The organism is Intestinirhabdus alba, from assembly GCF_009711095.1.
Lineage (GTDB): Bacteria > Pseudomonadota > Gammaproteobacteria > Enterobacterales > Enterobacteriaceae > Intestinirhabdus > Intestinirhabdus alba.
On sequence record NZ_WMJZ01000006.1, the window covers coordinates 1 to 56,704 of the forward strand.

General features: G+C 59.4%; 53 protein-coding genes and 1 pseudogene (1 of these 54 cut by a window edge). 34 read left to right on the forward strand and 20 right to left on the reverse strand.

The genetic code is table 11. The features are described 5' to 3' along the window. Nucleotides 1–466 precede the first annotated feature (466 nt). The gene (locus GJV78_RS05885) at nt 467–1,765 is read left to right on the forward strand and encodes an MFS transporter (protein ID WP_155107453.1); all 1,299 of its coding nucleotides are present in this window, start codon (nt 467–469) and stop codon (nt 1,763–1,765) included. Here GJV78_RS05885 and GJV78_RS05890 read toward each other — a convergent pair. The 5 genes from GJV78_RS05890 to trxC form a co-directional block, all read right to left on the reverse strand. Next, the gene (locus GJV78_RS05890) at nt 1,762–2,085 is read right to left on the reverse strand and encodes a YfiM family lipoprotein (protein ID WP_167519396.1); all 324 of its coding nucleotides are present in this window, start codon (nt 2,083–2,085) and stop codon (nt 1,762–1,764) included. The genes GJV78_RS05885 and GJV78_RS05890 overlap by 4 nt on opposite strands. A gap of 42 nt (nt 2,086–2,127) precedes the next feature. Then, nucleotides 2,128–3,483, reverse strand: coding sequence for a CDP-diacylglycerol--serine O-phosphatidyltransferase (gene pssA, locus GJV78_RS05895; protein ID WP_155107599.1), 1,356 nt, complete (start codon nt 3,481–3,483; stop codon nt 2,128–2,130). Between the two features lie 114 nt (nt 3,484–3,597). Continuing rightward, on the reverse strand, nt 3,598–6,258 hold the full coding sequence (locus tag GJV78_RS05900; protein ID WP_155107454.1) for a bifunctional acetate--CoA ligase family protein/GNAT family N-acetyltransferase: 2,661 nt from the start codon (nt 6,256–6,258) through the stop codon (nt 3,598–3,600). Between the two features lie 31 nt (nt 6,259–6,289). Continuing rightward, nucleotides 6,290–6,991: a tRNA-uridine aminocarboxypropyltransferase gene (gene tapT, locus GJV78_RS05905; RefSeq protein WP_155107455.1), complete on the reverse strand. Its 702-nt coding sequence runs from the start codon at nt 6,989–6,991 to the stop codon at nt 6,290–6,292. Nucleotides 6,992–7,059: 68 nt separating this feature from the next. Beyond that, the gene (trxC, locus tag GJV78_RS05910; RefSeq protein WP_155107456.1) at nt 7,060–7,479 is read right to left on the reverse strand and encodes a thioredoxin TrxC; all 420 of its coding nucleotides are present in this window, start codon (nt 7,477–7,479) and stop codon (nt 7,060–7,062) included. Nucleotides 7,480–7,683: 204 nt separating this feature from the next. Here trxC and GJV78_RS05915 point away from each other — a divergent pair, with 204 nt between their 5' ends. Then, the gene (locus GJV78_RS05915; RefSeq protein ID WP_155107457.1) at nt 7,684–8,721 is read left to right on the forward strand and encodes a tRNA/rRNA methyltransferase; all 1,038 of its coding nucleotides are present in this window, start codon (nt 7,684–7,686) and stop codon (nt 8,719–8,721) included. A 71-nt stretch (nt 8,722–8,792) separates the two neighbouring features. Here GJV78_RS05915 and ung read toward each other — a convergent pair whose 3' ends face one another. Further along, the gene (gene ung / locus GJV78_RS05920; RefSeq protein ID WP_155107458.1) at nt 8,793–9,482 is read right to left on the reverse strand and encodes a uracil-DNA glycosylase; all 690 of its coding nucleotides are present in this window, start codon (nt 9,480–9,482) and stop codon (nt 8,793–8,795) included. Nucleotides 9,483–9,800: 318 nt separating this feature from the next. Between ung and grcA the strand changes: the two genes are divergently transcribed. Next, nucleotides 9,801–10,184 carry an autonomous glycyl radical cofactor GrcA gene (gene grcA / locus GJV78_RS05925; RefSeq protein WP_155107459.1) on the forward strand — a complete coding sequence of 128 codons (384 nt, stop codon included), beginning with the start codon at nt 9,801–9,803 and terminating at the stop codon, nt 10,182–10,184. Between the two features lie 250 nt (nt 10,185–10,434). Here the strand turns inward: grcA and srmB are convergent, their stop codons facing one another. Further along, nucleotides 10,435–11,769, reverse strand: a complete 1,335-nt coding sequence (gene srmB, locus GJV78_RS05930; RefSeq protein ID WP_155107460.1) for an ATP-dependent RNA helicase SrmB — start codon at nt 11,767–11,769, stop codon at nt 10,435–10,437. A gap of 130 nt (nt 11,770–11,899) precedes the next feature. On the opposite strand from srmB, the gene trmN reads away from it, so the two are divergent. From trmN to acpS, 13 genes and pseudogenes are all read left to right on the forward strand, one after another. After that, nucleotides 11,900–12,637 carry a tRNA(1)(Val) (adenine(37)-N(6))-methyltransferase TrmN gene (trmN, locus tag GJV78_RS05935; RefSeq protein WP_155107461.1) on the forward strand — a complete coding sequence of 246 codons (738 nt, stop codon included), beginning with the start codon at nt 11,900–11,902 and terminating at the stop codon, nt 12,635–12,637. Nucleotides 12,638–12,984: 347 nt separating this feature from the next. Next, nucleotides 12,985–13,148 (forward strand): annotated as a pseudogene (gene rseD / locus GJV78_RS05940) (rpoE leader peptide RseD). Next, a complete protein-coding gene (rpoE, locus tag GJV78_RS05945; protein WP_155107462.1) occupies nt 13,145–13,720 on the forward strand; it encodes an RNA polymerase sigma factor RpoE in 576 nt (191 codons plus the stop codon). Before rseD ends, rpoE begins: the two are co-directional and overlap by 4 nt. A gap of 32 nt (nt 13,721–13,752) precedes the next feature. After that, nucleotides 13,753–14,403 (forward strand): anti-sigma-E factor RseA, encoded by a 651-nt coding sequence (gene rseA / locus GJV78_RS05950; RefSeq protein WP_155107463.1) that lies wholly within the window; start codon nt 13,753–13,755, stop codon nt 14,401–14,403. After that, nucleotides 14,403–15,356: a sigma-E factor regulatory protein RseB gene (gene rseB / locus GJV78_RS05955; protein WP_155107464.1), complete on the forward strand. Its 954-nt coding sequence runs from the start codon at nt 14,403–14,405 to the stop codon at nt 15,354–15,356. Before rseA ends, rseB begins: the two co-directional genes overlap by 1 nt. Beyond that, nucleotides 15,353–15,832, forward strand: coding sequence for a SoxR-reducing system protein RseC (rseC, locus tag GJV78_RS05960; RefSeq protein ID WP_155107465.1), 480 nt, complete (start codon nt 15,353–15,355; stop codon nt 15,830–15,832). Before rseB ends, rseC begins: the two co-directional genes overlap by 4 nt. A gap of 183 nt (nt 15,833–16,015) precedes the next feature. Continuing rightward, complete coding sequence (gene lepA / locus GJV78_RS05965) at nt 16,016–17,815, forward strand: translation elongation factor 4 (RefSeq protein ID WP_155107466.1); 1,800 nt, start codon at nt 16,016–16,018, stop codon at nt 17,813–17,815. Nucleotides 17,816–17,830: 15 nt separating this feature from the next. Continuing rightward, nucleotides 17,831–18,805 (forward strand): signal peptidase I, encoded by a 975-nt coding sequence (gene lepB / locus GJV78_RS05970; protein ID WP_155107467.1) that lies wholly within the window; start codon nt 17,831–17,833, stop codon nt 18,803–18,805. 255 nt (nt 18,806–19,060) lie between these two features. Then, nucleotides 19,061–19,741 (forward strand): ribonuclease III, encoded by a 681-nt coding sequence (gene rnc, locus GJV78_RS05975; protein WP_155107468.1) that lies wholly within the window; start codon nt 19,061–19,063, stop codon nt 19,739–19,741. Further along, nucleotides 19,738–20,643: a GTPase Era gene (era, locus tag GJV78_RS05980; protein WP_155107469.1), complete on the forward strand. Its 906-nt coding sequence runs from the start codon at nt 19,738–19,740 to the stop codon at nt 20,641–20,643. The genes rnc and era overlap by 4 nt, the downstream gene beginning before the upstream one ends. A 188-nt stretch (nt 20,644–20,831) precedes the next feature. Beyond that, complete coding sequence (recO, locus tag GJV78_RS05985) at nt 20,832–21,560, forward strand: DNA repair protein RecO (RefSeq protein WP_155107470.1); 729 nt, start codon at nt 20,832–20,834, stop codon at nt 21,558–21,560. Between the two features lie 12 nt (nt 21,561–21,572). Beyond that, nucleotides 21,573–22,304, forward strand: coding sequence for a pyridoxine 5'-phosphate synthase (gene pdxJ, locus GJV78_RS05990; protein ID WP_155107471.1), 732 nt, complete (start codon nt 21,573–21,575; stop codon nt 22,302–22,304). Further along, nucleotides 22,304–22,684, forward strand: coding sequence for a holo-ACP synthase (acpS, locus tag GJV78_RS05995; RefSeq protein ID WP_155107472.1), 381 nt, complete (start codon nt 22,304–22,306; stop codon nt 22,682–22,684). Before pdxJ ends, acpS begins: the two co-directional genes overlap by 1 nt. 32 nt (nt 22,685–22,716) lie before the next feature. Here the strand turns inward: acpS and GJV78_RS06000 are convergent, their stop codons facing one another. Beyond that, a complete protein-coding gene (locus GJV78_RS06000) occupies nt 22,717–22,977 on the reverse strand; it encodes a YfhL family 4Fe-4S dicluster ferredoxin (protein WP_155107473.1) in 261 nt (86 codons plus the stop codon). Between the two features lie 54 nt (nt 22,978–23,031). Further along, the gene (locus GJV78_RS06005; protein WP_155107474.1) at nt 23,032–23,880 is read right to left on the reverse strand and encodes a MurR/RpiR family transcriptional regulator; all 849 of its coding nucleotides are present in this window, start codon (nt 23,878–23,880) and stop codon (nt 23,032–23,034) included. Between the two features lie 118 nt (nt 23,881–23,998). Between GJV78_RS06005 and murQ the strand changes: the two genes are divergently transcribed. The 3 genes from murQ to tadA all read left to right on the forward strand — a co-directional run bounded on the left by murQ (nt 23,999) and on the right by tadA (nt 26,418). Then, nucleotides 23,999–24,892 (forward strand): N-acetylmuramic acid 6-phosphate etherase, encoded by an 894-nt coding sequence (murQ, locus tag GJV78_RS06010; protein ID WP_155107475.1) that lies wholly within the window; start codon nt 23,999–24,001, stop codon nt 24,890–24,892. Between the two features lie 164 nt (nt 24,893–25,056). Continuing rightward, nucleotides 25,057–25,692, forward strand: coding sequence for a phosphatidylglycerophosphatase C (yfhb, locus tag GJV78_RS06015; protein WP_155107476.1), 636 nt, complete (start codon nt 25,057–25,059; stop codon nt 25,690–25,692). A 120-nt stretch (nt 25,693–25,812) separates the two neighbouring features. Beyond that, the gene (gene tadA / locus GJV78_RS06020) at nt 25,813–26,418 is read left to right on the forward strand and encodes a tRNA adenosine(34) deaminase TadA (RefSeq protein WP_155107477.1); all 606 of its coding nucleotides are present in this window, start codon (nt 25,813–25,815) and stop codon (nt 26,416–26,418) included. Here the strand turns inward: tadA and mltF are convergent. Beyond that, nucleotides 26,385–27,908, reverse strand: coding sequence for a membrane-bound lytic murein transglycosylase MltF (gene mltF, locus GJV78_RS06025; RefSeq protein ID WP_155107478.1), 1,524 nt, complete (start codon nt 27,906–27,908; stop codon nt 26,385–26,387). The genes tadA and mltF overlap by 34 nt on opposite strands. Before the next feature lie 417 nt (nt 27,909–28,325). On the opposite strand from mltF, the gene purL reads away from it, so the two are divergent. The 5 genes from purL (at nt 28,326) to glnB (ending at nt 37,013) form a co-directional block, all read left to right on the forward strand. Then, a complete protein-coding gene (gene purL / locus GJV78_RS06030) occupies nt 28,326–32,213 on the forward strand; it encodes a phosphoribosylformylglycinamidine synthase (protein WP_155107479.1) in 3,888 nt (1,295 codons plus the stop codon). A gap of 547 nt (nt 32,214–32,760) precedes the next feature. Further along, on the forward strand, nt 32,761–34,200 hold the full coding sequence (gene qseE, locus GJV78_RS06035; protein WP_155107480.1) for a two component system sensor histidine kinase QseE/GlrK: 1,440 nt from the start codon (nt 32,761–32,763) through the stop codon (nt 34,198–34,200). 11 nt (nt 34,201–34,211) lie between these two features. Next, nucleotides 34,212–34,925 carry a two-component system QseEF-associated lipoprotein QseG gene (qseG, locus tag GJV78_RS06040; protein ID WP_155107481.1) on the forward strand — a complete coding sequence of 238 codons (714 nt, stop codon included), beginning with the start codon at nt 34,212–34,214 and terminating at the stop codon, nt 34,923–34,925. Further along, nucleotides 34,925–36,259, forward strand: a complete 1,335-nt coding sequence (glrR, locus tag GJV78_RS06045) for a two-component system response regulator GlrR (RefSeq protein ID WP_167519397.1) — start codon at nt 34,925–34,927, stop codon at nt 36,257–36,259. Before qseG ends, glrR begins: the two co-directional genes overlap by 1 nt. Nucleotides 36,260–36,674: 415 nt before the next feature. Continuing rightward, entirely contained in the window at nt 36,675–37,013 is a 339-nt protein-coding gene (gene glnB / locus GJV78_RS06050; protein ID WP_000717694.1) for a nitrogen regulatory protein P-II, read from the forward strand. Between the two features lie 41 nt (nt 37,014–37,054). On the opposite strand, the gene hmpA is transcribed toward glnB, so the two are convergent. Then, entirely contained in the window at nt 37,055–38,245 is a 1,191-nt protein-coding gene (gene hmpA / locus GJV78_RS06055; protein ID WP_155107483.1) for an NO-inducible flavohemoprotein, read from the reverse strand. A 326-nt stretch (nt 38,246–38,571) separates the two neighbouring features. Between hmpA and glyA the strand changes: the two genes are divergently transcribed. Then, complete coding sequence (gene glyA, locus GJV78_RS06060; protein WP_155107484.1) at nt 38,572–39,825, forward strand: serine hydroxymethyltransferase; 1,254 nt, start codon at nt 38,572–38,574, stop codon at nt 39,823–39,825. Nucleotides 39,826–40,068: 243 nt separating this feature from the next. After that, complete coding sequence (locus GJV78_RS06065; protein WP_155107485.1) at nt 40,069–41,208, forward strand: 3-phenylpropionate MFS transporter; 1,140 nt, start codon at nt 40,069–40,071, stop codon at nt 41,206–41,208. Here the strand turns inward: GJV78_RS06065 and csiE are convergent. The 8 genes from csiE to GJV78_RS06105 form a co-directional block, all read right to left on the reverse strand. Continuing rightward, complete coding sequence (gene csiE / locus GJV78_RS06070) at nt 41,200–42,480, reverse strand: stationary phase inducible protein CsiE (protein WP_155107486.1); 1,281 nt, start codon at nt 42,478–42,480, stop codon at nt 41,200–41,202. The genes GJV78_RS06065 and csiE overlap by 9 nt on opposite strands. Before the next feature lie 283 nt (nt 42,481–42,763). Continuing rightward, nucleotides 42,764–43,372 carry a KpsF/GutQ family sugar-phosphate isomerase gene (locus tag GJV78_RS06075; RefSeq protein WP_155107487.1) on the reverse strand — a complete coding sequence of 203 codons (609 nt, stop codon included), beginning with the start codon at nt 43,370–43,372 and terminating at the stop codon, nt 42,764–42,766. Continuing rightward, nucleotides 43,369–45,006, reverse strand: a complete 1,638-nt coding sequence (locus GJV78_RS06080; protein WP_155107488.1) for an FGGY-family carbohydrate kinase — start codon at nt 45,004–45,006, stop codon at nt 43,369–43,371. Before GJV78_RS06080 ends, GJV78_RS06075 begins: the two co-directional genes overlap by 4 nt. A gap of 19 nt (nt 45,007–45,025) precedes the next feature. Next, nucleotides 45,026–45,979 carry an ABC transporter permease gene (locus GJV78_RS06085; RefSeq protein WP_155107489.1) on the reverse strand — a complete coding sequence of 318 codons (954 nt, stop codon included), beginning with the start codon at nt 45,977–45,979 and terminating at the stop codon, nt 45,026–45,028. A gap of 1 nt (nt 45,980) precedes the next feature. Beyond that, nucleotides 45,981–46,970, reverse strand: a complete 990-nt coding sequence (locus GJV78_RS06090) for an ABC transporter permease (protein ID WP_155107490.1) — start codon at nt 46,968–46,970, stop codon at nt 45,981–45,983. Further along, nucleotides 46,963–48,471: a sugar ABC transporter ATP-binding protein gene (locus tag GJV78_RS06095; RefSeq protein WP_155107491.1), complete on the reverse strand. Its 1,509-nt coding sequence runs from the start codon at nt 48,469–48,471 to the stop codon at nt 46,963–46,965. Before GJV78_RS06095 ends, GJV78_RS06090 begins: the two co-directional genes overlap by 8 nt. A 105-nt stretch (nt 48,472–48,576) precedes the next feature. After that, entirely contained in the window at nt 48,577–49,560 is a 984-nt protein-coding gene (locus tag GJV78_RS06100) for an autoinducer 2 ABC transporter substrate-binding protein (RefSeq protein WP_155107492.1), read from the reverse strand. Nucleotides 49,561–49,743: 183 nt separating this feature from the next. Continuing rightward, nucleotides 49,744–50,064, reverse strand: a complete 321-nt coding sequence (locus GJV78_RS06105) for a hypothetical protein (RefSeq protein ID WP_155107493.1) — start codon at nt 50,062–50,064, stop codon at nt 49,744–49,746. Here GJV78_RS06105 and GJV78_RS06110 point away from each other — a divergent pair. Both GJV78_RS06110 and GJV78_RS06115 read left to right on the forward strand, forming a co-directional pair. Then, nucleotides 50,059–50,697: a DUF1007 family protein gene (locus GJV78_RS06110; protein WP_155107494.1), complete on the forward strand. Its 639-nt coding sequence runs from the start codon at nt 50,059–50,061 to the stop codon at nt 50,695–50,697. The genes GJV78_RS06105 and GJV78_RS06110 overlap by 6 nt on opposite strands. Next, on the forward strand, nt 50,688–51,668 hold the full coding sequence (locus GJV78_RS06115) for a nickel/cobalt transporter (RefSeq protein ID WP_155107495.1): 981 nt from the start codon (nt 50,688–50,690) through the stop codon (nt 51,666–51,668). Before GJV78_RS06110 ends, GJV78_RS06115 begins: the two co-directional genes overlap by 10 nt. A gap of 42 nt (nt 51,669–51,710) precedes the next feature. On the opposite strand, the gene suhB is transcribed toward GJV78_RS06115, so the two are convergent. After that, nucleotides 51,711–52,514, reverse strand: coding sequence for an inositol-1-monophosphatase (suhB, locus tag GJV78_RS06120; RefSeq protein ID WP_155107496.1), 804 nt, complete (start codon nt 52,512–52,514; stop codon nt 51,711–51,713). A 305-nt stretch (nt 52,515–52,819) separates the two neighbouring features. On the opposite strand from suhB, the gene trmJ reads away from it, so the two are divergent. The 6 genes from trmJ to hscB all read left to right on the forward strand — a co-directional run. Next, the gene (trmJ, locus tag GJV78_RS06125) at nt 52,820–53,545 is read left to right on the forward strand and encodes a tRNA (cytosine(32)/uridine(32)-2'-O)-methyltransferase TrmJ (protein ID WP_155107497.1); all 726 of its coding nucleotides are present in this window, start codon (nt 52,820–52,822) and stop codon (nt 53,543–53,545) included. Between the two features lie 211 nt (nt 53,546–53,756). Continuing rightward, entirely contained in the window at nt 53,757–54,248 is a 492-nt protein-coding gene (iscR, locus tag GJV78_RS06130; RefSeq protein WP_155107498.1) for a Fe-S cluster assembly transcriptional regulator IscR, read from the forward strand. A 217-nt stretch (nt 54,249–54,465) separates the two neighbouring features. Further along, nucleotides 54,466–55,680 carry a cysteine desulfurase gene (iscS, locus tag GJV78_RS06135; protein ID WP_155107499.1) on the forward strand — a complete coding sequence of 405 codons (1,215 nt, stop codon included), beginning with the start codon at nt 54,466–54,468 and terminating at the stop codon, nt 55,678–55,680. Between the two features lie 25 nt (nt 55,681–55,705). Further along, nucleotides 55,706–56,092: a Fe-S cluster assembly scaffold IscU gene (gene iscU / locus GJV78_RS06140; protein WP_155107500.1), complete on the forward strand. Its 387-nt coding sequence runs from the start codon at nt 55,706–55,708 to the stop codon at nt 56,090–56,092. 16 nt (nt 56,093–56,108) lie between these two features. Further along, entirely contained in the window at nt 56,109–56,432 is a 324-nt protein-coding gene (gene iscA / locus GJV78_RS06145; protein ID WP_155107501.1) for an iron-sulfur cluster assembly protein IscA, read from the forward strand. A gap of 207 nt (nt 56,433–56,639) precedes the next feature. Continuing rightward, nucleotides 56,640–56,704, forward strand: partial view of a co-chaperone HscB gene (gene hscB, locus GJV78_RS06150; RefSeq protein ID WP_155107502.1) — the 5' end (the start) only. Its footprint extends 451 nt past the window's final position; 65 of the gene's 516 nt are visible here — the first part of the coding sequence; the start codon lies at nt 56,640–56,642; its stop codon lies off the right edge, out of view.

Genomic DNA, 56,704 nt, shown 5'->3' on the forward strand with positions numbered 1-56,704 from the left:
TAAGACCGGTGGCAGTGAGCTCCGCCCCGTGCGGGACCAGGGAACTGACAGACATCAAATAAGTGAAAAGGCCATCCTGCGGGATGGCCTTTTTGCGCTGGTGCGCCGGATAAAAGCTCTGCCTGGCGGCACTTCGCTCCGTTGCCGTGTTGCCTTCACATGGGCTGCGGGACAACACGTTCGCCAATAGCCAGTGCTTCCGCTCAACGCCCGAAATCCAAAAATTTTACCATCTGCTTATACATAACGTCCTGAATAGCCCTTCTGCTTTGTTCTCTTTATCGCATCAGTTTCCGCTGCATCCTCTCTTTTCCTGCTTCATAGCTACCTGGCTCGTTGTGCTAATCAGAAATGTGATATTGCTCTCATATTTTTATATAACAACTATATAACATTTCATTTACCAAAAATGTCGACAAATACAATTAATGAGCGCAACAGATTCTTTGGCAGGAGTACAATTCTGATGAGTGAAAGCAGTGTGTCTGCGGGGGGGATGCTGGCCTCCGGCGATACCCGCCGTCGTGTATGGGCGATTGTCGGCGCTTCGTCGGGCAATCTGGTCGAATGGTTTGACTTTTATATTTACTCCTTCTGTTCTCTCTATTTTGCCCATATTTTCTTTCCTTCCGGGAATACCACAACGCAGCTTCTCCAGACCGCGGGCGTTTTTGCTGCCGGTTTTTTGATGCGCCCCATTGGTGGCTGGCTTTTTGGCCGAATTGCCGATAGGCATGGCCGCAAAAAATCCATGCTGTTGTCGGTTTGTATGATGTGTATGGGATCGCTGGCGATTGCGTGTCTGCCGGGGTATGACATTATTGGGACCTGGGCACCTGCTCTGTTGCTTTTGGCTCGCCTGTTTCAGGGGCTCTCCGTAGGGGGAGAATATGGAACCAGTGCAACCTATATGAGTGAAGTTGCCATCGAGGGGCGTAAAGGATTTTATGCTTCTTTTCAGTACGTTACCCTAATAGGCGGACAGCTGCTGGCGCTGCTGGTAGTGGTCATCCTCCAGCAGACGATGGAGGATAGCGCCCTGAGGGCATGGGGATGGCGTATTCCTTTTGTGCTCGGTGCCGTGCTTGCCATTGTCGCACTGTGGCTGCGTCGCCAGCTGGATGAAACGTCGAAACAGGAGAACCGCGCGCTGAAGGAAGCCGGATCGTTGAAAGGACTGTGGCGTAACCGCAAGGCGTTTATTATGGTGCTGGGTTTTACCGCCGCCGGCTCGCTCTGTTTTTACACCTTCACGACCTATATGCAGAAATACCTGGTTAATACGGCAGGTATGCACGCCAACGTCGCCAGCGGCATTATGACGGGGGCTTTGTTTGTTTATATGCTGGTTCAGCCGCTTTTTGGTGCGCTTTCGGATAGAATCGGCAGACGTACCTCTATGCTTTGTTTTGGCGCGCTGGCGACGCTTTTCACCGTACCGATCCTCTCAGCCCTACAGAATGTCACCTCGCCTTATGCGGCGTTTGCTCTGGTGATGTGCGCTCTGCTAATTATCAGCTTTTACACTTCTATTAGTGGGATCCTGAAGGCTGAGATGTTCCCCGCTCAGGTCCGCGCTCTGGGGGTAGGGCTTTCTTACGCCGTGGCGAACGCGCTGTTTGGGGGATCCGCCGAGTACGTTGCGCTATCCCTGAAGTCGGCAGGCATGGAAAACTCTTTTTTCTGGTACGTTACCGCGATGTCCGTCGTGGCGTTCCTGGTATCGCTGACTCTGCACCGTAAGGGGAAGGGGCTGCGTCTCTAATAGTGTGCCATCTGCCAGGCGGCGTAGCCGGCGGCTGCGCCAGCTACGTCCCATGCGAGGTCCTTCCAGCTCCAGCCGCTTCCTGCGGGACGGCTATCCCATAGCTCTTTAGACGCGCCCAGGCTAATGGAAAACATCAGGCCGACGGCGGCGCTGCGATCGCGGCTGAGGTCCTGATGCCGGGCATGTTCGTTTCCGGCCGCTGAAAGCATCGCGGAGGCGATAAAATGTTGAGCTTTATCCTGTCCGCGCCAGCCGTCGTTAGCGGTATGGCTGCAGCCGCAGAGAAACAACAGAGGTAAAAGAGACAGAATACGCACGCGATCTCCACGGAATAAGCCCCGTACTGTACGGGGTTCACCTTATAGAATACGACTGATTAATCTGTCAATGCGGATACGCCGCAGGCGACGGATAAGCTTGCGAACTTTTACCGGATAATCAGCAATGCTTTGTAAATCGCGATAATGCTTCACGACCGTAGTATGAGTACGGATAAGCGACAGCTCCTTTTCGCGCTGAGACGCCAGCTCCTGCTTAGGATCGTGAATGAGGATCGCATTTTCCAGATCCAGACGCCAGGCGCGAGGGTTAAGGTTATTCCCGGTGAGCAGCATCCACCTGTCGTCCACCCACATGCCTTTCAGATGGTAAGAGTTGTCGTCATCTTTCCATAAACGCACCACCAGCTGTCCGGTGTTGACGTAGTACTGCAGACGGCTCAGGAAGCGGCGTAGATTAATTTCATAGAGGTAGGGAAGCGCACCGATAATCTTGAATGGCTCGTTTTGCGGAATATAAAAATCGTTTGCCGTCTTATCACCAACGATAATTTCAACGCCCTTCCCGTCGCGCAGAAGCTGAATGATATTACGCACCAGTACGGCGGGCAGGTTGAAGTAGGGGGTACAGATCGTCAGCTTATGCTCCGCGCAGGGCATCAGATGGAAAATAGTTTTATTAAGCAGGCTGGTTTTTCCGAGACCCACGAGCGGCGTTACGGAAAGGGTGTCATTATCTGCATCGCCCTGAAAATGGTAAGTGGCGTCGCGCAGCTCCTGACGATACAGCCGGATATCGTTTTTAATTTCCGGGCTTTTGGGGCGCTGAGCGTCATCCAGACGATTAACGGCGCGGCCGTTTATCAGGTTCTGAGTCACCCACTCGAACATAATTTCGGCCAACCGCGAATTGCGAATCAGCTGATAGCGGTCGTAGCGGTATTTTTCATGCTGATGGAGATAAACATCGTTCAGGCTGGCACCGCTGTACAGAACGCTGTCGTCAATAATAAAGCCTTTAAAGTGCAGCACACCAAGCGCTTCGCGGGTGTTGATCGGCACGCCGTATACGGGAATGTCCACGCCCGGATTCTCCCGGGCCATGCGGCAGTACCAGTCGGCGTTAGTGTTCGATGCCTCGACGCCAATGCGGCCACGCTGCGCGCGGTGCCAGTCGACCAGCACACGGATGTCCAGCGCGGGACGCTGCCGTTTAGCCTCGTAGAGGGCATTCAGTATGCCTTTGCCGCCGTCATCCTGCTCAAGATAGAGGGCAATAATGCAAATGCGTCGCGTTGCGCTGGCAATTTTCTCCAGCAGCGTCTCCCGGAAGTTGGCAGGAGCATAAAAGAAATCTACATCATCAACGGATTGAGCGATTTTAGGGAGTTGGGCAAGGTGTTGTTGATGTTTATTAAGCTTAAATTTTGACAACATCACAGTGCATTTCTTCTCTGTTCATTGAAGGGTTCTCTGTGCTATGCAGACGACATAAGCGGACAATCATAACATCAGTCCTGGCTAAAGTGATCAACATTTCCAGTACCTTACTCACGATTCCTCGTGTTGGTCCAGATCCAGCGTTAGACCAACAATACCTTCTTCGAGCTGAATATCAATGCTAAAACCAAGCTTGCGGGCCAGGATTATCATGCCGCGATTATTGGGCATTGTGATTCCGTTAAGGCGTTTCAGACCGTGACTGCGCGTGTAAGCTATTAGTTTTTCCATCAACTGACGGCCAAGACCTAATCCTTTCAGATCGGAGCGGACCAGGACGGCAAACTCCGCATCAATGTTATCCGGATCGGAAATGGCGCGCGTTACGCCAAGGATCTCTTCCTGACGATCGCAGCGGCGTACTGCGACAAAGGCCATTTCCCGATCGTAGTCGATCTGCGTCATATTGGCTAAATCTTCATGAGTAAATTCATTGATCTCGCTGAAATAGCGGTAATACAGATCTTCTTTGGTAACCTGGGAAATAAACTGCTGCAGATGCGGCTCATCCTCCGGCAGGATCGGGCGAAACAGACAGCGGTCGCCGTTTTTTAAGTGTACCCACTCCTCAAGCTGATGAGGATAGGGTCGTACGGCGAGCCTGGCTTCGCTATTGCCGCTAAACGGAGCGATGTCCATCGTCACATCGAGAGCGATAAAATCTTCAGCCGAGGCCAGAAGCGGATGAATATCCAGCCGCTGAATTTCCGGGCAATCGACGATCAGGTTAGAGACCTGCACCAGCAGCTGGCTCAACCCATTAATGTCCAGCGGACGCAGGGCGCTCCGGCCACGGATCTTTTTGCTCTTGATTGCCTGAATGACCAGGTAACGCGCCAGATTCATATTCAGGGGCGGCAGCGCCACCGCCGCCTGTTCTTCCGGCCGCCACTCCACGCCGCCCTCCCCAAGCATAATCAGAGGGCCAAACAGCGGATCGTGCTCAACCACGACGCGCAGCTCTTGGGCTCCCGCGCGGTTGGCCATACTTTGCACCAGCAGACCGTGGATCCGCGCCTGCGGCCAGGCCATTTTTACGCGATCGAAGATAGCGTTCGCCGCCTGCTCCACTTCCACCGCCGTGCGCAGGTAGAGCATAACGCCCTGTACCTCCGACTTATGCGGAATATCCGGAGAGCGCAGCTTCAGCGCGACGGGATAGCCTATCTGCCCGGCGATATGTACCGCTTCGGCGCTGTCCCCGGCAATCCAGGTGGGAAGCGTATGCAGACCATAGGCCTGCAGGATCGGCGCAACCTCATGGGTGTCCAGCGAAGATGCGCCGTCGGCGATAGCCCGCTGAAGGAGCGCGTGCGCCTGCGCCGTATTTGAGGCCAGGCTGTCGGGGAGTGCCGGGGTTTCTCGCAGCTGCTTCTGGTTTCGCCGATATTCCACCATATGCATAAAGGCCGTAATGGTGCCTTCCGGCGTACGATAGGTGGGAATGCCAGCCTCGCTGAACAGTCTGCGGGCCTCCTGAGAGGAGAATTCTCCGCACCAGTTAGTCAACAGTGAGACAAACTTGCCCCTGGGATGGCGCTTTAGGGCATCGATCAGCGCCCGGGCGCATTCGGTCACCGGGGCCACCGCGCTGGGAGAGTGGATCACCATCAGCGCGTCAAAATCCTGGCTGGAAAGCAAAACGTCGAGCGCGCTAACATAGTGCTCAACGGTGGCGTCGTCGCGCAGATCCAGCGGGCTGGCGATATCAACCTGTGCGGGCAGCGCCTCCCGCAGCTGACGATGGGTCTCCTCGCTCAGAGTGGCCGGCTTGCCGTTGCGCGGCCAGAGCGCGTCCAGCGCCAGCGCGGCAGGAGCCGCGCCGTTGCTGACGATCATCAGCCGGTCGCCGCGCAGCGGGCGCATATGGCTGAGCGTTTCGACCGCCGAAAACAGTTCATGAGTATCCTGTACGCGCAGCAGACCGGCGCGCTGAATCGCGGCGTCCCACGCCGGATCCAGCCCCGAGCGGGTATTCAGCAGGCGCTGGGCCTGTGGACTACGGCCGCTTTTGATGATCAGGATCGGCTTGTTGCGCGACGCGCTGCGGGCGGCGGAGACAAAGCGCCGGGCGTCGCTTAAATGCTCAAGATAGAGCAGGATAGCGCTGGTCTTACCGTCGCGCGCCAGAAAGTCCAGCAGCTCGTCAACGTCGATATCCAGGCCGTCGCCAAGCGCGATAAAATAGGAGAAGCCCATTTCCCGCTGCTGCGCCCAGTCGAGAATGGTATTGGAAACGGCGGCGGACTGCGAAATGAAGGCAAGCCTGCCGCGCCGGATCGGCACCGGTGAAAAGCTGGCGTTCAGCCCCTGCCACGGCGCGAGCAGCCCAAGGCTGTTAGGGCCGAGCAGGCGCATTGTATAGCGCCGGGCGCAGGCCAACAGCTCAGCGTGCCGGGAGGTGGGGGCAGAGAGGATGATGCAGGTTTTGCAGCCTTTTTCGCCCAGCGCTTCGAGCAGGGACAGATTACGGCTGGCGTTAGTGCAGAGCACCGCGAGATCGGGAACAAACGGCAGGCTGGCGATATCTGGCCATGCCAGAACCCCCAGCACGGCCTTCCAGGCGGGGGTGACCGGCAATACCGGGCCATTGAAGCCCCCGGCAAGCAGGTTACGCATCATCAGATAACCAGCGCGACTGGGCTTCATTGACGCGCCGATGACCGCAATGGACTTTGGCCGCAGCAGCGCTTCCAGACCTCGTTGACTCATATCGGTTTCCTTCGGCTATGAGCGAAAAAGTCTACATGCTTTCCGCTGATTCTGCTGTGACGCTCCCCTGATGTTGCGTTTTTCCCGCGAGGTAGCGCGTTCTGAAGCGGAAAAAATGTTCGCCTAAGCCGGCCGCTGCCTCAGCGTCACCGGCCAGATCCAGCAGAGCGATAGCCACCTCGGCGGTACAATATTGTCCTGCCGCATGGGCCTCGCGCAGGCGATAGGCGGAAAGGCGCGCCAGATCGACGGAGATAACCGGCAGCGCGTCAAGCCAAGGGCTTTTACGGAACATTTTACGGGCTTCCGGCCATGTGCCGTCGAGCATGATGAACAGCGGCGGCTTTCCGGAGGAAGAGGGGGCGGAAATAACCTGGCGCTCTTCTCCGGCATAGGAGGCAGGGAACACCACCATCGGCTGATAGTCTGGGCTCTGCACCAGCTCAAGCAGCGCTGACGGCGGCGCGGTGCGCGACCACCCGAACGCGGCGGTATCGGGTAAAATATCGGCGATCAGTCGTCCGGTATTGCTGGGCTTCATTGGCTCGGTGTCAAACATGACCAGGCAAAATCGGCTTCGGGCCTGTCGGGGAGATAGCGTATCGCACAGGCAGAGTTTTAGCGGCAGCAGGCAGCGCTGACAGCGGCGGATGCGGTTTCCGCGGGCGAGAAAAGGGCGTGTCGCCCGCGCCAGGCGTTCGGCGCGCAGCTGAAGAACGGCGTTATCGGTCATGGGGATATATGATGAAAAACGCCATTGTCGCAGAGCGGAAAACGGGGCACAAGATGCCCCCCCGGGGTTTACAACGATTCATCCAGCCAGCTGTCAAAAGGCGCTTTTGGCACGGCACCATTAAGCGTATCGACGAGCTGGCCCTGCCTGAAGATCATAATCGTCGGGATGCTGCGGATACCAAAACGCGCGCTTAGCTCACGTTCGGCCTCGGTGTTGATCTTAACAAAACGTACCTGGCCGCTCCGCTCCTGCGCAACGTCTTCAAAGATCGGTGCAAAGCTGCGGCAGGGGCCGCACCAGGGTGCCCAGAAGTCAATCACCACGGGCAGATCGTCCTTCAACAGCTTATCCAGCGTTTCGCCGGTGGCGGCGATCACTTTACCGTCAAACAGCTCGTGACCGCAGCGTCCGCATTTGGCCGCGTCCTCACGGCGATCGTCGGGAAGGCGGTTAATGGCCTGGCAGCGGGTACAAACGGTATTCATAGCTAACCTCTGAATATGTGGCTTACGAAGCCGGCAACAGGCCGGATGTTTCTTTTGTGTTACATATTATTGGTGTATTTGTAGTAAGCAACAATGCGTTTTATTCAATGAGTACAATAGTCATAAGCTTTTAACTGAAAACGTAGCTAACCGGCTGCACATCGGGTAATCTGCGCGCTTCGCGCAGCGCTGGTGGAGAAAAGCATGAACGATGAATTAAAAAGTAAAAGCGGCAAGGTCAAAGTGATGTATGTCCGCAGTGATGATGATTCCGACCGTCGTATCCATAACCCGCGTACCGGGAAAGGGGGCGGGCGTCCAGGAAAATCACGTGCAGACGGTGGCCGTCGCCCCGCCCGCGATGAACCAAACAGACAGAGCCGCGATCGCCGCAGCGATGAGTCGCCCTGGCGCACCGTATCCCGCGCGCCGGGCGATGACGTGCCAGAAAAAGCCGATCACGGCGGCATCAGCGGGAAAAGCTTTATCGATCCGGAAGTGTTGCGCCGTCAACGCGCGGAAGAAGCCCGCGTTTACGGGGAAAATGCCTGCCAGGCCCTGTTCCAGAGCCGTCCGGACGCTATCGTCCGCGCGTGGTTTATTCAGAGCGTTACCCCGCGCTTTAAAGAGGCGCTGCGCTGGATGGCAGCGAACCGCAAGGCCTACCACGTGGTGGACGAAGCCGAGCTGGCAAAAGCCTCCGGTACTGAGCACCACGGCGGCGTCTGCTTCCTGATTAAAAAACGTAACGGTACTACCGTCAGGCAGTGGGTGAGCAAGGCCGGGACGCAGGACTGCGTGCTGGCGCTGGAAAACATCGCCAATCCGCATAATCTGGGCGGCATGATGCGCAGCTGCGCGCACTTCGGTATCAGAGGCGTTGTGGTGCAGGACGCGGCGCTGCTGGAGTCTGGCGCGGCGATTCGTACCGCTGAAGGTGGCGCGGAGCACGTGCAGCCGATTACCGGCGACGGCATTGTCGGGGTGCTGGATGATTTTCGTCAGGCGGGCTATACCGTTGTAACCACCTCCAACGATCGCGGGGCGTCGCTGTTCAAAACAGCGCTGCCGGAAAAGGTCGTGCTGGTACTGGGCCAGGAGCTTGACGGTATGCCGGAAGCGGCGCGCGATCCTCGCGATCTGTGCGTAAAAATTGACGGCACCGGCAGTGTGGAAGGCCTCAACGTTTCGGTTGCCGCAGGCGTACTGCTTGCGGAGTGGTGGCGGCAGAACAAAGCGTAACGCTGTGTCTGCAGACCCGGCTGGCGTCGCGCCATGCCGGGTAATGGCCGGCATCAGTCCGGCCTGATATTTTACTCGCTCTCCGCCGGCAGGACCGGCATCCAGTCAATGGGTTTTTCGCCTCTTTTTTCCAGCCACTGATTTGTCAGTACGAAATGATTGCAGCCAAAAAAGCCGCGATGGGCGGACAGCGGCGACGGGTGCGGCGCTTTCAGCACATAATGGCGCTGCTTGTCGATAATCGCCCCCTTTTTCTGCGCATGGGAACCCCAGAGCAGAAAAACCACCCCCTCGCAATGCTGGTTTATCAGGCTTATCACTTTATCGGTAAAGGTTTCCCAGCCCAGGCTGGCATGGGAATGCGCCTGCCCGGCGCGTACCGTCAACACCGTATTAAGTAGCAAAATGCCCTGACGCGCCCAGCTTTCAAGATAGCCATGTGTCGGCCGGGTAAAACCCGGAACAGAGCTTTCCAGCTCTTTATAGATATTGAGCAGCGACGGCGGCGTGGCGATGCCGGGACGCACGGAAAACGACAGCCCGTGAGCCTGGCCGGGGCCGTGGTACGGGTCCTGGCCCAGAATCACCACCTTCACATCACCAAGCCCGGTGTAGCGGAACGCATTAAAAACATCTTTCTGCGGAGGGTAGATAGTGATGCCGGATTGGCGCTCTCCGGCAACGGTTTGTAGCGTATGAACAAAATAGGGCTGTTTTTTCTCTTCAGCCAGCACGTCGTGCCAGGTTAATTCGGTAGCCATCTCGCTCTCCTGCGATTTCTTTCGTCCCCTTAGCTTAACTGCTTCTTTCTGCGGTGCAAAATGCTGTCTGCCATAAAGCAAATCTGCCCCTGTGCCGGGAAAAGCCACATGTTTGAAAAACAATTGCACGGCGAATTTAAATTGATGTGACGCAATAAAGTTTTCTGCGTGGTTCTTTGCTGGTGTGATTTTTATTGATTTATATCAAAGAATGCGGCAAGTCCGAAGCGTATATATACACACAAGAAACAATGGTTTTACCAATTGCCCGCAATTTGCGCTGGCCATAGTCAAATAAATTCGCCCGGGAGGCATCTTATGATTACAGGTATCCAGATTACTAAAGCCGCTAACGACGATCTGCTGAACTCTTTCTGGCTGCTGGACAGCGAAAAAGGCGAAGCGCGCTGCATCGTGGCGAAAGCCGGTTTCGCGGAGGATGAGGTGGTTGCGGTAAATACGCTGGGTGACATCGAATACCGGGAAATCCCAATGGAAGTGAAACCGGAAGTTCGCGTGGAAGGCGGGCAGCATCTGAATGTTAACGTGCTGCGCCGTGAAACGCTGGAAGACGCGGTTAAGCATCCGGAAAAATATCCGCAGCTGACCATCCGCGTTTCCGGCTACGCCGTGCGCTTTAACTCGCTGACGCCGGAGCAGCAGCGCGACGTCATCGCCCGTACTTTTACTGCAAGCCTGTAAGGTTGTAAAAGCACAGAGGCGGAGCAGGCGAAAGCCTCTCCGCCTTTGGCGTTGAATCAGTAAGCCGCTGCGTCAGGCACGGCGCTATACCCCAGGAATCATCGCCCGCGCTACGCATTGCGTGCCTTATCCGTGACGTCAACGCTCTGGCTGAGCTACTCTTTAGCGAAGTGCGCGGCATGGCGAAAAAGTGACAGGCCCGGCGATGCGGACGCAGGCAGAAAAAGCCGGGCTGCGCCCGGCACTGTAATTACTCTTCGTTTAGCTGCTGTGGCGTAGCCGCACCGCTCGGCTTGCGGCGCTTGCCAATATTTTTAGTATCGCGGTGGCGCTTTTTGACCCGCGGCTTCTCTTTTTCTTTCTCTTTTTTCTTCTCGGCGCGCTTCGCCAGCACCTTCTTCGACGGTTTGCCGGTCGATTTTTCGCTGGGCGCGCGCGTCGTCGGACGCAGTTCGTCAATAACCCGTGCTTTCAGCGGCTCTTCAATATAGCGGCCGATTTTGCCCAACAGCAGGTGATCGTGTGCTTCAACCAGCGAGATAGCGGTGCCTTTGCGGCCCGCGCGTCCGGTGCGGCCGATGCGGTGCAGATAGGTGTCGCCGCTGCGCGGCATATCGAAGTTGATAACATGGCTGACGTCAGGAATGTCGATTCCGCGCGCGGCGACGTCGGTGGCGACCAGCACGTTGACCCGGCCATCGGTCAGACGTTTAATCGCCTCGTTACGCTTTACCTGTACCATTTCACCTTCGAGATAGCAGTTATTGATGCCCGCTTCACGCAGCCAGTTCGCCAGCTCATGCACACGCTCGCGTTTGCGCACGAAGACGATGGTGCGCGTGGCTTCCGGCTGTTTTAGCAGGTGCACCAGCAGCGCGGTTTTGTGCTCAATATTGTCGGCGCGGTAGTACCACTGATGGATCTTCTTGCGCTCGCGGGTTGAGGGAGTGGCCGAAACCTCTACCGGATCCTCCAGCAGGCGCTCGGCGAAATCGTTAATTGCCTCACCTTCCAGCGTTGCGGAGAAGAGCATGGTCTGTTTACGCCAGCGGGTCTCCCCGGCGATATGCTCGATATCCTGGGCAAAGCCCATGTCCAGCATGCGGTCGGCTTCGTCGAGGATCAGGGTTTCCACCGCGCGGCAGTCGAAGTTTTCTTCTTTTATATACTGCAGCAGGCGGCCGGTGGTGGCGACCACGATATCCTGGTTTTCACTGAACACCTCAGCGTGGTTCATATAGGCCACGCCGCCGGTGATGGTCGCGATATCGAGATGCGTATGCCTGGCCAGCTCACGCGCATGATCGGCGACCTGCATCGCCAGCTCGCGGGTCGGCGTCAGGATCAAAATGCGCGGCGGGCCGGATTTTTTACGCGGGAAGTCGAGCAGATGCTGCAACGCTGGCAGCAGGTATGCCGCCGTTTTACCGGTGCCGGTTGGCGCAGAACCGAGTACATCACGGCCATCGAGCGCAGGCGGAATGGCGGCAGCCTGAATGGCGGTCGGGCGAGTGAAACCTTTATCCTGGAGAGCGTCCAGCAGGCTTTCGTCGAGTTCAAGTTCGGAAAAAGTCGTTACAGTCATGTTCTACCTCAGTGTGGGGCGCTGATTATAGACGTTACGGCAGTAATCTTCATCTGTTTGTATGGATATCGCTTCTCAGGTATTGTTCTCGTCCGGCTCTGTCGTCGTATTATTGCAAGGTTCTTGATTCATGTCCCAGTCTGGCTCAGTGCTTCGCCGCAATGGTTTTACGTTTAAGCAGTTTTTTGTGGCGCACGATCGCTGCGCGATGAAGGTCGGCACCGACGGCATTCTGCTCGGGGCCTGGGCACCGGTAGCCGGAGTAAAGCGCGTGCTGGATATTGGTTCCGGCAGCGGTCTGCTGGCGCTGATGCTGGCCCAGCGGACGGGGGATGCGGTGAAAATTGAGGCGGTGGAGCTTGATAGCGGAGCGGCCGCGCAGGCGCAGTCGAACGTTATGCACTCACCCTGGGCGCATCGCGTCTCGGTGCATGTGGACGATATTCTTCAGTGGGCAGTCCGCCAGACCGTGCGTTTCGATCTGATTGTCAGCAATCCACCCTATTACCCTGAAGGCGTGGAGTGCGCCACGCCGCAGCGGGAGCAGGCGCGCTACACTACCACGCTGGATCATCAGGCGCTGCTGGCCGTGGCGGCCGGGAGCATCACGGAAGAGGGATTTTTCTGCGTGGTCCTGCCGGAAGCGATCGGCAATACCTTTACCCAGCAGGCGCTGGATATGGGCTGGCACCTGCGGCTGCGTACGGACGTTGCGGAAAACGAAGCGCGTTTGCCTCATCGGGTCCTGCTGGCCTTCTCCCCTGAGGCGGGGGAGTGCTTTAGCGATCGGCTATTGATCCGCGGGGCGGATCAGCGCTACTCGGAAGGCTATACGGCGCTAACGCAGGATTTCTATCTGTTTATGTGAGGCCAGGCGCTGCCGCATCGTCGTCCGCTCTTTTCCCATAGGTAGCGCCCCCGTAGTCCGTATCTGCCGCCGCAGGCCGTCAGTCGAGGCACGTGTTTGATTAAATAAACACCTCTGCCAATATCCCCTCCTTTCAGGCCGTTTTCAATTCTACTGCGCCGATTCAGATAATTAAGATGAACCCATAGCACGCCATAAAGCTCCGAAAAAATAAAAAAAGATTTTGTACGCCGCGCCGTCAGCGTCAGATTAGGTGATGAAATAAAGCGGCCGTTGGGGTACTCTTCAGGCTGCACAATGGGCATTTCTAAACAGAGAGTGCGATGTTCAGCAGTTGTAGACTTATAATGAGAGATAAGACCTGTCTGCAGCATGACAAACAAAGACAGTGCGTGACGGAACTTTACAAAATCGAGACACTCTTACCTGTTGCTTGCTCATAGTGCAGCTAATGGAGTGGCGTTTCGCGAGCGCGTGGAAATTTGGTTTGGGGAGACATTACCTCGGATGAGCGAGCAGTTAACGGACCAGGTCCTGGTTGAACGGGTCCAGAAGGGAGATCAGAAAGCCTTTAACCTACTGGTGATACGCTACCAGCATAAGGTGGCAAGTCTGGTTTCCCGCTATGTGCCATCGGGCGATGTTCCCGACGTGGTACAGGAATCATTTGTGAAGGCCTGGCGCGCGCTGGATTCATTCCGGGGAGATAGCGCTTTCTATACCTGGCTGTATCGTATCGCGGTCAATACGGCGAAAAATTATCTGGTTGCTCAGGGGCGTCGGCCGCCCTCGAGCGACATAGACGCCAACGAAGCAGAGAACTTCGAGAGCGGCGGGGCGTTAAAAGAAATTTCGAACCCTGAAAATTTAATGTTGTCAGAAGAGCTGAGACAGATAGTTTTCCGGACCATTGAGTCTCTCCCGGAAGATTTACGCATGGCGATTACCTTACGGGAGCTGGATGGCCTGAGCTATGAAGAGATAGCGGCCATTATGGAGTGCCCGGTAGGCACGGTACGTTCACGTATTTTTCGGGCGCGGGAAGCTATTGATAATAAAGTTCAACCGCTTATCAGGCGTTGACGATAGCGGAATACTGGAAAAGGGTATCAGGCATGCAGAAAGAAAAACTTTCCGCTTTAATGGATGGCGAAACGCTGGATAGCGAGCTGCTTCAGACGCTGGCTCACGATTCGGAGATGCAAAAAAACTGGGAAGGCTATCACCTGATCCGCGATGCAATGCGGGGAGATATGCCTGACGTTCTCCACTTTGATATTTCCGCTCGCGTTATGGCCGCCATTGAAGATGAGCCGCTGCGTTCGGTGACGCCGCCGCTCCCTGAGGCTCAGCCGACGCCGCGCCAGTGGCAGAAGATGCCGTTCTGGAACAAAGTGCGCCCGTGGGCCGCGCAGCTTACCCAAATGGGTGTCGCGGCGTGCGTATCGCTTGCAGTTATCGTCGGCGTCCAGCAATATAACGGGCAATCTGACACTTCCCAGCAGCCTGAAGCGCCGGTGTTTAATACGCTGCCAATGATGGGCAAAGCCAGCCCTGTAAGCCTGGGAGTGCCTTCTGAAGCCAACGTCAGCAGCGGTCAGCAGCAGCAGATTCAGGAGCAGCGCCGCCGCATTAACGCCATGCTGCAGGATTACGAGCTGCAGCGTCGGCTGCATTCGGAACAGCTTCAGTTTGAGCAGACCCAGACACAGCAGGCCGCTGTGCAGGTGCCGGGAATTCAAACTTTAGGAACCCAAACGCAGTAATGAAGCAACTTTGGTTTGCCATGTCACTTGTGGCGGGTAGCCTGTTTATTTCTGTTAACGCCTCGGCCAGCCCTGCGTCCGGGGCGTTATTGCAGCAGATGAACCTGGCCAGCCAGTCACTGACCTACGAACTGTCGTTCGTCAGCATCAATAAACAGGGCGTCGAATCGTTGCGTTACCGGCACGCGCGGCTGGAGAATCGCCCGCTCGCGCAGCTGCTGCAGATGGACGGGCCGCGTCGTGAAGTGGTTCAGCGCGGTAATGAGATTAGCTATTTCGAGCCGGGCCTTGAGCCATTTACGCTGAACGGCGACTATATCGTCGACTCTCTGCCGTCCCTGATTTACAGCGATGTCAAACGCCTTGCCTCCTATTACGATTTTATCTCCGTAGGCCGAACCCGCATTGCCGACAGGCTGTGCGAGGTGATCCGCGTCGTGGCGCGCGACGGCACGCGCTATAGCTATATCGTGTGGATGGATATCGGAACAAAGCTGCCGATGCGCGTGGATCTGCTCGATCGGGATGGCGAAACCCTGGAGCAGTTCCGGGTGGTCTCTTTTACCGTTAATAAAGAGGTTGCCAACAGTATGCAGATGCTGGCGAAAGCCAACCTGCCGCCGCTGCTCTCCGTTCCGGCGGCGGAAAAGAGCAAGTTCAACTGGACCCCGGCCTGGCTGCCCCAGGGGTTCCGCGAAATTTCCAGCGGCCGCCGCCCGCTGCCGACCACCAGTATTCCCATCGAGTCGCGGCTCTATTCCGACGGCCTGTTCAGCTTCTCTGTTAACGTCAATCGGGCGACGGCGGTCAGCGCCGACCAAATGCTGCGCACCGGGCGCAGAACCGTCAGCACCAGCGTGCGCAACGGCGTCGAGATCACCATTGTCGGCGAGCTGCCGCCGCAGACGGCGAAGCGGATCGCTGACGGCATTAAGTTTGGAGCGGGGCAATGATCAAAGAGTGGGCCACCGTCGTCGACTGGCAGGACGGGCTGGCGACGGTTAGCTGCGACGTTAAGGCCTCGTGCAGCGGCTGCGCCTCGCGCGTCGGCTGCGGCAGCCGGGTGTTAAACAAGCTGGGGCCGCAGACGACGCACACTATCGTCGTACCCAGCGCGCAGCCCCTGACCCCCGGGCAGAAAGTTGAGCTGGGCATTGCCGAAGGCAGCCTGCTGGGTTCGGCAATGCTGGTCTACCTGACGCCGCTGTTCGGCTTATTTCTGATGGCATCACTGTTTCAACTGCTGTTCGCCTCCGATCTCGCGGCGCTGAGCGGGGCCGTGCTGGGCGGCGTGGGCGGTTTTCTGATTGCCCGCGGCTGCTCCCGCAGGCTTGCCGGACGCGAAGCCTGGCAGCCTGTCGTCCTGAACGTCGCGCTGCCGCCCGACGTGCTGCGCGTATCCGCCGGGGCCGGTGAAACAGAGCGGTAATTTCACCGGTTTGCTTTAAAAATCGTTACGGCTTCCGCTTCCCGCTATCCTTGCTTTATGAACGTTTCCTCGCCTCCGCGTTGTAGTGTAGAATGCGGCGTTTCAGTTAAACAGACGTCAGGTTCAGTACAGCGACCTCTAAGAGCCTGGTTAACCAGGCGTAAGGCATAATAATTTCCATATATGAAGAACATACGTAACTTTTCGATCATAGCTCACATTGACCACGGTAAATCAACGCTGTCTGACCGTATTATCCAGATCTGCGGTGGCCTCTCTGACCGGGAAATGGAAGCGCAGGTTCTGGACTCGATGGACCTGGAGCGTGAGCGCGGCATCACTATTAAAGCCCAGAGCGTGACGCTGGATTACAAAGCCTCCGACGGCGAAATTTACCAGCTTAACTTTATCGACACCCCGGGGCACGTGGACTTCTCTTACGAAGTCTCCCGCTCGCTGGCCGCCTGCGAAGGGGCGCTGCTGGTTGTCGACGCCGGGCAGGGCGTCGAGGCGCAGACGCTGGCGAACTGCTATACCGCGATGGAAATGGATCTTGAAGTTGTGCCGGTCCTGAACAAGATTGACCTGCCCGCCGCCGACCCTGAGCGGGTGGCGGAAGAGATCGAAGACATTGTCGGCATTGACGCCGCTGACGCCGTACGCTGCTCCGCTAAGACCGGGATTGGGGTACAGGACGTGCTGGAACGCCTGGTACGCGATATTCCGCCGCCGGAAGGCGATCCGGAAGGCCCTCTCCAGGCGCTGATTATCGACTCCTGGTTCGACAACTACCTGGGCGTGGTATCGCTGGTGCGTATTAAAAACGGCACCATGCGTAAAGGCGACAAGGTTAAGGTAATGAGCACCGGGCAGAGCTATAACGCCGATCGTCTGGGGATCTTCACGCCGAAGCAGGTCGATCGCACCGAGCTGAAGTGCGGCGAGGTGGGCTGGCTGGTTTGCGCCATCAAAGATATTCACGGCGCGCCGGTGGGCGATACCCTGACGCTGGCGCGCAATCCGGCGGATAAAGCGCTGCCGGGTTTCAAAAAGGTGAAGCCGCAGGTCTATGCCGGCCTGTTCCCGGTCAGCTCCGACGACTATGAAGGCTTCCGCGACGCGCTCGGCAAGCTGAGTCTCAACGACGCCTCGCTGTTCTATGAGCCGGAAAGCTCTACCGCGCTGGGCTTCGGTTTCCGCTGCGGCTTCCTCGGCCTGCTGCATATGGAGATCATTCAGGAGCGCCTGGAGCGCGAATACGATCTCGATCTGATCACCACCGCGCCGACCGTTGTTTATGAAGTTGAAACCACGGCGAAGGAGGTGATCTACGTCGACAGCCCCTCCAAGCTGCCGCCGCTGAATAATATCTACGAGCTGCGCGAGCCGATCGCCGAGTGCCATATGCTGCTGCCGCAGGCCTATCTGGGCAACGTCATTACGCTGTGCGTCGAAAAACGCGGCGTGCAGACCAACATGGTTTATCACGGCAACCAGGTGGCGCTGACCTATGAAATTCCGATGGCGGAAGTGGTGCTCGACTTCTTCGACCGCCTGAAGTCAACCTCCCGCGGCTATGCGTCGCTGGACTATAACTTCAAGCGCTTCCAGGCCTCCGACATGGTGCGCGTGGACGTGCTGATTAACGGCGAGCGCGTGGACGCGCTGGCGCTGATTGTCCACCGCGATAACTCCCAGAGCCGCGGGCGCGAGCTGGTCGAGAAAATGAAAGACCTGATCCCGCGCCAGCAGTTTGATATCGCCATTCAGGCGGCGATTGGCACGCATATTATCGCGCGCTCCACCGTCAAACAGCTGCGTAAGAACGTTCTGGCCAAGTGCTACGGCGGCGATATCAGCCGTAAGAAAAAGCTGCTGCAGAAACAGAAAGAAGGTAAAAAGCGAATGAAGCAGATCGGTAACGTCGAGCTGCCTCAGGAAGCGTTCCTCGCTATTCTGCACGTCGGCAAAGACAGCAAATAATTCTAAGGAGCTGGCATGGCGAATATGTTTGCCCTGATTCTGGTGATTGCCACACTGGTGACGGGCATTTTATGGTGCGTGGACAAATTTATCTTCGCGCCAAAACGGCGGAAGCGCCAGGCCGCCGCGCAGGCGGCGGCGGGTGACGCGCTGGATGCGGTAACGTTAAAAAAAGTTGCCGCGAAGCCGGGCTGGCTGGAAACCGGGGCGTCGATATTTCCGGTGCTGGCCATCGTGCTCATTGTGCGATCTTTTATTTACGAGCCGTTCCAGATCCCGTCTGGTTCGATGATGCCGACGCTGTTAATCGGTGATTTTATCCTCGTGGAGAAATTCGCCTATGGCATTAAGGATCCGATTTATCAGAAAACCCTGATCGAGACCGGTCATCCGAAGCGCGGCGACATCGTGGTATTTAAATATCCGCGGGACACGCGGCTTGATTATATTAAGCGCGCCGTCGGCCTGCCGGGCGACAAGGTAACTTACGATCCGATTGCCAAAGAGGTCACCATTCAGCCCGGCTGCAGCTCCGGCCAGGCCTGTGAGAAGGCGCTGCCGGTTACCTACAGTAACGTTCAGCCGAGCGACTTTGTGCAGACCTTTGCCCGTCGTAACGGCGGAGAGGCCACCAACGGCTTCTTCGAGGTGCCGCTGAATGAAACCAAAGAGAATGGCATTCGCCTCTCCTTGCGTACTGAAAATCTGGGCGAGGTCTCCCACCGGATCCTGACGGTGCCGATAGCCCAGGATCAGCCGGGAATGTACTACCGACAGCCGGGCCAGCAGCTGGCCACCTGGATCGTGCCGCCGGGGTACTACTTCATGATGGGCGACAACCGTGACAACAGCGCGGACAGCCGCTACTGGGGCTTTGTGCCGGAAGCGAACCTGGTCGGCAGAGCGACCGCCATCTGGATGAGCTTCGACAAGCAGGAAGGCGAATGGCCGACCGGCGTCCGCCTGAGCCGTATCGGCGGTATTCACTAACCATGTTCTGCGTTCACGCTGCCGCGACGGCAGCGTGAATTATTTATTAGATAAATCTCCCATGGCTAACGACATCCCCCGTCGTTGTGTATAGAATATTCCTCCGAAGATTCAGGCTGGCACCTGCGGGTCGCCACGGCACACGAAACAGCATTGTTCCCCCAGACAAAACGCATTTTGCCGTAGGCGGCGCGCTATTTCTGGCAGGTCTGTTTCGTGTGCTGAATTGTTGACGCATTTATTTATTGGTATCGCATGAACCCCATCGTAATTAATCGGCTTCAACGGAAGCTGGGCTACACTTTTACTCATCAGGATCTGCTGCAGCAGGCATTAACTCACCGTAGCGCCAGCAGCAAACATAACGAGCGTTTAGAATTTTTAGGCGATTCAATTTTAAGCTTTGTGATTGCGAATGCGCTGTATCACCGCTTCCCGCGCGTGGATGAGGGCGATATGAGCCGTATGCGCGCCACGCTGGTGCGCGGCAACACGCTGGCGGAGCTGGCCCGCGAGTTCGATCTGGGCGAGTGTCTGCGCCTGGGGCCTGGCGAGTTAAAAAGCGGCGGCTTTCGACGGGAGTCTATCCTCGCGGATACCGTGGAGGCATTAATCGGCGGCGTTTTCCTCGACAGCAATATTCAGACCGTCGAAAAGCTGATCCTGAACTGGTATCAGACCCGCCTCGATGAAATCAGTCCGGGCGATAAGCAAAAAGATCCCAAAACGCGCCTGCAGGAGTATCTGCAGGGTCGCCACCTGCCGCTGCCGTCCTACCTGGTGGTACAGGTTCGCGGCGAGGCGCACGATCAGGAATTCACTATCCACTGCCAGGTCAGCGGCCTGAGTGAACCGGTGGTTGGCACAGGTTCGAGCCGTCGCAAGGCGGAACAGGCTGCCGCCGAACAGGCGTTGATAAAACTGGAGCTGGAATGAGTATTGATAAGAGCTACTGCGGATTTATCGCCATTGTCGGACGGCCGAACGTCGGTAAATCGACGCTGTTGAATAAGCTGCTCGGGCAGAAGATTTCGATAACCTCCCGCAAGGCGCAAACGACACGTCACCGCATTGTCGGAATCCATACCGAAGGGGCGTACCAGGCGATCTATGTGGATACTCCCGGTCTGCATATGGAAGAGAAGCGCGCCATCAACCGCCTGATGAACAAAGCGGCCAGCAGCTCTATCGGCGACGTTGAGCTGGCGATTTTTGTGGTTGAAGGCACCCGCTGGACGCCGGACGACGAAATGGTGCTCAATAAGCTGCGCGGCGGCAAAGCGCCGGTGATCCTGGCGGTAAACAAGGTCGATAACGTGCAGGAAAAGGCCGATCTGCTGCCGCACCTGCAGTTCCTGGCCAGCCAAATGAACTTTCTCGATATCGTGCCGCTCTCCGCAGAAACCGGGATGAACGTAGACACCATCGCGGGCATCGTGCGTAAACACCTGCCGGAGGCGATCCACCACTTCCCGGAAGATTACATCACCGATCGCTCCCAGCGCTTTATGGCCTCTGAAATCATCCGCGAAAAGCTGATGCGCTTCCTCGGGGCCGAGCTGCCTTACTCCGTTACCGTTGAGATTGAGCGCTTTATCACCAACGAGCGCGGCGGCTACGACATCAACGGGCTGATCCTCGTTGAGCGCGAAGGGCAGAAGAAGATGGTTATTGGCAACAAAGGGGCCAAAATTAAAACCATCGGCATCGAAGCGCGTAAGGATATGCAGGAGATGTTTGAAGCGCCGGTCCATCTGGAGCTGTGGGTGAAGGTTAAATCCGGCTGGGCCGACGATGAACGCGCGCTGCGCAGCCTCGGTTACGTTGACGACCTCTGATTGTCCCTGGCTATGACGTTCAACGCGCGGGGTAAGTTATCCGGCGGCCGGGTCAGCGCAGAGCCCAGGGCTGGCCGGGGCGGCGGAAGCGTCTGTTTTCGGACGTTCGTTCAGGCCGGCGGCCGCGGCGAAATCGTTGCCCGGAGCCTGCGTCCGGCGCATCCGCATCCTGAGCGGCGGAGCGGATAATGGAAGGGTGGCAGCGCGCTTTCGTCCTGCATACGCGCCCCTGGAGCGAGACCAGCCTGATGCTGGACGTTTTCACGGAAGAGTCCGGCCGTATGCGCCTGGTTGCTAAAGGCGCTCGCGCAAAGCGTTCTAACCTGAAGGGGGCGCTGCAGCCTTTCACGCCGCTGCTGCTGCGCTTCGGCGGGCGCGGCGAGGTCAAAACCTTGCGCAGCGCCGAGGCGGTTTCACTGGCGCTCCCCCTGAGCGGTATCACCCTGTACAGCGGCCTCTACATTAACGAGCTACTCTCCCGCGTTCTTGAATATGAGACGCGCTTCTCGGCGCTTTTTTTCGATTACCTCAGCTGTATTCAATCCCTGGCCGGCGTCACCGGCACGCCGGAGCCGGTCCTGCGCCGCTTTGAGCTGGCGCTGCTCGGCCATCTGGGCTACGGCGTCGACTTTATCCACTGCGCGGGCAGCGGCGAGCCGGTGGATGACGGGATGACCTACCGCTATCGCGAGGAGAAGGGATTTATTGCCAGCGTGGTGGTGGATCACCATACCTTTACCGGGCGACAGCTAAAGGCGCTTGAAGCGCGAGAATTTCCCGATGTTGATACCCTGCGCGCCGCGAAACGCTTTACCCGAATGGCGCTGAAGCCGTATCTTGGGGGCAAACCGCTAAAAAGTCGGGAGCTGTTCCGGCAATTTATGCCAAAACGTGCAGCGAACACGAAAAATGATTAACGAGGATTTGTCATGGCTGAACTACTGTTAGGGGTCAACATTGACCATATCGCCACGCTGCGCAACGCGCGCGGCACCGCGTATCCTGACCCGGTGCAGGCGGCGTTCATCGCCGAGCAGGCGGGCGCGGACGGCATCACCGTCCATCTGCGTGAGGATCGTCGCCACATTACCGACCGCGACGTGCGTATTCTGCGCCAGACTTTGGACACCCGCATGAACCTGGAGATGGCGGTGACCGAAGAGATGCTGGCGATCGCCGTGGAGACGAAGCCGCACTTCTGCTGCCTGGTGCCGGAAAAGCGCCAGGAGGTGACCACCGAAGGCGGGCTGGACGTCGCCGGGCAGCGCGACAAAATGCGCGACGCCTGCGCGCGTCTGGCGGCGGCCGGGATTCAGGTCTCGCTGTTTATCGACCCCGACGAGTCGCAGATTGAAGCCGCCGCCGACGTCGGCGCGCCGTACATTGAAATTCACACCGGCCGCTACGCGGATGCCAGGAGCGACGCTGAGCAGGCGCAGGAGCTGGCGCGCATTGCCAACGCCGCGACCTTTGCCGCGGGGCTGGGGCTAAACGTCAACGCCGGCCACGGCCTGACCTACCACAACGTCAAGGCCATCGCCGCGCTGCCGGAAATGCACGAGCTGAATATCGGCCACGCCATTATCGGCCGGGCGGTGATGAGCGGTCTGGCGGAAGCGGTGGCGGAAATGAAGCGTCTGATGCTGGAAGCGCGCGGCTAATGGCGATTCTCGGCCTGGGCACCGATATCGTGGAGATCGCCCGCATTGAGGCGGTGCTGTCTCGTTCCGGCGATCGGCTGGCGCGCCGGGTGCTGAGCGTCAACGAATGGGCCATCTGGGAGACGCACCGGCAGCCGGCGCGCTTTCTCGCCAGGCGCTTTGCGGTCAAAGAGGCGGCGGCGAAAGCCTTTGGCACCGGCATTCGCAACGGGCTGGCGTTCAACCAGTTTGAGGTGTTTAACGATGAGCTGGGCAAGCCGCGCCTGCGGCTGTGGGGAGAGGCGTTAGCGCTGGCGGAGAGGCTGGGCGTGGCGCATATGCACGTCACGCTGGCCGATGAACGGCGCTACGCCTGCGCGACGGTTATTCTTGAACGCTGAGACATTAAGGCCGGGTGGCCTGCCCGGCCCGCTCAGAGCTTGTCCGCGTGGTGCATCAGGACAAACTTATCCCACAGCTGCTCTTCCGTCTCGCTGTGCGCCGGGTCCGGGTTAATCGTGTTCGGGATCGGGCACACCTTCTGGCAGGTCGGCGTGTCGTAATGGCCCACGCACTCGGTACACTTGTCGCTGTTAATCTCATAGATGCTGTCGCCCATCGAAATCGCCTCGTTGGGGCACTCAGGCTCGCACATATCGCAGTTGATACACTTCTTGCTGATTAACAGGGCCATCAGGAAACTCTCTGAACGTCACAAACCGGCGGGCATTATACGCGCATTCCCCGTTCAGACCAGTTTTTTTACCAGCGCTTCGCTGCGGCGGATCCGCTCCGGAGCGCGCTCCGCATCCTGTTGCACCAGCGCCATAAACAGCAGGTCGGTAAGCATCATCTGGGCATGGGTGGCGGAGATGGCGGCGCTGCGGGTGGCCTGTTCCTCAGCGATGGTGTACAGGCTGTGGGTGGCACGCTGCTGCAGCGCGTTGGGCGTGAAGCCGGTAATGGCGAGAATTTTCCCACCGACGCGCAGGGTCTCATCCGCTGCCAGGTTCAGCGCTCGCCGCTCGCCGCTGTAGGAGATAGCCAGCAGCAGATCGTCCGCCGACAGCGCCTGGGCGGTGGCCAGCAGCGCGTGCATATCGCGTTCGAACGCCGCGTTAAGGCCGATTTTCGTCAGCTTCCAGGCGAAGTTCTGCGCCGCCAGGCCGGACGCGCCGATGCCGGCCAGCACGATGCGCCGGGCGGCGCGCAGCAGCGCCACGCCCTGGGCCAGCTTCTCTTCGCTGTTGACGTTCAGGGTGGCGTGCATTGCCGCCGTGTTTTCAGCGATCAGCTTTTCTCCCACCACGCGGATCGGATCGTCGCTGCGGATCTGATTATGTACTGAGACGGAGCGAGGCGGCGGGCCGCTGGCCAGCGCGTCGCTAATCGCCAGCTTCAGCGCCGGAAAACCCTTAAAGCCCAGCTTTTGGGCAAACTTCACCACGCTTGACTGGCTGACGCCCGCTTCGGCGGCAAGCTGCTGGGAGCTGAGATGCCGCGCTTTCTCCGGCTGGGTGAGCAGAAAATCAGCCAGCCTTTTGTCGCTTTGCGCAAGCCCCTGATAACGCTGGCGAATGCGAATCAAACCGTTCATGGTGTCTCCTGACGAGGGCGTGACGGCGGTGAAGGACCAATATTTCACTCGCCCGAAAGAATATTGTATTCCATTATTGTGAAGTATTATGAATTAAAAATTCCTGAGGAATAACCACATGAATCTTGGCGCATTAGTGTCAGAAACCCGCAATCCGGAAACCATGGATCTGGACGCGCTCTCCACCCTGGAGCTGGTGCAGCGTTTCAACCAACAGGACAGCCGGGTGGCGGCGGCGGTAAAAGCGACGCTGCCGGCGGTGGCCCGGGCGGTGGATGCCGCCGCAGAGGCGTTAAAGGCGGGCGGTCGCCTGATTTACATGGGGGCGGGCACCAGCGGCCGTCTGGGGGTGCTGGACGCCGCGGAGTGCCCGCCAACCTTCGGCGTGCCGCATGGCCTGGTCGTCGGGCTGATTGCCGGAGGCCCGGACGCGCTGCTCAGGGCGGTGGAGGGGGCGGAGGATAATCCGCAGCTCGGAGAAGCGGATCTGATCGCGCTTAACCTCAGCGCCCGCGATCTGGTGGTAGGGCTGGCGGCCTCCGGGCGAACGCCGTATGTGCTGGGCGGGCTGCGCTATGCCCGCAGCATGGGCTGTACCACCGTTGCTATCTCCTGTAATCCCGACTCCCCGCTCGCCGGGGCGGCGGACATCGCCATTTCGCCGGTGGTGGGGCCTGAGGCGCTGACCGGCTCGACCCGCCTGAAGTCCGGTACCGCACAAAAGCTGGTGCTCAACACCCTCTCCACCGGCGCGATGGTGAAGTTTGGCAAGGTTTATCAAAATCTGATGGTAGATATGAAGGCCAGCAACCATAAGCTGATGGATCGCGCCTGCCGGATGGTGGTAGAGGCAACCGGCGTTGCGCGGGAAGAGGCGGAAACGCTACTGCAGCAGACCGGCTATGAGGTGAAGCCGGCTATTCTGATGGCGCTTACCGGCCTTGACGCCGCCGCCGCTAAAGAGAGGCTGGCGGCCCATCAGGGGTTCCTGCGTGGGGCGCTGTCGCGCTGAGAGGAAACGGCGCGCGACGCCGGAAAAGTGACGCGCTATCTGCCAGGCTTGTCAGGGGGGGGCTTAATCGCTCGATACATTATTAAGAACCCGGCCCGCCAGCGGCCATCGGCGGAACTGCGGTTTACCGGCCGATAAGTTTTAACGATTCGGAGGTGCAAGGTTTGACCAGTCATGGGCGTCGCGTTGTATTTTTTGACCTGGACGGTACGTTACATCAACAGGATATGTTCGGCAGCTTCCTGCGCTATCTGCTGCGGCGTCAGCCCCTGAACGCGCTGCTGGTGCTGCCGCTGCTGCCGGCGATCCTTGTGGCGCTGCTGATTAAAGGGCGCGCCGCCCGCTGGCCGATGAGCCTGCTGCTGTGGGGCTGCACCTTTGGCCGCAGCGAAGCGAGCCTGAAGGCGCACCAGGCCGGGTTTGTCCGCTGGTTTCGCCAGAACGTCACGGCGTTTCCGCTGGTGCAGCAGCGCCTGACCACTTATTTGCTCAGCTCCGATGCCGATATCTGGCTGATCACCGGCTCGCCGCAGCCGCTGGTGGAGCAGGTCTACTTCGATACGCCGTGGCTGCAGCGGGTCAATCTTATCGCCAGTCAGGTGGCGCGCGGCTACGGCGGCTGGGTGCTGACCATGCGCTGTCTGGGTCATGAAAAGGTGGCCCAACTGGAGCGTAAAATCGGCGCGCCGCTGCGTCTCTACAGCGGCTACAGCGACAGCAGGCAGGACAATCCGCTGCTCTATTTTTGCCAGCATCGCTGGCGCGTGACGCCGCACGGGGAGCTTCAGCAGCTCGAATAGCGGCGGCATAACGCCGCGTTCCTCAGGCCGGACTGCGCGGGATAAATTGAGCGGTAAGGCGCGGCGGTCGCGGCCAGTGGGGCGGAAACCGCGCTTCACCACCAGGGGCCGCCTATATCAATGCCTGTGCAGCTTGCCCCAGGACGGGTGTATAATGCGCCCGCTTTTATTACCGGAGTAACCCCCTTGTCTGATATCCAATTGAGCCACGAGTACTGGATGCGTCATGCCCTGACGCTGGCAAAGCGCGCCTGGGACGCGCGGGAGGTGCCGGTTGGCGCGGTACTGGTGCATAACAATCGTGCGATTGGCGAGGGCTGGAACCGGCCTATCGGCCACCACGATCCGACCGCCCACGCCGAAATTATGGCGCTGCGCCAGGGCGGGCTGGTGCTGGAGAACTATCGCCTGCTCGACGCCACGCTCTACGTCACCCTGGAACCGTGCGTCATGTGCGCGGGTGCGATGGTGCACAGTCGGATTGCGCGGGTGGTCTTCGGTGCGCGTGATGCAAAAACCGGCGCGGCGGGATCGCTGATGGATGTGCTGCACCATCCCGGCATGAACCATCGAGTAGAGGTAACCGAAGGGGTGCTGGGGGAGGAGTGCGCCGCGCTGCTCAGCGAATTTTTCCGTATGCGCCGCCGGGAAATTAAGGCGCTGAAGCGTGCTTCGGCGCAAACGGACGAGGGTCAGTCTGCCGCGGCAGGCCCGGGGGAGAGATAGTTCGCCGACGACTGTGACAGAAACGAGGAGAGGGAGAGCGCCCGGCGGATAAATTCATCGGGGGTGACCGCCGGATAATCTTCGGCCAGCTTCATCTCCACCGCCCGCTGTCTCTCTTTCTCCCGCAGGTAGCCCTCCAGGCTGAAGTGGTATTTACGAATATTTTCCACATAGGCGTAGGCCTCATGCCCGCGCGCATAGCCCCAGGTCAGCTTGCTGTAATAGCGCTTCTGGCTGAGCAGCGGCAGGCGCTGCTTGACGTCGGCCCAGCTGTCCGGATTGCCCTGGGTTTTCGCCGTCAGCGCCCGGGCGTCAATCATATGTCCATAGCCCATGTTATAGGCCGCCAGAGCGAACCAGATCCGCTCGTCTTCCGGAACGCTCTCCGGCACCTTGCTTATCATCTCCTGCAGGTAGCGCACGCCACCGCTGATGCTCTGCTCGGCGTCGGTGCGGTCGGTCAGCCCGAGGCTCTGGGCGGTGTTTTTGGTCAGCATCATCATGCCGCGCACCCCGGTGGGCGAGGTCGCCTGCGGGTCCCAATGGGATTCCTGCCAGGCGATCGCCGCCAGCAGCCGCCAGTCGATCCGATCCGCATATTTCTCAAACAGCGGCCTCAGCTCCGGCAGGAGAGTATCCACCGCGCGCAGGAACGTGCGGGTATCAACATAGTCAAAATTATCCCCGTGTCCGAGATACTTTTCTTCAAGGCGCGCCAGCGATCCCTCCTCGTTCATCGTGCTGAAAAAGTCGAGCAGGGCGGCGGAAAGGGTATCGTCATTGTCCAGGCGACTGAACCAGGTGACGGGCTGTTCATCGGTTACGTCCAGCGCGACGGCCAGTTCGGGATGCACCCGCTGGAACAGGCTGATGGTCACCGAATCGGCGATGGTGTAGTTCAGACGGCCGTTAATCACCTCGTTCAGCAGCTCGTTGGTGCCTTTTCTGCTCTCTACGGTCCAGCCCAGCCGGGGATATTTTGCCTCTTTCAGCGCCTGGAGATCGCTGATGACCACGTGCCCCGGCGCGATGATGAGCTGGCCTTCGCCTACGCCTGCCAGCGAGCGCGGACGATACTGTCCTACCCGATAGACCAGCTGCTGTGAGGCGGAGTAATAGGTGGGGCCGGGCCGGTAGTTTTTTACCCGCTCGCTGTTGTAGACCAGCCCCGCAGCCAGCAGGTCGGCGTTGTCGTTATCGAGGTCGTCAAACAGCTGGCTGATATTCTGGCGAACGGTGACTTTAAGCTTAACGCCCAGATAGTTAGCAAACTGCTGCGCCAGCTCGTAGTCCAGCCCCCAGGCCTGACCGTTAAGCTGGGAATAGGTCAGCGGAGAGCTGATAGTGCTTACGCGCAGCTCTCCCCGCGACTGGATGGCGGCGATACGATTTTCAGCTTTACCGAACCAGGGGATGGATGGCCAGAGGGCCGCTGCCAGCAGCAGCGTCAGTATGCCGATGAACAGATAATTAAGCTTTAATTTTTTCAAACGGATAATTCTCTGCGGCGTGCGTTGCCTCAGCCTGTGAATTGCCTTAATAAGACCAGGATTAATCTCCAGGCTGTGTCCCGTAACCGGGCGTCCCGCAGGGCTGGGGCCATTCAGCTCCGCTGCCGCGTTACTCGCCGTGCATTTGGAATAACCAAATATTACGGCTCGCGCCTTGCCCCGGACCTGAATGACCGCCAGCGACGCTCACGAACGGTTACGGGACACAGCCTAATGTGCGGCATTTTGCGTAAACTTCCGGCAGTTGGCAACCTATTCAATCACCTGGCGCACCGCAGGGCAAAAAAACGTGGCGATTTTATTTCCACGCAAACGGTTTCGTCAGCGCCGCAGATTCTTTATAATGACGCCCGTTGCCCACCCGGACCCCCCGAAAGTTTAAAAGACGAGAGACTTATGATGGAAATTCTGCGCGGTTCGCCTGCACTGTCTGCATTCCGTATTAACAAACTGCTGGCGCGTTTTCAGGCGGCCGGTCTTCAGGTTAGCGCGCTGTACGCGGAGTACGTCCATTTTGCCGCTCTGAATGCCCCCCTGAGCGATGGCGAACGCGCGCAGCTTGCCCGCCTGCTGGAATATGGCCCGCGCCTCGGCGGCTCCGCCCCGCAGGGGAAGCTGCTGCTGGTGACGCCGCGCCCCGGCACCCTCTCTCCCTGGTCTTCCAAAGCGACCGATATCGCCCATAACTGCGGCCTGCGGCAGATTGAGCGCCTGGAGCGCGGCGTCGCTTACTTTATTGAAGCCGCTGCGCTGAGCGACGAGCAGTGGCGGCAAATCGCCGCCGGGCTGCACGATCGCATGATGGAGAGCGTGTTCACCTCGCTGAGCGATGCGGAACGGCTCTTTGCGCATCAGCAGCCGACGCCGGTGACCGCCATCGATCTGCTGGGGCAGGGGCGTCAGGCGCTGGTGGAGGCCAATCAGCGCCTCGGTCTGGCGCTGGCCGAAGACGAAATTGACTATCTGCAGGACGCCTTTCAGACGCTGGCGCGCAATCCAAACGACATAGAGCTTTATATGTTCGCCCAGGCGAACTCCGAACACTGCCGGCATAAAATATTCAACGCTGACTGGGTGATTGATGGTAAACCGCAGCCGAAGTCGCTGTTTAAAATGATTAAAAATACCTTCGTCGCCACGCCGGATCACGTACTGTCCGCCTATAAAGACAACGCGGCGGTAATGGAAGGCTCGGAGGTCGGGCGCTATTTTGCCGATTCGCGCACCGGGCGCTACGACTTTCACCAGGAGCCGGCACATATTCTGATGAAGGTGGAAACTCATAACCACCCGACGGCGATCTCGCCGTGGCCGGGGGCGGCTACCGGCTCCGGCGGTGAGATCCGCGACGAGGGGGCCACAGGGCGCGGGGCGAAGCCGAAGGCCGGGCTGGTGGGGTTCTCGGTCTCTGACCTGCGCATTCCGGGGTTTGAACAGCCCTGGGAGGAGGATTTCGGCAGGCCGGATCGCATCGTCTCCGCGCTGGATATCATGACCGAAGGCCCGCTCGGCGGCGCGGCGTTTAACAATGAGTTTGGTCGCCCGGCGCTTAACGGCTATTTCCGCACCTATGAGGAAAAAGTGAACAGCCATAACGGCGTGGAGCTGCGTGGCTATCACAAGCCGATCATGCTGGCCGGCGGGATCGGCAATATCCGTGCCGATCACGTGCAGAAAGGTGAAATCACCGTCGGCGCGAAGCTGATCGTCCTCGGCGGCCCGGCGATGAATATCGGCCTCGGCGGAGGCGCGGCCTCCTCCATGGCCTCCGGCCAGTCCGATGCCGATCTGGATTTTGCCTCCGTCCAGCGCGACAACCCGGAAATGGAGCGCCGCTGCCAGGAGGTGATCGACCGCTGCTGGCAGCTGGGCGACGCCAACCCGATTCTGTTTATCCATGACGTCGGCGCGGGGGGGCTCTCCAACGCGATGCCGGAGCTGGTCAGCGACGGCGGGCGCGGCGGCAAGTTCGAGCTGCGCGATATTCTTAACGACGAGCCGGGCATGAGCCCGCTGGAAGTCTGGTGTAATGAATCCCAGGAGCGCTACGTGCTGGCGGTCGCCGCCGACCAGCTGCCGCTGTTTGATGAGCTGTGCAAGCGCGAGCGGGCACCTTATGCGGTGATTGGCGAAGCAACCGAAGCGCAGCACCTGACGCTGAACGATCGCCATTTTGACAACCGGCCCATCGATCTGCCGCTGGACGTCCTGCTTGGCAAAACGCCGAAAATGACCCGTGACGTGCGGAGCCTGAAGGCCCGCGGCGAGGCGCTGAACCGCGCGGAGATCGCCATCGCGGACGCGGTGAAGCGCGTGCTGCATCTGCCGGCGGTGGCGGAAAAAACCTTTCTCATCACCATCGGCGACCGCAGCGTTACCGGTATGGTGGCGCGCGATCAGATGGTTGGCCCGTGGCAGGTGCCGGTGGCGAACTGCGCGGTTACCACCGCCAGCCTTGACAGCTACTACGGCGAGGCGATGGCGATCGGCGAGCGCGCGCCGGTGGCGCTGCTTGACTTCGCCGCCTCCGCCCGGCTGGCGGTGGGCGAAGCGTTGACCAATATCGCGGCCACGCAGATTGGCGACATTAAGCGCATCAAGCTTTCCGCCAACTGGATGGCGGCGGCCGGTCATCCGGGAGAGGACGCCGGTCTGTATGAGGCGGTGAAGGCGGTGGGCGAGGAGCTGTGCCCGGCGCTGGGCCTGACCATTCCGGTGGGCAAGGACTCGATGTCGATGAAAACCCGCTGGCAGGAGGGAGGAGAACAGCGCGAAATGACCTCGCCGCTCTCATTGGTGATCTCCGCCTTCGCCAGGGTTGAGGACGTGCGCCAGACCGTCACGCCGCAGCTCGTGACCGAAGAGAACGCCCTGCTGCTGATTGACCTCGGCAAGGGGCGAAACGCGCTGGGGGCCACGGCGCTGGCGCAGGTATACCGTCAGCTCGGCGACACGCCGGCGGACGTGCGCGACGTGGCGCAGCTGAAAGGGTTCTATGACGCCATTCAGGCGCTGGTGGCGGCGCGCCTGCTGCTGGCGTACCACGACCGCGCCGACGGCGGCCTGCTGGTTACCCTGGCGGAAATGGCCTTTGCCGGCCACTGCGGTATTCTGGCGGATATCGCCACGCTCGGTGACGATCGGCTGGCGGCGCTGTTCAGCGAAGAGCTGGGGGCGGTGGTTCAGGTGCGCGCGGCGGACCGCGACGCGGTGGAAGCCCTGCTGGCGCAGCACGGGCTGGGCGACTGCGTACACTATCTGGGGCAGGCCGTTTCCGGCGACCGCTTTGTGATTGAAGCCGCCGGGCAGACCGTGTTCAGCGAAAGCCGTACCACGCTGCGCGTCTGGTGGGCGGAAACCACCTGGCAGATGCAGCGCCTGCGCGACAATCCGGAGTGCGCCGATCGCGAGCACGAGGCGAAGGCCGACGACAGCGATCCGGGCCTTAACGTGAAGCTCTCTTTTGATATAAATGAGGATGTCGCCGCGCCCTATATCGTCACCGGCGCACGACCGCAGATTGCCATCCTGCGCGAGCAGGGGGTGAACTCTCACGTTGAGATGGCGGCGGCGTTTCACCGGGCGGGCTTTGACGCCATTGACGTGCATATGAGCGACCTGCTCGGCGGGCGTACCGGCCTCGGCAACTTCCACGCGCTGGTGGCGTGCGGCGGCTTCTCCTATGGTGACGTGCTGGGCGCGGGCGAGGGCTGGGCAAAGTCGATCCTCTTTAACCGCCGGGTGCGCGAAGAGTTTGAGACCTTCTTCCATCGTCCGCAAACCCTGGCCCTCGGCGTGTGCAACGGCTGCCAGATGATGTCCACGCTGCGCGAGCTGATCCCCGGCAGCGAGCTGTGGCCGCGCTTTGTGCGCAACCATTCGGATCGCTTCGAAGCCCGCTTCAGCCTGGTGGAGGTGACGCAAAGCCCGTCGCTGCTGCTGCAGGGGATGGAGGGTTCAAGAATGCCGATCGCCGTCTCCCACGGCGAAGGGCGCGTCGAGGTACGCGACGGCGCGCACCTGGCCCGGCTGGAAGGCAAGGGGCTGGTGGCGCTGCGCTATGTCGACAACGTCGGCAGGGTGACGGAAGCCTATCCGGCCAACCCGAACGGATCGCCGAACGGCATCACCGCCGTCACCAGCGAAAGCGGCCGGGTGACGATCATGATGCCGCACCCGGAGCGCGTATTCCGCAGCGTCAGCAACTCCTGGCATCCGGCGAACTGGGGCGAGGACGGTCCGTGGATGCGCCTTTTCCGCAATGCGCGTAAACAGCTGGGATAACGGCGAGCGCCATTTGCCCGACAGCGCCCGGCAGGCGAAATCCTGCCGGGCGTTTTCTTTAGGCCATACCTTCAGGGTGTCGGGATTTACCGACACTTGCCGCGTGGGGGGGTCTCCAAAAGGAGACACTTAACGTGTTGATTTATATACATCGAATTAATTCGAATTCGTAGTGTCGCTTTATGGCGACGCTTTGCTGAAAAAATGCGCTCCGGCGTTCCGGTGGGTAAATTAAAAAAATGATAAAATTTATGTAGTTAACATTTTAATGTGAATATTGGCACAATTGATGCATATCATTAACCAGTGGCTCATTCACCTTCTTATGTCAGCCCCTCCGGGACGCGCTACATAAACCTCGAATGACGCACAACAAGGTGCCTGCCGTCCAGCTTCTGATAACAGCGTAGCTTTATCAACCATCGGGCGAAACGTCGAGTTAGGCACCGCCTTATTTCACAACCAGGCCGGGTTTATCCCGGCCTGGTTGTATCTGGCGTTCCCCTCAGTTAGCATCCGCTTATCCCTGTCCGATGAGAATAACGCTTTGAAGCGCTGGTCCGTTTTTCCCCGTTCGTTACGACAGCTGGTTATGCTGGCGTTTTTGCTGATCCTTCTGCCGCTGCTGGTGCTGGCCTGGCAGGCGTGGCAGAGCCTGAACGCCCTCAGCGCCCAGGCGGCTCAGACCAACCGTTCAACGCTTATTGACGCGCGCCGCAGCGAAGCGATGACCAACGCCGCGCTGGAGATGGAGCGCAGCTACCGCCAGTATTGCGTGCTTGACGATTCCACGCTGGCGAAGGTGTATCAGAGCCAGCGCCAGCGCTACAGTGAAATGCTGGAGGCGCATGCGGGCGTGCTGCCGGACGGCCGGCTCTACCAGGCGCTGCGCCAGGATCTGCAGGACCTGGCCCGCCTTGAGTGTAAAAATAGCGGCCCGGACAGCGCCGCCGCCGCGCGTCTGGAAGCCTTCGCCAGCGCCAATGCCGAAATGGTGCAGGCGACCCGCGCGGTGGTCTTTTCACGAGGTCAGCAGCTGCAGCGGGAGATCGCAGAGCGCGGGCAGTTCTTTGGCTGGCAGGCGCTGGGGCTGTTTCTGGTTAGCCTGGCGATGGTGCTGCTGTTCACCCGAATGATTATCGGGCCGGTGAAGGGGATCGAGGGGATGATCAACCGGCTGGGGGAGGGGCGCTCGCTGGACAGTATCGCCTCGTTTAAGGGGCCGAGCGAGCTGCGGTCGGTGGGGCAGCGGATCGTCTGGCTGAGCGAACGTCTCTCCTGGCTTGAATCGCAGCGCCATCAGTTTTTACGCCACCTCTCTCATGAACTGAAAACCCCGCTGGCCAGCATCCGCGAAGGCACTGAGCTACTGGCCGACGGGGTGGCCGGCGCGCTGACGCCGGAGCAAAAGGAGGTGGTCACTATTCTTGATAACAGCAGCCGCAACCTGCAAAAGCTGATTGAGCAGCTTCTCGATTACAACCGCAAGCTGGCCGATAGCGCCATCGAGCTGGAGAGCGTGGACATTGAACCGCTGGTGGAGATGGTGGTCGCCGCCCACAGCCTGCCGGCCCGTGCGAAATCTATGCATACCGAGGTGGCGCTGGCCGCGAGCCGCTGCCTTGCGGAACCGACGCTGCTAATGAGCGTTCTGGACAATCTTTATTCCAATGCGGTGCACTATGGCGATGAATCCGGTAACATCTGGATCCGCAGCAGCTTGCATGGTCAGACGGTGCACATTGATGTCGCCAATACCGGTACGCCGATCCCGCCAGAGGAGAGGACCATGCTCTTCGAGCCTTTCTTCCAGGGCAGCCGCCAGCGGAAGGGCGCAGTGAAGGGGAGCGGCCTGGGGCTGAGCATCGCCCGGGACGGCATCCGCCGTATGCGGGGGGAATTGTATCTGGTGGATGAGCGCGCGCAGGAGGTCTGTTTCCGCATCGTGCTGCCGCTCTGTGCGTCGAAACCATTAAAACAAAGCTAAGCCTGGTGAGTATGCCACACGTTTTTATTCGGATTTTTCAACGATTTTTCGCCCGCCGCCTGCTGCTGGCGGGTGCGCCGTGCCTGGCGCTGTTGGGCTGTGTGCCGCACGCCGCAACGCATAGCGTCACAGACCACGCGCAGCAGCGACTCCCTTCCGCCCAGCTGGCGGATTATTTATCCACCGAATGCGCGGATATCTGGGCGCTGCGGGGGCAGACCACGGAGTCTAACCCGCTGTACTGGCTGCGGGCCATTGACTGTGCTGCCCGTCTGTCGCCGGGCCAGTCGCGCGCGAAGGCCCGCACCTTTGACGACGAGAGCTGGCAGGGGGCCTTCAAGCGCGGCGTGCTGTTGGCTGAGGCTAAAATTACCCCTCCGGAACGGCGCGCGTTCGTCTCCCGGATGGACGCATTAAGCTCGCAGATCCCGGCCCAGGTGCGGCCGCTGTATCAGGTCTGGCGCGACGTCCAGGCGCTGCAGCTGGCGCTCGCCGAGGAGCGCCAGCGCTACGGCAGGCTGCAGCAGACCAGCGATGAAGAGCTGGACGCGCTGCGTCAGCAGCAGCAGCAGCTACGGCAGCAGCTGGAGCTTACCGCCCGCAAACTGGAGAACCTGACCGATATTGAGCGCCAGCTCTCCTCCCGAAAGCCCGCAGGCAGCTACGCTCCCGAGACGCCGCATGTTGCTGACCAGCCGGCACTCCCCGCAGAAGGAGCGCAATGATGAGCCGCAAACCGGCGCATTTACTGTTGGTGGATGACGATCCGGGCCTGCTGAAGCTGCTCGGAATGCGTCTGACCAGCGAAGGATACCGCGTGGTGACGGCGGAAAGCGGCGCGGAGGCCCTGCGGGTGCTGAACCGCGAAAAGGTGGATCTGACGATCAGCGATTTGCGGATGGACGAAATGGACGGTATGCAGCTGTTTGCCGGGATCCAGAAGCTCCAGCCGGGGATGCCGGTCATTATTCTTACCGCCCACGGTTCGATTCCGGAGGCGGTGGCGGCCACCCAGAAAGGGGTGTTCAGCTTTCTGACCAAGCCGGTGGATAAAGACGCGCTGTATAAGGCCATCGACGAGGCGCTGGAGCAGTCTGCCCCTGCCGTTGACGACGGCTGGCGCGCGGCTATCGTCACCCGCAGCCCCCTGATGCTGCGCCTGCTGGAGCAGGCGCGAATGGTGGCGCAGTCCGACGTCAGCGTGCTGATTAACGGCCAGAGCGGCACCGGCAAGGAAATTTTCGCCCAGGCTATCCATAACGCCAGCCCGCGCAGCGGCAAGCCCTTTGTCGCCATCAACTGCGGCGCGCTGCCGGAGCAGCTGCTGGAATCGGAACTGTTTGGCCACGCCCGCGGTGCCTTTACCGGGGCGGTGAGCAACCGTGAAGGGCTGTTCCAGGCGGCGGAGGGGGGCACGCTGTTTCTTGATGAAATCGGCGACATGCCCGCGCCGCTGCAGGTCAAGCTGCTGCGCGTGCTGCAGGAGCGCAAGGTCAGGCCGCTCGGCAGCAACCGGGATATCGATATCGACGTGCGGATCGTCTCCGCCACCCACCGCGATCTGCCGAAGGCGATGGCCAGGGGCGAATTTCGTGAAGACTTATACTATCGCCTGAACGTGGTGAGCCTGAAGATCCCGGCCCTGGCCGAGCGCACGGAGGATATTCCGCTGCTGGCGAACACGCTGCTGCGTCAGGCGGCGGAGCGGCACAAGCCGTTCGTCCGCGCCTTTTCGACCGATGCGATGAAGCGGCTGATGACCGCCAGCTGGCCGGGAAACGTGCGCCAGCTGGTCAACGTCATTGAGCAGTGCGTGGCCCTGACCTCCTCGCCGGTGATTGGCGATGCGCTGGTGGAGCAGGCGCTGGAGGGGGAAAATACCGCGCTGCCGACCTTTGCCGAGGCGCGCAATCAGTTTGAGCTGAACTACCTGCGCAAGCTGCTGCAGATCACTAAAGGCAACGTTACCCACGCGGCGCGGATGGCGGGGCGCAACCGCACGGAGTTTTATAAATTGCTTTCCCGTCACGAGCTGGATGCGAACGACTTCAAAGAGTAGCTTCGCGTTTCAGCCCGCCTCGTAAACGGCCGTGCGCCGGGGCGATTTTTATCCTTTGCCGCCGCGAAGCCCCGTGAATGATTGGGCGGACCGGCGTATTATGTTAGGCTGTGTCCCTTAACCGTCCGCGAGCGTCGCTGGAAGTCATTCAGTACCGGGGCAAGGCGCGAGTCGTAGGATCCGCGCTTCCGGATGCGCGGCGAGTCACACGGTAACGGGCCTGAATGGCCCCAGCCCTGCGGGACGCGAGCCAGAAGTGCGTACTCGGCGTTGTCGGGCTTGAACAGAGTTCACTCTGTCCTGCGCCCTCCGCCTTGATTACGCGCTTCTGGCTCAGCGTCGACGTCATGCCCGGTTAAGGGACACAGCCCAGGTTTATGAGCGTAAAAGACAGGCGACGTTTTCAAGGAACACCATGAAAAAGATTGATGCGATTATTAAACCCTTCAAGCTGGACGACGTCCGCGAAGCGCTGGCGGAAGTCGGTATTACCGGAATGACGGTGACGGAGGTAAAAGGCTTCGGCCGCCAGAAAGGGCATACCGAACTGTATCGCGGCGCGGAATATATGGTCGACTTCCTGCCAAAGGTAAAAATTGAAATCGTGGTGCCCGACGACATCGTCGATACCTGCGTGGATACCATTATTCGCACGGCGCAGACCGGTAAAATCGGCGACGGTAAGATCTTCGTCTTTGACGTGGCGCGGGTGATCCGCATTCGCACCGGCGAAGAGGACGACGCGGCAATCTGATTCAACGCCCTCCCGTACGGGGAGGGCGCTTCACTCTCTTCTTACAGCACCTTATGTGGGCCAAAGCACTCATAGTGAATGGCGTCGTGCTTCACGCCCAGCTCCACCAGCTGCCCGGCGACGAACTGCATAAAGCCGACCGGGCCGCACAGATAAAACTGCATCGCCGGATCGGCGATCGCCGCCTTCAGCGGGCGGAGATCCATCAGCCCCTCGCTGTCAAACGCGCCCCTGGCGCGATCCGCCTCGTCCGGCACGCGATACCAGGTATGGGCGGTAAAGCGCGGCAGCGCGCCGCCCAGCTCGCGAACCTCGTCGGCGAAAGCGTGAACGGTGCCGTTCTCCGCCGCGTGGAACCAGTTAACCGGGGCGGTATGCTGCGCCTGCGCCAGGGTATCCAGCATCGCCAGCATCGGCGTCTGGCCGACGCCCGCCGAAATCAGCGTTACCGGCGTGTCGTCAGCCACGTCCATAAAGAAATCGCCCGCCGGCGCGGCCAGCTGCACCACGTCCCCCGGCTGCGCATGATGGTGTAGCCAGTTTGACACCTGTCCGCCCTCTTCGCGCTTCACGGCGATGCGATAGCCTTTGCCGTCCGCCCTGCGGGTGAGCGAATACTGACGAATCTCCTGCCAGGTAAAGCCCTCCGGCTTCAGCCAGACCGCGAGATACTGGCCGGGGCGATAGGCGGCCACCGGACCGCCGTCGACCGGCTCCAGTTCGAAGCTGGTAATCAGCGCGCTGCGCGGCGTTTTTGCCGCAATGCGAAACGCCCGGGTGCCTTCCCAGCCGCCCGCTTTGCTCGCGCTCTCGCGGTAGATTTCCGCTTCGCGGTTGATAAACACGTCAGCCAGCACGCCGTACGCCTTGCCCCAGGCATCCAGCACCTCCTGGCCGGGGCTGAACATCTCGTCCAGCGTCGCCAGCAGGTGCGTGCCGACGATGTTGTACTGTTCGGGTTTGATGCGGAAGCTGGTGTGCTTCTGGGCAATCTTTTCGACCGCGGGCAGCAGCGCCGGCAGGTTCTCAAGGTTGCTGGCGTAGGCCGCAATCGCGTTAAACAGCGCTTCGCGCTGGGCACCGTTACGCTGATTGCTCATGTTAAAGATCTCTTTAAGCTCCGGGTTATGAGCAAACATACGATCGTAAAAATGGGCGGTCAGTTTGGGGCCGGTTTCAAGCAGCAGGGGGATGGTGGACTTTACGGTGGCGATGGTTTGAGTATCAAGCATAGCGTTTTCCTTTCTGTTTAACTTTTATAATGTATTTAAAATACATTTTATAAATAATGTCCCTACATTGTAAATGGTTCATTGTCATTTTGCTTTTAAAATGTAATGGGTTGAAAACCTGCTATCACAATCCCGAAAAGAAATCCGCGGGCGGCGCGCTTTGCTGTCAGCCCGAAAGCCTTGTCCGGCGTGCAGGTAATCGTTTTCGTACAATCCTCTGTCAAGACCTGTTATCGCAAAGTGATTCAGTTATACTGGGTGCCGCTGTCCAACCGGACCGCCCTTTAAGGCCAAAATTTTATCGTTAGCTGAGTCAGGAGATGCGGATGTTAAAGCGTGAAATGAACATTGCCGATTATGATGCCGAACTGTGGCAGGCTATGGAGCAAGAGAAAGTACGTCAGGAAGAGCATATTGAACTGATCGCCTCCGAAAACTACACCAGCCCGCGCGTGATGCAGGCGCAGGGCTCTCAGCTGACCAACAAATATGCGGAAGGGTATCCGGGCAAGCGCTACTACGGCGGCTGCGAATATGTCGACGTCGTTGAGCAGCTGGCGATCGACCGCGCGAAGGCGCTGTTCGGCGCTGACTATGCCAACGTACAGCCGCACTCCGGCTCCCAGGCTAACTTTGCCGTTTATACCGCGCTGTTGGCACCGGGCGATACCGTGCTGGGGATGAACCTGGCCCACGGCGGCCATCTGACCCACGGCTCCCCGGTTAATTTCTCCGGTAAGCTGTACAACATCATCCCTTACGGCATTGATGAAGACGGTAAAATTGACTATGAGGAGATGGCGAAGCAGGCTCAGGAGCACAAACCGAAGATGATCATCGGCGGCTTCTCCGCATATTCCGGCGTGGTTGACTGGGCGAAAATGCGTTCCATCGCCGACAGCGTCGGGGCTTATCTGTTCGTCGACATGGCCCACGTTGCCGGCCTGATTGCCGCAGGCGTTTACCCGAACCCGGTTCCGCACGCCCACGTGGTGACCACCACGACCCATAAAACGCTGGCGGGTCCGCGCGGCGGCCTGATCCTGGCGAAGGGCGGTAGCGAGGAGCTGTACAAAAAACTCAATTCTGCCGTCTTCCCCGGCGCTCAGGGCGGTCCGCTGATGCACGTTATCGCGGCCAAAGCCGTTGCGCTGAAAGAGGCGATGGAGCCGGCGTTTAAAACCTATCAGCAGCAGGTGGCGAAGAACGCTAAAGCGATGGTGGAGGTGTTCCTGAACCGCGGCTATAAAGTGGTTTCCGGCGGCACCGACAACCACCTGTTCCTGCTGGATCTGGTTGATAAAAACCTGACCGGCAAAGAGGCGGACGCCGCGCTGGGCCGGGCGAACATCACCGTTAATAAAAACAGCGTGCCGAACGATCCGAAAAGCCCGTTTATCACCTCCGGCATCCGTATTGGCTCTCCGGCGGTTACCCGCCGCGGCTTCAAAGAGGCTGAAGTGAAGGAGCTGGCCGGCTGGATGTGCGACGTGCTGGACAACATTCACGACGAGTCGGTCATCGAGCGCATCAAGGGGAAAGTCCTTGACATCTGCGCGCGTTTCCCGGTTTATGCCTGAGTGAGATCCCGGACAGGGAACCGCGTTTTCCCTCTTTAGTCAGCAAATCAGAGGCTTCCTTCGGGAAGCCTTTCTCTTGATGGCTGACCAATCCGGATGCCCGGTCAGCAGAATAATTTTGCTGCGCCCTCCGCCTTGATTACTCAGCGTCGACGCCATGCCCGGTTAAGGGACACAGCCTAATGTACGCTTGCGTCGGCCCCTTTTTCTCGCCAGACTAACGCCTCCATACCGGGAGGAATTATGGCTTTGCACTCCACGCGCTGGCTGGCGCTCGCTTATTTTACCTACTTCTTTAGCTACGGTATTTTTCTGCCTTTCTGGAGCGTCTGGCTCAAGGGGATGGGGCTAACGCCGGAAACCATTGGCATTCTGCTTGGTGCCGGGCTGGTGGCGCGTTTTCTCGGCAGCCTGCTGATTGCTCCACGGGTGAGCGATCCTTCCCGGCTGATTGCCGCGCTGCGCATCCTGGCCCTGCTGGCGCTGCTCTTTGTGCTGGCCTTCCGGGCGGGAACCCACGTGGCGTGGCTGATGGTGGTGATGATCGGTTTTAACCTCTTCTTTTCCCCGCTGGTGCCCCTTACCGACGCGCTGGCCAATACCTGGCAAAAGCAGATCGTTATGGACTACGGCCGCGTACGGCTGTGGGGCTCAGTGGCCTTTGTCATCGGCTCGGCGCTGGCCGGAAAGCTGGTGAGCCTCTATGGCCATCAGGCCATCCTGGCGTTGCTGATCCTCGGCATCGCCTCAATGCTGCTGGGGATGCTGCTGCGCCCGCATATCCTGCCGCAGGGGAGCAGCCGCGATCGGCAGCACGCCGGCTGGCCCGCCTGGCGGTCGCTGATCGCCCAGAGCTGGCGCTTTCTCGCCTGCGTCTGCCTGCTGCAGGGGGCTCACGCCGCCTACTACGGCTTTAGCGCCATCTACTGGCAGGGGGCCGGTTATTCCGCCTCGGCGGTGGGCTATTTATGGTCGCTGGGCGTCGTGGCGGAGGTGATTATCTTTGCCCTGAGCAACCGGCTTTTCCGCCGCTTCAGCGCCCGCGATCTGCTGCTGCTGTCCGCCCTCTGCGGCGTGGTGCGCTGGGGGCTGATGGGCTGGACCACCGCGCTGCCGTGGCTTATCGTGACGCAAATCCTGCACTGCGGCACCTTTACCGTCTGCCATCTGGCGGCGATGCGCTATATCGCCACCCGCCAGGGCAGCGAGGTTATACGCCTGCAGGCGGTCTACTCCGCGGTGGCAATGGGGGGCAGCATCGCCGTGATGACCGTGTTTGCCGGCTTCCTCTATCAGCACCTTGGCCACGGCGTATTCTGGGTTATGGCGCTGGTGGCGCTGCCGGCGATGGTGCTGCGGCCAAAGGTGGCCGCCTCAGTCTGATTCCAGCATTCTGCGGATCTGCTGCTGCTGATGTGCCGTCAGGGTCCGGTCGGCGTGGATCAGCGGCGGCGAAAAGAGCGGCAGCGGCGTGGTCCAGGGCGTGACGATCAGCGCCACGCCGCGCGGCGATCCCGACGTCCGGAACGCCTGCACCGGCATATGCCGGATATTGAGCGGCAGCAGGGTTAGCTCTCGCAGCTGTCGCTCAATTTGCGCCTCCAGCACGCTGTCGCGGCCGGTCAGCAACAGGATCTGTTTTTCGTGCAGCGCGTTTTCCTGCATCATCCATGCGCCGAAGATCACCGCCACCAGCCCGGTCTCTTCCTCGGAAAACCGCACCGCGAACTCCTTTTCAAAGTCGCTCAGGGCCTCTCGGGTGGTGCGCATCAGGCGGGGATAGAGGCGGGAGAACTCCTCCGGCAGCGCGTTATCGATGCCAATAGCGAACAGGCTGCGGTTCAGCGCCTGGGCCAGGTGCACGTAAAGGCGATGGGTCAGCCCCTGTTCGTCGCTGAAGCGGACGTTGCCCGCTTCGCGAAAGCGCCGGGCCAGGCGGGCGACCGCCGGACGCAGGCGTCGGGCCTGCTGATGGTCGTCGCGGCCGGGATCGGGAATGCGGATCATTGAAAACAGCAGCGCCATAAACAGCGCTTCGTCCGGCGGGGCGGTTTGCATTACCCGCCGCTGCCAGTGGCGGCCAATTTCCTGCGCCAGCTGATACTCCATACAGGACTGCGCCCACTGCCGCTGCGCCGGCGTGAACGTTGGCGAGAAGCCCGCATGGTGCTGCAGCAGGCAGTATTGCAGATAGAGGCGCAGGAAATGCACGTCGTGGCGCTCAAACGGCTTTTGCAGGCGGCGGGCGCAGAGGTTAATCAGCGCCTGCAGGTTGGTATCGTCATACAGCGTGCGCGCAATGCCGCGCTGCTTAAGCTCGGCCTTGAGCGCCGGGGTAAATTGACGCGCGACAAACGCCGGGCACAGGCGCAGGCCGCGCCTGAGCCAGTGTAAAAGACAGAGGCGCTGATCGAGCGCCGTTCCTTCAATCCGGTAGCCGCCGTTCTGACCCGGCTGAATGGTGAGTCGATGATAGCGCTGGATCTCCAGCCCCGTTTCGCTGATGTCCTCACGCACCCTCTCTTCATCGACGCCGTTCAGCGCGCCGATCGCCTCCGTCGTGGCGGCTTGCCACGGCTGGAAAAGCGTCAGCAGCGCCTGGCAGCGGCGCTGGGGAGCAGAAAGTACAGATGTTGAAACAGGCGCTGACATCATCCGTCGGGTCTCCCTTAAATATACCCATTAAGAATAGCAAAGTGGTTTTCATAAATTTCATGAATGTGCATCTTTACGCTAGGAATGCCGGGGGCGGTCACAGAATTTTTAACGGACTGGGCGGGTAAAGGGAGTGAAACGCAGCGTCAGGGCGCGTTTTTTTGCTGTTTTATCTCTTGCCGGAGGCAAACGCTCCGCCGGGTTCCGGCGGAGCAGAGGTTCGCTCAGGCCATGTTTCCCGTCGGCTACGCGGGAGTTCTGGCCCGTTTCAGGCGCGTGCGGATTACAGGCTGTCCGGATTCCGGCTCAGGGTTAATCCGACGTCGCCCCCCGGATGTACCGTTAACAGCGTCTCTTTCGAATAGTCGCTCTCGCTCATCAGGCAGGCGCAGGCGGCGTCGAAAATCGCCAGCACCAGTATGATGGAGGTGGTCGCCAGCATATTCAGCGGGTCCGCCTCCTGCTGAACGCCCGTGGAGATAACCAGCCGGGAGGCCTTTGCAATAGCTGAATCCGCATTTTCAGTGACGCTGAGCAGCGGGACGTTTTTCGTCGCCAGGCCCGGCAGCAGTCGGGTAAGCTCGTCGGAGTTGCCTCCGCGCGACAGCATGATGACCAGGTCGTCGGCGCGTAAAAACCCCAGATCGCCATGGGCGGCGTCGGTGGCGTTCAGATAAATAGCCGGGCGCTCAACGCAGGCGAGCATATGCGCCACCTTGCGCGCCGCCACGCCGGAGGTGCCAACGCCGGTCACCACGATTTTACCCCGGCAGCCGCGCAACTCGTCCAGCAGCGCCTGCCACTGGACCATGCTCAGATGCTGCTCAAGTCCCGCCAGCGCCTCGCTGTAGAGCCGCCAGACGCGGCTGGCCTGTTGCCATGCGCTGTTCATGCTCCCTCCTGCATCAGCTGACGATACTTCATATGATCCTGGTACATCTCGTGGAAAACCCGGTACTTACGGTCATAGTACTGCTTAATGCTGTTGGTCTGCGGAGTCACCGTTTTGCCAATCCGGCTCATTGCCGACATGGCTTCCGGGAAGGTGTCAAACACCCCGGCGGCGAGGGTGCCCATCATGGCCCCGCCCAGCAGCATCGCCTCGCTCTCTTCCGGCAGCAGCATCGCGCAGCCGGTGGCGTTGGCGTGCTCCTGAACGAAGATCGGGTTTTTGGTCCCGCCGCCGCTGGCCATAATGGTGTCAATGCTGTAGCCGCTTTGGTTCATGGTTTCAATAATATGCCGGGTGCCTAAGGCTATCGCCTGAATCGTCGCCAGGTACTGCAGCGCCATATCTTCCGGCGTGCGGGAGAGCTTCAGGCCGGTAATCGCTCCGGTCAGCGTCGGGTTAGCGCGCGGCGAACGGTTGCCGTGGAAGTAGGGGAGAATGTGCATATCGCGGGTCAGGAAGGCGATATTCTCAGGCTCGCCGGCCATTTTACGCAGCAGCGCGTTCAGGACTTCATAAATAGTCTGCTGCTGGCTTTTCGCCTGCGCCAGCAGGGCGTCGTAGCAGGGATGCGACTGAATCACGTGATCGATCAGCGCCCCGGTCGCCGACTGTCCGCCTTCGTTCAGCCAGTACTCCGGCAGGATCGCCGAGTAGTACGGCCCCCAGACGCCGCCGATGAAACGCGGCTCTTTAGAGATAGCCATATGGCCGGTGGAGGTGCCGCCAATCAGCGCCACCCGGCGATCGAAGTCGGCCACCTCGCCGGTAACCCCGCAGGCCCCCAGCGTGCCGAGGGTGCCGGCGTGGGCGTCAATGATCGAGACGCTGACCGCGGTGCCCGGCACCAGCCCCATTTCGCTGGCGGCGCGCTGGGTCAGGCCGTGGCCGAGCGGTTCGCCCATCTTTTTCACATAGCGGCCAATTTTTTCCGCGTCGTGCTCCAGCAGATCTTCCAGACCAATCTCGCGGAAATAGCTGGCGTCCCATTTGTCCTCATGGCCCATGTAGGTCCATTTGCAGACGGTGGAGCAGAGCGAGCGCGTATCGTCGTTGGTGGCGCGCCAGGTCAGAAAATCCGGCAGGTCAAAATAGTAGCCGGCGTTGGCCCAGGTGTTCGGCATATGCTGCTTCAGCCACAGCAGCTTCGGGGTCTGCATTTCCGGAGAGATGATGCCGCCAACGTACTCCAGCACCCGATGGTGCAGGGCGTTAATGCGCTCAGCCTGGGTGATGGCGCGGTGATCCATCCACACGATAATGTTCTGCTCGCTGCGCCCGGAGGGGCTGACGGTCAGCGGCTTGCCCTCTTTGTCCAGTACCACCAGCGAACAGGTGGCGTCAAACCCCAGCCCTTTAACCTGGATGGGGTTGATATCCGACTGGTTAATGGCGTCGCGAACGGCGTTGCACACCGCCTGCCAGATGTTGTCTGAAGATTGCTCAACAAAATCGGCCTGCGGACGGTAAATTTCAATGGCACGACTGGCCTGGCCGACCATTCTGCCGTTGAGATCAAATACGCCTGCGCGGGCGCTTCCGGTTCCTACATCCACACCAATGAAATAGCTCGCCATAATATTTTTTCTCCTGAAATCAGGCTTTACGATTCTGTAATGCGATAAAGAGGATCAGCACCGCGCCCCAGAGCGCCATGGTGAGATAGCTACTGATCCCCAGCAGGTTAAAGCCGCTCTCCAGCATCTGCAGCACCACAAGCGCCAGCACCAGGCCGATAATGCGCCCGAAGCCGCCGTCCGGGTTAATGCCGCCGAGAACGGAAGCGAGAATGGTCACCAGCAGGTAAGACTCGCCGTAACCGGCCTTTGCAGAGTTAAATTTGGCCATCATCAGAATGGCCGCCGCCCAGCCCAGCAGGGCGGAGATGATGTAGACGGAGATTTGCACCCGCACGGTATTGACGCCGCTGTAGCGGGTGGCCTGCTCATTGGAGCCGACCAGGTAGAGGCTGCGTCCGAGAGTGGTGTGCTCCAGCAGCACCCACAGCAGCAGCGCCACCAGCAGAAACAGCAGCAGCGCTACCGGAATACCGGCAATCGTGGCGTTGCCGAGGTACTGAATGGCGTTCGGGAAGCCGGAGATCACCGTCCCGTTGGAGAGCAGAATATTCAGGCCGGAAATCAGCGTCATCGTGCCGAGGGTGGCGAGAATCGGCGAGACGCCGACCCAGGCGATAAGCGCGCCGTTCAGGGTGCCGATCGCCACCGCTACCGCCACGCCCGCCAGCAGCGCCAGCGCCAGGAACAGCGGGTTATCCGGATGGCTGACGATCACCGCCGCCATCACCAGCGAGCAGGCGTTGGCCCCGGCGATAATCGACAGGTTAATACCGCCCGTCAGCATGGTTATGCCCATGCCCAGCGCCAGCATACCGAGGATCGGCAGCTGGGAGCCAATGGACTGGAAGTTGGCGATGCTGAAGAAGCGGCCGCCAAGCAGGATCGAGAAGGCCAACGCCACCACGACAATAATCACGCACTGCAGGCGGATGATGGCATCACCGGGTAAGAATCGGGTCAATGTTTTCATCTTAAAGCTCCCTTGCCAGTTTGCGTTTTTCGTTCCAGGCCGTGGCGCTGATGCTGACCAGGATAATGACGCCGCTGAACACGGTGTGCCAGTAGGAGGAGACCCCGAGCAGGGTCAGGCCGTTTTGTAAAAAGGCCAGCAGGATCACGCCGAGCAGCGTGCCGGTCAGCGTACCGCGGCCGCCGCTCATACTGGTGCCGCCGAGCACCACCGCCGCCAGCACCGTCAGCTCAAAGCCGAGCAGCGAGTTTGGCGCGACCGACTGGGTGATCTGCGCCTGCACCACGGCGGCGACGCCGGCGAGAATGCCCATATAGCCGTAGACGTAGAAGTGCAGCTTCAGCAGGTTCATTCCGAGACGCGAAGCCGCATCGCGGTTGCCGCCCATGGCGTAAATCTGGCGGCCGAGGCGGGTCGCATTCATCAGCACGGCGGTGATAACGATGGTTGCCCCCAGGCAGAGCAGCGGCAGGGTCAGGCCATAGTCGTAGCCGTCCGCTGCGGTAAACGACAGCCAGTTGATGCCGTTCATAAACCAGTCGGGGAAGCCGTACAGCCAGGTGCCTTTGGTGGCGTAGACCAGCAGGCCGTAGAAGACGTTCAGCGTGGCGATGGTGATGATAATCGCCGGCACGCGCAGCCAGTAGACCAGAAAGCCGTTGATCAGCCCGAGGAGCAGCCCGACCGCAACGGCGATCAGCAGCGCCAGCGCGAAGTTGCCGCCGTGGGCGATTACCCAGCTCGCCATGGCGTACTGGGCGATGGCGGTCATGGCGGGAAACGAAATGTCGATTCCGCCGGAAATTAACACCACGAACAGCCCGCAGGCGAGGATGCCGAGAATGGCGTAGCTGGTGGCGACGTCCGTCAGGTTGCCCAGCGAGAGGAACTCGTCGGTGCTGATGCTCAGCCCGACCGCCAGCGCAACCACCAGCAGCCCCAGCCAGAATTCATGTTGCCCGATCAAACGGGAGAGATGACTGTTATTCATTGATTACCTCGACCACCTCAGCGATCTCCTCTTCGCGGCAGCGATGAGGGTTAAATTCGGCCACCAGCTCCCCGCGCCGCATGACCAGCACGCGGTGGCTGTTGTAGTAGGCCTCCGGAATTTCATCGCAGATCATCAGCACCGCCATCCCCTGTTCGGCAAGATCGCGGGCAATCTGGTAAATCCCCTCTTTGTTGGCGATGTCCACGCCCACCGTCGGCGAATCCAGAATCAGGATACGCGGGCTGGTGGCCACCCATTTGGCAATGGCGATGCGCTGGGCGTTGCCGCCGGAGAGCGTTTTGACCGGCAGCTGTGGATCGGACACTTTAATATTCAGCTCGCGGATCAGGCGGGCCACCAGCCGCTGGGCCTTGCCGTGATCGAGCAGCCCGCTGCGGGTATGCAGCTGGTCGAAGACCGTGACGATGGTGTTGTCATAAATCGACTGCTCCATGATCAGCCCCTGGGTCAGGCGATCCTCCGAGACGTAGCCGATGCCGTGCCGGATGGCGTCGTGGTTGTTGCGTAGCCGGACCGGCTCGCCGTCGATCAGCATTTCGCCGCTCTCCGGGCGGGTCATGCCGAACAGGCTCAGGCAAAGCTCGGTGCGCCCGGCCCCCAGCAGACCCACGATGGAGACAATTTCGCCGCCGCGCAGCGACAGGCTGACGTTGTGATATTTCCCCTTGCGGCTCAGGTTGCGCAGCTCCAGCAGGGGCTTTTGTTCGACGGGAGGCTTCTCCGGCAGCGGGCTGTAGTGGAAGCGCTGGCCGGTCATCAGGAAGGCCAGCTCGTGGCTGTCGAGGTCGCTGGCCGGGTAAGTGCCCACCAGCCTGCCGTCGCGCATGACGCTGATGCGATCCGCCACCTCCATGACCTCGTCAAGACGGTGGCTGACGAAGACCACGCAGATGCCGTCCGCCTTCAGTTCGTTAACCACCCGCAGCAGGCCGTTGACCTCCTGGCGCGTCAGGGAGGCGGTTGGCTCATCCATAATGACCAGGCGCGCGTCGGCGGCAATGGCCCGGCAGATGGCCACCAGCTGGCGGTCGGCGATGGAGAGCTTCTCAACCTTTTTATCCGGATCGATGGTGACGCCGATGCGCTTCATTGCGGCCAGCGCCTGTCGCCGCATGGCACCCCGGCGCACCCAGATATCGCCGCCGGGGAGATAGCGGTTAACCGCAATATTCTCCGCCACGCTGAAGTTGGGAAACAGCGACAGATCCTGATAGATGACCTGGATGCCGTAGTGCGATGAGAGCTGCGGGGTCAGGTGGTGGAACAGCTTGCCGTCGAGCAAAATCTGCGCCCCTTTTTCCGGCTGATACACGCCGGAGATCACCTTAATGATGGTGCTTTTACCGCAGCCGTTTTGGCCCGCCAGACAGTGAACCTCCCCTTTTTCCAGGGTCAGATTCACGTTATCCAGCGCCAGCACGCCCGGGAATTGCTTGCTGATATTCTCAAGAGTGATAAATGCGGTGGTGTCTGTCATGGACAATACCCCTGCGAGCGTCCGTCCGGACGCTTAGCGTTAGTTTTTGTAGATAGCGCCGGCCGGGCGGCCGGCGACGGGTTTCCCTGGTGTGGGCTTAAGGCCTCAGAAACCGAGCGACTGGGCGTTGTCTTTGGTGACTTCGAGTATTTTATTAAAGCGGATCACCTTTTTCTCCATATCGACGTCGGCTTTGCCTAAACCGTCGATGGACAGATCCTGAGTCACTTCTTTGCCCTGCAGCAGTTGGTTAGCTACCGTGACCAGCGCGTATCCCGCGTCTTTGGGGTCCCACAGCAGCGCTTTTTTGATATCTCCACGCATCAGGTAAGGTGCCGCCTGGCCCGGCATGGCAATACCGACCACGGCAATCTTATCCTTAGCGCGCTTCTTCTGAACCGCCTGTCCGGCACCGATCGGGCCCAGCGAGCCGAAGCCGATAATCCCTTTCATCTGCGGATAAGTTTTCATCAGATCCAGCGTGGTGGCGTAAGATTTATCAATGCTCTCAGCGACCGGCAGGCGCGACGTCACTTCGAACATTTCCGGGTATTTTTCTTTCTGGTATTTAATGGCGAAATCGGCCCAGGCGTTATGTAACGGCACGGTCAGCGAGCCGACGTAGAGGGCATAGCCGCCTTTACCGCCCATATTTTTAGCCAGCTCATCAACGTTGGCCTGAGCGTATTTTTCGCTGTCGATGGTTTCGATATCCCACTGACCAATTTGCTGATCGGGTGATTCGTGGGACAGAACGACGATCCCCTTCTCCCGCGCCTTTTTCAGCACCGGCTCAAGCACTTTGGCGTCATTAGGAACCACGATAATCGCGTTCACGTTCTTGGCGATCAAATCCTCAATAACCTTCACCTGCTGGGCCGGATCGGGAGTAGAAGGACCGGTCTGGTAGGCGTGTACGTCCAGCTTCTTAGCCGCTTCGTTGACGCCGGTTTCCATCCGGTTGAACCAAGGGATACCGGTCACTTTGGCAACTACGGCAATTTCATATTTTTCCGCTGCAAAGGACGTGCCGGACAACATGCATGCAGAAACCAGGGTTGCACTGAGTAATGCGAGTTTGAATTTCATCGTTGTACCTTTTATCAGGGTCAGGGCATGTCACGCCGTGAGGTTAACAATGAAGGAAAGAGGTAATGAACAGCAAATGCAGAAAGTGTGATATACATCCGCCAAAGTTAATTTTTAGATAAATATTGGTTAAAAAATAGTTAAATTGAACCTGAATGCACATACAGTGCAGGGGTTTTTCTGTTAAATTAAATGTTTATTTAAACATAAATTTAACTGATCGTTATCATTTGATGTTTTAACGATCCTCCGCAGTCTGCTTTCAGGCTGGCTGGCGGCAGAGGAAATTTGCAAAATTGAGAACTGAATCGAGACCAGAATCTGTGCCCCCAGGAAGGTGTTGAATGTTATCCTCACCGCAGCGTCATCAGGCTGGATATCCGTCACAGGGCAGGCGGTACGCACTCCCGCCCGCTCAAAAACGCTTTGCGCCTCGGCAGGATGCGTAAATAATTCAGAGGATTTCTGGCTGGCCCGGATTTTTGCTATGGAGAAGAGATGCAACCTATTAAACGCGCCGCGCTGATATTTTTTCTCGCCGTACTGTCCGCGGGCGTCGGTGCCCATCCTCACAGCTTTATTTATCTGCAAACGCAGCCGGTGAGCGAAAATGACAGCCTCGTGGCGCTGCAGATGCGCTGGGCGATGGATGAGCTGACTTCCGCCGATCTGCTCTACGACGCGGGGGACGCGCAGCCCGGTTCGGCAGTCTGGAAAAGGCTGGCGACGGAGGTGATGGCCAACGTGCTGGCGCAGCACTATTTCACTGAGCTGTGGCGTGGTGATAAGCCGGTGGCCTTGCAAAAGCGGCCGACGACCTACTCGCTGACCAGAGAGGGCCATCAGGCGGTGCTGACCTTTGTGCTGCCGCTGGCCGAGCCGCAGCCGCTTGGCGGAGAGAGCTATACCTTTTCGACCTTCGACCCCTCTTATTATGTGGATATGAGCTATGCGGAGGAGAAAGACGCCTCGCTGCCGCAGAATCTGGAGGGGCGCTGCCGGATTGTCGTAGAGACCCCGACGCCCGGCGAAGAGATGCTGAGCTTTGCGCAGTCCCTCGACAGAGCGGACGCCCCGCCGGAGGATATGAATTTAGGTAAACAGTTTGCGCAGAAGGTGACGCTGCAATGTCGATAATTTCTCCGCTCCTTCGGCAAAGCCGCCGCGGGCTGGCGCTCTGGCCGCTGGCGCTGTTTCTGCTGCTTCTGGCGGCGGGAGGACTCTGGCTGTGGCAGGCATGGCCGCAGGTGATGGTAAAAAGCGTGCTCTGGCAGCGGGAGGTCAATCAGCAGATGAGCGGACTGCTGAAGGCGGTGGCCGCTAAACCGGCGCAGGCGGGCGGGCCGCTGCTGCTGTTCAGCTTTATGTACGGGGTGTTCCACGCGCTGGGGCCGGGGCACGGCAAGGTGGTGATCGCCACCTGGCTGGCGACCCATCCGTCGAAGCTCCGGTCGGGCATTTTCCTGACGCTGGCCTCCTCTCTATTGCAGGGGCTGGTGGCGATCGCGCTGGTCGTGGCGGTGCTGATGGTGTTCCGGCTTCCGGCGCGGCAGCTTCACCTGAGCAGCTTCTGGCTGGAGAGGGTAAGCTATGGGCTGGTCGGCGCGCTGGGCGTTATTCTTTGCTGGCGGGCGCTGAAAAAGCTGCTTGCCCTGGCGGGGCGGCCGACGTTCAGCACATTGACGCCGCACCACGCCCACTCGCAGGGCTGCGGCTGCGGACATCAGCATCTGCCGACGCCGGAGCGGCTGCAGAGTGAAGATGACCGCCGCGCCCGGCTGATGATTATTCTGTCGATGGGGATGCGGCCCTGCTCCGGGGCGATTATGGTGCTGCTGTTCAGCAAGGTAATCGGCGTTTTTGCCTGGGGAATGGCCTCGGCGCTGGCGATGGCCGCAGGCACATCGCTGACGGTTAGCGCGCTGGCGGTGCTGACCCACAGTTTCCGCACCCTGGCGGTAAAGCTGAGCGGCCATAAGGCTCCCGCACTCTGGCGGCAGATCGGCTGGGCTACGCTGGCGCTGGCCGGCGGCATGATACTGATCGCGGCGGCGGGCGTGATGTGGGCGAGTACGGCAGCAACGGGAAGCGGGGGAAGACCGTTTTGATTAACGACGCCGGACGTGCTGGCAGCGCCCGGCGTCGGCGCATTAGCGCTTCAGCGCGTCGCTCAGCGTATCGCGCATAGAGGCCAGCATCGATTTCACTACGCGCGGGTTACCCGCCACGAGGTTGCCGGTCATGATGTAGTTATGGCCGCCGGTGAAGTCGCTGACGATGCCGCCCGCTTCGCGTACCAGCAGCTCGCCCGCGGCGAAATCCCACGGACGCAGGCCAATCTCAAAGAAACCGTCAACGCGGCCGGCCGCCACATAGGCCAGATCCAGCGCGGCGGAGCCGGTGCGGCGGAAGTCCGCGCATTCGGTGAATAGCTTGCCGACGATATTGATATAGGTGGCCGCATGCTGTTTGGCCTTGAACGGGAAGCCGGTGGCCAGAATGGTGCCGTCCAGATCGCGGGCGTTGCTGCCGCGCAGACGGTAGCCGTTCAGCTGCGCGCCCTGGCCGCGGGTAGCGGTGAACAGTTCGTTGCGCATCGGATCGTAAACCACGGCGACTTCCGTACGGCCTTTAATGCGTACGGCGATAGATACCGCGAAGTGCGGCAGGCGCTTGATAAAGTTGGTGGTGCCATCCAGCGGATCGATAACCCATTGAACATCCTGATCTTCACCAATATGTTCACCGCTTTCTTCGGTGATGATGGTGTGCTGCGGGTAAGATTTGCGAATGGTGTCGATAATCACCGCTTCGGCGGCCTTATCCACGTTGGTCACGAAATCGTTACTGCCTTTCTGGCTCGCCTCTACGGCGTCCGGAGTTTCATAGTTTTTGGCAATTATATTACCCGCCTTGCGCGCGGCGCGCACGGCGATGGTCAGCATCGGATGCATCGGTCTCTCTCACTGGATGTTAAAGAACGGGGAAAACGGCGCGGAGTATAGCAGCAAATTCGGAATATGTCCTGGTTTTATGTTAGGCTGTCTCCGTTAATCAATTGCGAACATCGTTGGCGGCCCTTCGGGATTCGGACCGGAAACCTGTACCGTGCGTGGTCAGAGAACAAATCGGCTTAGCCGATTTGAACGCCGCTGGCGGCGGCCCTTCAGGGGGAGGCCCTGGGCCGAATAAAGCCAACGCACATGCGACCTGCGGTATAACAGGGATCGCGGAATAACCTTTTAACTGAAGAGAGACAATGCTGCAAAATATTCGAATTGTGCTGGTCGAAACCTCTCATACCGGCAATATGGGTTCCGTGGCCCGCGCCATGAAGACCATGGGATTAACTAATTTGTGGCTGGTGAACCCGCTGGTCAAACCCGACTCTCAGGCCATCGCCCTGGCGGCGGGGGCCAGCGACGTCATCGGCAATGCACAGATCGTCGGAACGCTCGACGAAGCGCTGGCCGGCTGCAGTCTGGTGGTGGGCACCAGCGCCCGCTCCCGGACGCTGCCGTGGCCGATGCTCGATCCGCGCGAGTGCGGGCTGAAAAGCGTGGTGGAGGCGGCGAGCGCGCCGGTGGCGCTGGTTTTCGGACGCGAGCGCGTCGGCCTGACCAACGACGAGCTGCAGAAGTGCCACTACCACGTGGCGATCGCCGCAAACCCGGAGTACAGCTCGCTGAATCTGGCGATGGCGGTACAGGTTATCGCTTATGAGGTGCGCATGGCGTGGCTGGCGCAGGAAGAGAGCGCCGGAGAGCGGCCTGAAGAGACGCCCTATCCGCTGGTGGACGATCTGGAGCGTTTTTATGAGCATCTGCAGCAGACCCTGGTGGCGACCGGTTTTATTCGCGAAAACCATCCCGGACAGGTGATGAACAAGCTGCGTCGTCTGTTTACCCGCGCCCGCCCGGAGAGCCAGGAGCTGAACATCCTGCGCGGCATACTGGCTTCTGTCGATGAGCATAAAGGAAGCTAAGACCGTCGGCGCAGAGGTAACCAGGCCCGGCGGACGGAAGCCGCGCCGCCGGGAAGTTCAAAACTGTGCTGAAGGTTAAATACCCGACTAATCCAGTCAAGTAAATAGTTGACTGTTTTAGTCGGGAATGTCAGACTTGCTCCTGCTATGCAAGACCCCCATTTTACAATAAAAAACCCCGGGCAGGGGCGTGTTTGAGGTTAAGTAAGACATGAGACTGACATCGAAAGGGCGTTACGCCGTGACCGCAATGCTGGACGTTGCGCTCAATTCTGAATCTGGCCCGGTGCCGTTAGCCGACATCTCTGAACGTCAGGGAATTTCGCTTTCCTACCTGGAGCAGCTATTTTCCCGTTTGCGTAAAAATGGCCTGGTATCCAGCGTCCGCGGGCCGGGCGGCGGCTATCTGCTCGGCAAAGATGCGGGCAGCATCGCGGTAGGAGAAGTGATCAGCGCGGTCGACGAGTCGGTTGACGCCACCCGCTGTCAGGGCAAAGGCGGCTGCCAGGGGGGCGATAAATGCCTGACCCACGCGCTGTGGCGCGATCTGAGCGACCGCCTGACCGGCTTTCTCAACAACATCACCCTGGGCGAGCTGGTTAGAAATCAGGAAGTCCGGGACGTCTCCGGTCGGCAGCATACTCATGACGCTCCGCGTGCGGGTCGTGCCCAGGAGGCGATCGACGTTAAGCTTCGCGCCTGATTCCGCCGCGGGCGGCATCGGCGGTTCACCCCGGCCGCCTGCTGAGGCAGGGCTCGGGAAAGATACGCAGCTACCGCCTTGCTGAAATTCAACGCGGTCAGGCAACGATAATAAGATTGTAGAGTCAGGCCGGGGCCTCCAGGTCCCGTTAACACGGTCGTACATCCAGCCGGTTGCCTGGTTCCTTGCATTGAGTGATGTACGGAGTTTAAGAGCAATGAAATTACCGATTTATCTCGACTACTCCGCAACCACGCCGGTGGATCCGCGTGTTGCCGAGAAAATGATGCAGTTTCTCACCCTGGACGGGACCTTTGGTAATCCGGCCTCCCGTTCACACCGTTTCGGCTGGCAGGCGGAAGAGGCGGTGGATATCGCCCGTAACCAGATAGCCGAGCTGGTCGGCGCTGACCCGCGCGAAATCGTTTTTACCTCCGGCGCGACGGAGTCCGATAACCTGGCGATTAAAGGCGCAGCCAACTTTTATCAGAAAAAAGGCAAGCACATCATCACCAGCAAAACCGAACACAAGGCCGTGCTTGACACCTGTCGCCAGCTGGAACGTGAAGGGTTTGAGGTCACGTACCTGGCACCGCAGCGCAACGGGATCATCGACCTGAAAGAGCTTGAGGCGGCAATGCGCGACGACACTATCCTCGTCTCCATCATGCACGTGAACAACGAAATCGGCGTGGTGCAGGATATCGCCACCATCGGCGAAATGTGCCGGGCGCGCGGCATCGTCTATCACGTTGACGCCACCCAGAGCGTGGGCAAGCTGCCTATCGACTTAAGCCAGCTGAAGGTGGACCTGATGTCCTTCTCCGGCCACAAAATCTACGGTCCGAAAGGCATCGGCGCGCTGTACGTGCGCCGTAAGCCGCGGATACGCATCGAGGCGCAGATGCACGGCGGCGGCCACGAGCGCGGTATGCGCTCCGGCACCCTGCCGGTTCACCAGATCGTCGGCATGGGCGAAGCCTACCGCATCGCCAAAGAAGAGATGGCCAGCGAGATGGCGCGCCTGCGCGAGCTGCGCAACCGCCTGTGGAACGGCGTGAAGGATCTGGAAGAGGTCTACCTGAACGGCGATCTCGAACAGGGCGCGCCGAACATCCTGAACGTCAGCTTTAACTACGTTGAAGGCGAGTCGCTGATCATGGCGTTAAAAGACCTGGCGGTTTCGTCCGGCTCCGCCTGCACCTCCGCGAGCCTCGAACCATCCTACGTGCTGCGCGCGCTGGGTATGACCGACGAGCTGGCGCACAGTTCTATTCGTTTCTCTCTGGGGCGTTTTACCACCAGCGATGAGATTGATTACACCATTGACCTGGTTCGCAAATCCATCGGCCGCCTGCGCGAGCTTTCCCCGCTGTGGGAAATGCACAAGCAGGGCGTGGATCTGAACAGCATCGAGTGGTCACACCATTAATCGGCATCGGTAAGGAGAATTCATCATGGCTTACAGCGAAAAAGTAATCGATCACTACGAGAATCCACGTAACGTGGGCTCCTTTGACAACGGCGACGAGAACGTCGGCAGCGGCATGGTGGGAGCACCGGCCTGCGGCGACGTGATGAAGCTACAGATAAAAGTCAACAATGAGGGTATCATTGAGGACGCGCGTTTTAAAACCTACGGCTGCGGTTCCGCCATCGCCTCCAGCTCTCTGGTCACCGAGTGGGTGAAGGGAAAATCGCTGGACGAAGCGCAGGCGATCAAAAACACCGATATTGCCGATGAGCTTGAGCTGCCGCCGGTGAAAATTCACTGCTCCATCCTGGCAGAAGACGCAATCAAAGCCGCTATTGCGGATTACAAAAGCAAACGTGAAGCAAAATAAGAATTGAGGTTTTGTTATGTCGATTACACTTAGCGACAGTGCAGCAGCGCGAGTAACTACCTTTCTGGCCAACCGTGGTAAAGGGTTCGGTCTGCGCCTGGGCGTAAGAACCTCCGGCTGCTCTGGTATGGCTTATGTACTGGAATTTGTTGATGAACCGGCTGCCGAAGATACCGTGTTTGAAGACAAAGGCGTGAAGGTCGTGATCGACGGCAAGAGCCTGCAATTTCTGGACGGTACGCGGCTGGACTTCGTTAAAGAAGGTCTGAACGAAGGGTTCAAATTCAGCAACCCGAACGTGAAAGACGAGTGCGGCTGCGGCGAAAGTTTCCAGGTGTAACCTGTTTACCGATAGCCCCGCCCGGGCCTCCTGCGCGTAGGGGCTATCGCGTACTGGTCATGCTTTACGTTGCAGAGGCGCAGGCTGCGCTTGCTCTTTCCGGCCGTTTGCCTTCCGTAAGCGCCGGGGATTCATCCGTCAGCCCGCTTCCTGCAACGGTATTCCTGATTCTCCGCTATCGTCGGAGATCGCTGCCCTGAGAATGTTATGGACTACTTCACCCTCTTTGGCTTACCGGCTCGTTACCCGCTCGATACCCAGGCGCTGAGCCT

What these genes read in the sequence shown, in the direction of transcription:
- GJV78_RS05885 (WP_155107453.1), top strand. Translation starts at nt 467, where the DNA reads ATGAGTGAAAGCAGTGTGTCTGCGGGGGGGATGCTGGCCTCCGGCGAT.
- pssA (WP_155107599.1), bottom strand. Translation starts at nt 3,483, where the DNA reads ATGTTGTCAAAATTTAAGCTTAATAAACATCAACAACACCTTGCCCAA.
- GJV78_RS05900 (WP_155107454.1), bottom strand. Translation starts at nt 6,258, where the DNA reads ATGAGTCAACGAGGTCTGGAAGCGCTGCTGCGGCCAAAGTCCATTGCG.
- tapT (WP_155107455.1), bottom strand. Translation starts at nt 6,991, where the DNA reads ATGACCGATAACGCCGTTCTTCAGCTGCGCGCCGAACGCCTGGCGCGG.
- trxC (WP_155107456.1), bottom strand. Translation starts at nt 7,479, where the DNA reads ATGAATACCGTTTGTACCCGCTGCCAGGCCATTAACCGCCTTCCCGAC.
- GJV78_RS05915 (WP_155107457.1), top strand. Translation starts at nt 7,684, where the DNA reads ATGAACGATGAATTAAAAAGTAAAAGCGGCAAGGTCAAAGTGATGTAT.
- ung (WP_155107458.1), bottom strand. Translation starts at nt 9,482, where the DNA reads ATGGCTACCGAATTAACCTGGCACGACGTGCTGGCTGAAGAGAAAAAA.
- grcA (WP_155107459.1), top strand. Translation starts at nt 9,801, where the DNA reads ATGATTACAGGTATCCAGATTACTAAAGCCGCTAACGACGATCTGCTG.
- srmB (WP_155107460.1), bottom strand. Translation starts at nt 11,769, where the DNA reads ATGACTGTAACGACTTTTTCCGAACTTGAACTCGACGAAAGCCTGCTG.
- trmN (WP_155107461.1), top strand. Translation starts at nt 11,900, where the DNA reads ATGTCCCAGTCTGGCTCAGTGCTTCGCCGCAATGGTTTTACGTTTAAG.
- rpoE (WP_155107462.1), top strand. Translation starts at nt 13,145, where the DNA reads ATGAGCGAGCAGTTAACGGACCAGGTCCTGGTTGAACGGGTCCAGAAG.
- rseA (WP_155107463.1), top strand. Translation starts at nt 13,753, where the DNA reads ATGCAGAAAGAAAAACTTTCCGCTTTAATGGATGGCGAAACGCTGGAT.
- rseB (WP_155107464.1), top strand. Translation starts at nt 14,403, where the DNA reads ATGAAGCAACTTTGGTTTGCCATGTCACTTGTGGCGGGTAGCCTGTTT.
- rseC (WP_155107465.1), top strand. Translation starts at nt 15,353, where the DNA reads ATGATCAAAGAGTGGGCCACCGTCGTCGACTGGCAGGACGGGCTGGCG.
- lepA (WP_155107466.1), top strand. Translation starts at nt 16,016, where the DNA reads ATGAAGAACATACGTAACTTTTCGATCATAGCTCACATTGACCACGGT.
- lepB (WP_155107467.1), top strand. Translation starts at nt 17,831, where the DNA reads ATGGCGAATATGTTTGCCCTGATTCTGGTGATTGCCACACTGGTGACG.
- rnc (WP_155107468.1), top strand. Translation starts at nt 19,061, where the DNA reads ATGAACCCCATCGTAATTAATCGGCTTCAACGGAAGCTGGGCTACACT.
- era (WP_155107469.1), top strand. Translation starts at nt 19,738, where the DNA reads ATGAGTATTGATAAGAGCTACTGCGGATTTATCGCCATTGTCGGACGG.
- recO (WP_155107470.1), top strand. Translation starts at nt 20,832, where the DNA reads ATGGAAGGGTGGCAGCGCGCTTTCGTCCTGCATACGCGCCCCTGGAGC.
- pdxJ (WP_155107471.1), top strand. Translation starts at nt 21,573, where the DNA reads ATGGCTGAACTACTGTTAGGGGTCAACATTGACCATATCGCCACGCTG.
- acpS (WP_155107472.1), top strand. Translation starts at nt 22,304, where the DNA reads ATGGCGATTCTCGGCCTGGGCACCGATATCGTGGAGATCGCCCGCATT.
- GJV78_RS06000 (WP_155107473.1), bottom strand. Translation starts at nt 22,977, where the DNA reads ATGGCCCTGTTAATCAGCAAGAAGTGTATCAACTGCGATATGTGCGAG.
- GJV78_RS06005 (WP_155107474.1), bottom strand. Translation starts at nt 23,880, where the DNA reads ATGAACGGTTTGATTCGCATTCGCCAGCGTTATCAGGGGCTTGCGCAA.
- murQ (WP_155107475.1), top strand. Translation starts at nt 23,999, where the DNA reads ATGAATCTTGGCGCATTAGTGTCAGAAACCCGCAATCCGGAAACCATG.
- tadA (WP_155107477.1), top strand. Translation starts at nt 25,813, where the DNA reads ATGCCTGTGCAGCTTGCCCCAGGACGGGTGTATAATGCGCCCGCTTTT.
- purL (WP_155107479.1), top strand. Translation starts at nt 28,326, where the DNA reads ATGATGGAAATTCTGCGCGGTTCGCCTGCACTGTCTGCATTCCGTATT.
- qseG (WP_155107481.1), top strand. Translation starts at nt 34,212, where the DNA reads ATGCCACACGTTTTTATTCGGATTTTTCAACGATTTTTCGCCCGCCGC.
- glrR (WP_167519397.1), top strand. Translation starts at nt 34,925, where the DNA reads ATGAGCCGCAAACCGGCGCATTTACTGTTGGTGGATGACGATCCGGGC.
- glnB (WP_000717694.1), top strand. Translation starts at nt 36,675, where the DNA reads ATGAAAAAGATTGATGCGATTATTAAACCCTTCAAGCTGGACGACGTC.
- hmpA (WP_155107483.1), bottom strand. Translation starts at nt 38,245, where the DNA reads ATGCTTGATACTCAAACCATCGCCACCGTAAAGTCCACCATCCCCCTG.
- glyA (WP_155107484.1), top strand. Translation starts at nt 38,572, where the DNA reads ATGTTAAAGCGTGAAATGAACATTGCCGATTATGATGCCGAACTGTGG.
- GJV78_RS06065 (WP_155107485.1), top strand. Translation starts at nt 40,069, where the DNA reads ATGGCTTTGCACTCCACGCGCTGGCTGGCGCTCGCTTATTTTACCTAC.
- csiE (WP_155107486.1), bottom strand. Translation starts at nt 42,480, where the DNA reads ATGATGTCAGCGCCTGTTTCAACATCTGTACTTTCTGCTCCCCAGCGC.
- GJV78_RS06075 (WP_155107487.1), bottom strand. Translation starts at nt 43,372, where the DNA reads ATGAACAGCGCATGGCAACAGGCCAGCCGCGTCTGGCGGCTCTACAGC.
- GJV78_RS06080 (WP_155107488.1), bottom strand. Translation starts at nt 45,006, where the DNA reads ATGGCGAGCTATTTCATTGGTGTGGATGTAGGAACCGGAAGCGCCCGC.
- GJV78_RS06085 (WP_155107489.1), bottom strand. Translation starts at nt 45,979, where the DNA reads ATGAAAACATTGACCCGATTCTTACCCGGTGATGCCATCATCCGCCTG.
- GJV78_RS06090 (WP_155107490.1), bottom strand. Translation starts at nt 46,970, where the DNA reads ATGAATAACAGTCATCTCTCCCGTTTGATCGGGCAACATGAATTCTGG.
- GJV78_RS06095 (WP_155107491.1), bottom strand. Translation starts at nt 48,471, where the DNA reads ATGACAGACACCACCGCATTTATCACTCTTGAGAATATCAGCAAGCAA.
- GJV78_RS06100 (WP_155107492.1), bottom strand. Translation starts at nt 49,560, where the DNA reads ATGAAATTCAAACTCGCATTACTCAGTGCAACCCTGGTTTCTGCATGC.
- GJV78_RS06110 (WP_155107494.1), top strand. Translation starts at nt 50,059, where the DNA reads ATGCAACCTATTAAACGCGCCGCGCTGATATTTTTTCTCGCCGTACTG.
- GJV78_RS06115 (WP_155107495.1), top strand. Translation starts at nt 50,688, where the DNA reads ATGTCGATAATTTCTCCGCTCCTTCGGCAAAGCCGCCGCGGGCTGGCG.
- suhB (WP_155107496.1), bottom strand. Translation starts at nt 52,514, where the DNA reads ATGCATCCGATGCTGACCATCGCCGTGCGCGCCGCGCGCAAGGCGGGT.
- trmJ (WP_155107497.1), top strand. Translation starts at nt 52,820, where the DNA reads ATGCTGCAAAATATTCGAATTGTGCTGGTCGAAACCTCTCATACCGGC.
- iscR (WP_155107498.1), top strand. Translation starts at nt 53,757, where the DNA reads ATGAGACTGACATCGAAAGGGCGTTACGCCGTGACCGCAATGCTGGAC.
- iscS (WP_155107499.1), top strand. Translation starts at nt 54,466, where the DNA reads ATGAAATTACCGATTTATCTCGACTACTCCGCAACCACGCCGGTGGAT.
- iscU (WP_155107500.1), top strand. Translation starts at nt 55,706, where the DNA reads ATGGCTTACAGCGAAAAAGTAATCGATCACTACGAGAATCCACGTAAC.
- iscA (WP_155107501.1), top strand. Translation starts at nt 56,109, where the DNA reads ATGTCGATTACACTTAGCGACAGTGCAGCAGCGCGAGTAACTACCTTT.